Annotated in this window: 53 protein-coding genes, 2 pseudogenes and 1 riboswitch (2 of these 56 cut by a window edge); of the genes and pseudogenes, 21 read left to right on the top strand and 34 right to left on the bottom strand. The window is 71.2% G+C overall.

The genetic code is table 11. From position 1 onward, the window contains the following. Positions 1-47, top strand: partial view of a hypothetical protein gene (locus AB0D12_RS28155; RefSeq protein ID WP_215093417.1) — the 3' portion only. The gene continues 184 nt to the left of window position 1, outside the view; the window shows 47 of its 231 coding nt (coding positions 185-231); its start codon lies beyond the left edge, outside the window; its stop codon occupies positions 45-47. Positions 48-122: 75 nt separating this feature from the next. Here AB0D12_RS28155 and AB0D12_RS28150 read toward each other — a convergent pair whose 3' ends face one another. The 3 genes from AB0D12_RS28150 to AB0D12_RS28140 are packed head-to-tail and all read right to left on the bottom strand — an operon-like array spanning position 123 to position 2,499. After that, positions 123-1,352 carry a TerD family protein gene (locus AB0D12_RS28150; RefSeq protein WP_362688537.1) on the bottom strand — a complete coding sequence of 410 codons (1,230 nt, stop codon included), beginning with the start codon at positions 1,350-1,352 and terminating at the stop codon, positions 123-125. 47 nt (positions 1,353-1,399) lie between these two features. Then, positions 1,400-1,618: a hypothetical protein gene (locus tag AB0D12_RS28145; RefSeq protein WP_362688535.1), complete on the bottom strand. Its 219-nt coding sequence runs from the start codon at positions 1,616-1,618 to the stop codon at positions 1,400-1,402. 56 nt (positions 1,619-1,674) lie between these two features. After that, positions 1,675-2,499 carry an NAD(P)-dependent oxidoreductase gene (locus AB0D12_RS28140; protein ID WP_362688532.1) on the bottom strand — a complete coding sequence of 275 codons (825 nt, stop codon included), beginning with the start codon at positions 2,497-2,499 and terminating at the stop codon, positions 1,675-1,677. A 241-nt stretch (positions 2,500-2,740) separates the two neighbouring features. Here AB0D12_RS28140 and AB0D12_RS28135 point away from each other — a divergent pair, with 241 nt between their 5' ends. Both AB0D12_RS28135 and AB0D12_RS28130 read left to right on the top strand, forming a co-directional pair. Then, entirely contained in the window at positions 2,741-3,685 is a 945-nt protein-coding gene (locus AB0D12_RS28135) for a 5-dehydro-4-deoxyglucarate dehydratase (RefSeq protein ID WP_362688529.1), read from the top strand. Beyond that, the gene (locus tag AB0D12_RS28130; RefSeq protein WP_362688527.1) at positions 3,682-4,845 is read left to right on the top strand and encodes a hypothetical protein; all 1,164 of its coding nucleotides are present in this window, start codon (positions 3,682-3,684) and stop codon (positions 4,843-4,845) included. Before AB0D12_RS28135 ends, AB0D12_RS28130 begins: the two co-directional genes overlap by 4 nt. 136 nt (positions 4,846-4,981) lie before the next feature. Here AB0D12_RS28130 and AB0D12_RS28125 read toward each other — a convergent pair whose 3' ends face one another. Further along, positions 4,982-5,149 carry a hypothetical protein gene (locus AB0D12_RS28125; protein WP_362688524.1) on the bottom strand — a complete coding sequence of 56 codons (168 nt, stop codon included), beginning with the start codon at positions 5,147-5,149 and terminating at the stop codon, positions 4,982-4,984. Between the two features lie 190 nt (positions 5,150-5,339). Between AB0D12_RS28125 and AB0D12_RS28120 the strand changes: the two genes are divergently transcribed. Next, positions 5,340-6,746, top strand: coding sequence for an NCS2 family permease (locus tag AB0D12_RS28120; protein WP_362688521.1), 1,407 nt, complete (start codon positions 5,340-5,342; stop codon positions 6,744-6,746). A 127-nt stretch (positions 6,747-6,873) separates the two neighbouring features. On the opposite strand, the gene AB0D12_RS28115 is transcribed toward AB0D12_RS28120, so the two are convergent. The 6 genes from AB0D12_RS28115 to AB0D12_RS28090 all read right to left on the bottom strand — a co-directional run bounded on the left by AB0D12_RS28115 (position 6,874) and on the right by AB0D12_RS28090 (position 12,689). Continuing rightward, entirely contained in the window at positions 6,874-8,322 is a 1,449-nt protein-coding gene (locus AB0D12_RS28115; protein ID WP_362688518.1) for a penicillin-binding transpeptidase domain-containing protein, read from the bottom strand. A 91-nt stretch (positions 8,323-8,413) separates the two neighbouring features. Beyond that, positions 8,414-9,070 (bottom strand): response regulator transcription factor, encoded by a 657-nt coding sequence (locus tag AB0D12_RS28110; RefSeq protein ID WP_362688515.1) that lies wholly within the window; start codon positions 9,068-9,070, stop codon positions 8,414-8,416. Then, the gene (locus AB0D12_RS28105; protein ID WP_362688512.1) at positions 9,067-10,323 is read right to left on the bottom strand and encodes a histidine kinase; all 1,257 of its coding nucleotides are present in this window, start codon (positions 10,321-10,323) and stop codon (positions 9,067-9,069) included. Before AB0D12_RS28105 ends, AB0D12_RS28110 begins: the two co-directional genes overlap by 4 nt. Beyond that, positions 10,320-11,354 carry a hypothetical protein gene (locus tag AB0D12_RS28100; RefSeq protein WP_362688509.1) on the bottom strand — a complete coding sequence of 345 codons (1,035 nt, stop codon included), beginning with the start codon at positions 11,352-11,354 and terminating at the stop codon, positions 10,320-10,322. The genes AB0D12_RS28105 and AB0D12_RS28100 overlap by 4 nt, the downstream gene beginning before the upstream one ends. A 78-nt stretch (positions 11,355-11,432) precedes the next feature. Beyond that, a complete protein-coding gene (locus AB0D12_RS28095; protein WP_362688506.1) occupies positions 11,433-11,909 on the bottom strand; it encodes a GNAT family N-acetyltransferase in 477 nt (158 codons plus the stop codon). A gap of 9 nt (positions 11,910-11,918) precedes the next feature. Beyond that, positions 11,919-12,689, bottom strand: coding sequence for an IclR family transcriptional regulator (locus AB0D12_RS28090; RefSeq protein ID WP_362688503.1), 771 nt, complete (start codon positions 12,687-12,689; stop codon positions 11,919-11,921). A gap of 129 nt (positions 12,690-12,818) precedes the next feature. Between AB0D12_RS28090 and AB0D12_RS28085 the strand changes: the two genes are divergently transcribed. Both AB0D12_RS28085 and AB0D12_RS28080 read left to right on the top strand, forming a co-directional pair. Continuing rightward, positions 12,819-14,357, top strand: coding sequence for an aldehyde dehydrogenase (NADP(+)) (locus AB0D12_RS28085; RefSeq protein WP_362688500.1), 1,539 nt, complete (start codon positions 12,819-12,821; stop codon positions 14,355-14,357). A gap of 4 nt (positions 14,358-14,361) precedes the next feature. Then, on the top strand, positions 14,362-14,976 hold the full coding sequence (locus AB0D12_RS28080) for a DUF1349 domain-containing protein (RefSeq protein WP_362688497.1): 615 nt from the start codon (positions 14,362-14,364) through the stop codon (positions 14,974-14,976). On the opposite strand, the gene AB0D12_RS28075 is transcribed toward AB0D12_RS28080, so the two are convergent. Continuing rightward, positions 14,977-15,453 carry a zinc-binding dehydrogenase gene (locus AB0D12_RS28075; RefSeq protein WP_362688495.1) on the bottom strand — a complete coding sequence of 159 codons (477 nt, stop codon included), beginning with the start codon at positions 15,451-15,453 and terminating at the stop codon, positions 14,977-14,979. A gap of 44 nt (positions 15,454-15,497) precedes the next feature. On the opposite strand from AB0D12_RS28075, the pseudogene AB0D12_RS28070 reads away from it, so the two are divergent. From AB0D12_RS28070 to AB0D12_RS28050, 5 genes and pseudogenes are all read left to right on the top strand, one after another. Next, positions 15,498-15,710: pseudogene (locus AB0D12_RS28070) on the top strand (helix-turn-helix transcriptional regulator); the annotation flags it as partial. Positions 15,711-15,889: 179 nt separating this feature from the next. Next, positions 15,890-16,360 carry a GNAT family N-acetyltransferase gene (locus AB0D12_RS28065; protein ID WP_362688492.1) on the top strand — a complete coding sequence of 157 codons (471 nt, stop codon included), beginning with the start codon at positions 15,890-15,892 and terminating at the stop codon, positions 16,358-16,360. A 297-nt stretch (positions 16,361-16,657) separates the two neighbouring features. Beyond that, positions 16,658-16,891 carry a hypothetical protein gene (locus AB0D12_RS28060; protein ID WP_362688489.1) on the top strand — a complete coding sequence of 78 codons (234 nt, stop codon included), beginning with the start codon at positions 16,658-16,660 and terminating at the stop codon, positions 16,889-16,891. 188 nt (positions 16,892-17,079) lie between these two features. Beyond that, positions 17,080-17,799 (top strand): DsbA family oxidoreductase, encoded by a 720-nt coding sequence (locus AB0D12_RS28055; protein ID WP_362688685.1) that lies wholly within the window; start codon positions 17,080-17,082, stop codon positions 17,797-17,799. Between the two features lie 69 nt (positions 17,800-17,868). Then, the gene (locus AB0D12_RS28050) at positions 17,869-18,915 is read left to right on the top strand and encodes an aminotransferase class V-fold PLP-dependent enzyme (protein WP_362688486.1); all 1,047 of its coding nucleotides are present in this window, start codon (positions 17,869-17,871) and stop codon (positions 18,913-18,915) included. Here AB0D12_RS28050 and AB0D12_RS28045 read toward each other — a convergent pair. Then, a complete protein-coding gene (locus AB0D12_RS28045) occupies positions 18,864-19,406 on the bottom strand; it encodes a MarR family winged helix-turn-helix transcriptional regulator (protein WP_362688483.1) in 543 nt (180 codons plus the stop codon). The genes AB0D12_RS28050 and AB0D12_RS28045 overlap by 52 nt on opposite strands. Positions 19,407-19,543: 137 nt before the next feature. Between AB0D12_RS28045 and AB0D12_RS28040 the strand changes: the two genes are divergently transcribed. Beyond that, positions 19,544-20,614: an alkene reductase gene (locus AB0D12_RS28040; protein WP_362688480.1), complete on the top strand. Its 1,071-nt coding sequence runs from the start codon at positions 19,544-19,546 to the stop codon at positions 20,612-20,614. Positions 20,615-20,786: 172 nt separating this feature from the next. On the opposite strand, the gene thpD is transcribed toward AB0D12_RS28040, so the two are convergent. From thpD to AB0D12_RS28015, 5 genes are all read right to left on the bottom strand, one after another. After that, positions 20,787-21,683, bottom strand: coding sequence for an ectoine hydroxylase (gene thpD / locus AB0D12_RS28035; RefSeq protein ID WP_362688477.1), 897 nt, complete (start codon positions 21,681-21,683; stop codon positions 20,787-20,789). Between the two features lie 3 nt (positions 21,684-21,686). After that, the gene (locus AB0D12_RS28030) at positions 21,687-22,085 is read right to left on the bottom strand and encodes an ectoine synthase (protein WP_362688474.1); all 399 of its coding nucleotides are present in this window, start codon (positions 22,083-22,085) and stop codon (positions 21,687-21,689) included. 31 nt (positions 22,086-22,116) lie between these two features. Then, positions 22,117-23,385, bottom strand: coding sequence for a diaminobutyrate--2-oxoglutarate transaminase (gene ectB / locus AB0D12_RS28025; protein WP_362688471.1), 1,269 nt, complete (start codon positions 23,383-23,385; stop codon positions 22,117-22,119). A gap of 22 nt (positions 23,386-23,407) precedes the next feature. Next, positions 23,408-23,944, bottom strand: a complete 537-nt coding sequence (ectA, locus tag AB0D12_RS28020) for a diaminobutyrate acetyltransferase (RefSeq protein ID WP_362688468.1) — start codon at positions 23,942-23,944, stop codon at positions 23,408-23,410. 360 nt (positions 23,945-24,304) lie between these two features. Further along, positions 24,305-25,405, bottom strand: a complete 1,101-nt coding sequence (locus AB0D12_RS28015; protein WP_362688465.1) for an aminotransferase class V-fold PLP-dependent enzyme — start codon at positions 25,403-25,405, stop codon at positions 24,305-24,307. 74 nt (positions 25,406-25,479) lie between these two features. On the opposite strand from AB0D12_RS28015, the gene AB0D12_RS28010 reads away from it, so the two are divergent. Next, a complete protein-coding gene (locus AB0D12_RS28010) occupies positions 25,480-26,565 on the top strand; it encodes an amidohydrolase family protein (protein ID WP_362688462.1) in 1,086 nt (361 codons plus the stop codon). Between the two features lie 321 nt (positions 26,566-26,886). Next, entirely contained in the window at positions 26,887-27,810 is a 924-nt protein-coding gene (locus tag AB0D12_RS28005; protein WP_362688459.1) for an SCO1860 family LAETG-anchored protein, read from the top strand. A gap of 66 nt (positions 27,811-27,876) precedes the next feature. On the opposite strand, the gene cobC is transcribed toward AB0D12_RS28005, so the two are convergent. The 6 genes from cobC to cobM all read right to left on the bottom strand — a co-directional run bounded on the left by cobC (position 27,877) and on the right by cobM (position 34,712). Beyond that, positions 27,877-28,932 (bottom strand): Rv2231c family pyridoxal phosphate-dependent protein CobC, encoded by a 1,056-nt coding sequence (cobC, locus tag AB0D12_RS28000; protein ID WP_362688456.1) that lies wholly within the window; start codon positions 28,930-28,932, stop codon positions 27,877-27,879. Continuing rightward, positions 28,916-29,848: a sirohydrochlorin chelatase gene (locus tag AB0D12_RS27995; RefSeq protein ID WP_362688453.1), complete on the bottom strand. Its 933-nt coding sequence runs from the start codon at positions 29,846-29,848 to the stop codon at positions 28,916-28,918. The genes cobC and AB0D12_RS27995 overlap by 17 nt, the downstream gene beginning before the upstream one ends. Further along, positions 29,845-30,429 carry a precorrin-8X methylmutase gene (locus tag AB0D12_RS27990; protein ID WP_327322796.1) on the bottom strand — a complete coding sequence of 195 codons (585 nt, stop codon included), beginning with the start codon at positions 30,427-30,429 and terminating at the stop codon, positions 29,845-29,847. Before AB0D12_RS27990 ends, AB0D12_RS27995 begins: the two co-directional genes overlap by 4 nt. Positions 30,430-30,934: 505 nt before the next feature. Beyond that, a complete protein-coding gene (cobJ, locus tag AB0D12_RS27985) occupies positions 30,935-32,632 on the bottom strand; it encodes a precorrin-3B C(17)-methyltransferase (RefSeq protein WP_362688449.1) in 1,698 nt (565 codons plus the stop codon). Next, on the bottom strand, positions 32,629-33,894 hold the full coding sequence (cbiE, locus tag AB0D12_RS27980; protein WP_362688446.1) for a precorrin-6y C5,15-methyltransferase (decarboxylating) subunit CbiE: 1,266 nt from the start codon (positions 33,892-33,894) through the stop codon (positions 32,629-32,631). Before cbiE ends, cobJ begins: the two co-directional genes overlap by 4 nt. Then, entirely contained in the window at positions 33,891-34,712 is an 822-nt protein-coding gene (gene cobM / locus AB0D12_RS27975; protein WP_362688443.1) for a precorrin-4 C(11)-methyltransferase, read from the bottom strand. The genes cbiE and cobM overlap by 4 nt, the downstream gene beginning before the upstream one ends. Before the next feature lie 91 nt (positions 34,713-34,803). Between cobM and AB0D12_RS27970 the strand changes: the two genes are divergently transcribed. Next, positions 34,804-35,529 carry a ZIP family metal transporter gene (locus tag AB0D12_RS27970; protein ID WP_362688440.1) on the top strand — a complete coding sequence of 242 codons (726 nt, stop codon included), beginning with the start codon at positions 34,804-34,806 and terminating at the stop codon, positions 35,527-35,529. Between the two features lie 86 nt (positions 35,530-35,615). Here AB0D12_RS27970 and cobI read toward each other — a convergent pair whose 3' ends face one another. From cobI to AB0D12_RS27925, 9 genes are all read right to left on the bottom strand, one after another. After that, positions 35,616-36,365, bottom strand: a complete 750-nt coding sequence (cobI, locus tag AB0D12_RS27965) for a precorrin-2 C(20)-methyltransferase (RefSeq protein WP_362688437.1) — start codon at positions 36,363-36,365, stop codon at positions 35,616-35,618. Beyond that, positions 36,362-37,807: a cobyrinate a,c-diamide synthase gene (locus tag AB0D12_RS27960; RefSeq protein ID WP_362688434.1), complete on the bottom strand. Its 1,446-nt coding sequence runs from the start codon at positions 37,805-37,807 to the stop codon at positions 36,362-36,364. The genes cobI and AB0D12_RS27960 overlap by 4 nt, the downstream gene beginning before the upstream one ends. After that, positions 37,801-38,400, bottom strand: coding sequence for a cob(I)yrinic acid a,c-diamide adenosyltransferase (cobO, locus tag AB0D12_RS27955; protein ID WP_362688431.1), 600 nt, complete (start codon positions 38,398-38,400; stop codon positions 37,801-37,803). Before cobO ends, AB0D12_RS27960 begins: the two co-directional genes overlap by 7 nt. Further along, complete coding sequence (locus AB0D12_RS27950; RefSeq protein ID WP_362688428.1) at positions 38,400-40,412, bottom strand: putative cobaltochelatase; 2,013 nt, start codon at positions 40,410-40,412, stop codon at positions 38,400-38,402. The genes cobO and AB0D12_RS27950 overlap by 1 nt, the downstream gene beginning before the upstream one ends. A gap of 181 nt (positions 40,413-40,593) precedes the next feature. After that, positions 40,594-44,313, bottom strand: coding sequence for a cobaltochelatase subunit CobN (gene cobN / locus AB0D12_RS27945; RefSeq protein WP_362688425.1), 3,720 nt, complete (start codon positions 44,311-44,313; stop codon positions 40,594-40,596). Further along, positions 44,310-45,890, bottom strand: a complete 1,581-nt coding sequence (locus AB0D12_RS27940) for a cobyric acid synthase (protein WP_362688422.1) — start codon at positions 45,888-45,890, stop codon at positions 44,310-44,312. Before AB0D12_RS27940 ends, cobN begins: the two co-directional genes overlap by 4 nt. Then, entirely contained in the window at positions 45,887-46,852 is a 966-nt protein-coding gene (locus AB0D12_RS27935) for a cobalamin biosynthesis protein (RefSeq protein WP_362688419.1), read from the bottom strand. Before AB0D12_RS27935 ends, AB0D12_RS27940 begins: the two co-directional genes overlap by 4 nt. 105 nt (positions 46,853-46,957) lie before the next feature. Further along, a riboswitch (cobalamin riboswitch) is annotated at positions 46,958-47,100 on the bottom strand. Between the two features lie 195 nt (positions 47,101-47,295). Next, positions 47,296-47,517 (bottom strand): hypothetical protein, encoded by a 222-nt coding sequence (locus AB0D12_RS27930; RefSeq protein WP_362688416.1) that lies wholly within the window; start codon positions 47,515-47,517, stop codon positions 47,296-47,298. Between the two features lie 12 nt (positions 47,518-47,529). Then, positions 47,530-48,777 (bottom strand): inorganic phosphate transporter, encoded by a 1,248-nt coding sequence (locus tag AB0D12_RS27925; protein ID WP_362688413.1) that lies wholly within the window; start codon positions 48,775-48,777, stop codon positions 47,530-47,532. A gap of 236 nt (positions 48,778-49,013) precedes the next feature. Here AB0D12_RS27925 and AB0D12_RS27920 point away from each other — a divergent pair, with 236 nt between their 5' ends. The 3 genes from AB0D12_RS27920 to AB0D12_RS27910 all read left to right on the top strand — a co-directional run bounded on the left by AB0D12_RS27920 (position 49,014) and on the right by AB0D12_RS27910 (position 52,484). Continuing rightward, positions 49,014-49,676, top strand: a complete 663-nt coding sequence (locus AB0D12_RS27920) for a class II aldolase/adducin family protein (protein WP_362688410.1) — start codon at positions 49,014-49,016, stop codon at positions 49,674-49,676. Between the two features lie 91 nt (positions 49,677-49,767). Further along, a complete protein-coding gene (locus AB0D12_RS27915) occupies positions 49,768-50,895 on the top strand; it encodes an alpha/beta fold hydrolase (RefSeq protein ID WP_362688407.1) in 1,128 nt (375 codons plus the stop codon). Positions 50,896-51,104: 209 nt separating this feature from the next. After that, positions 51,105-52,484: a hypothetical protein gene (locus AB0D12_RS27910; RefSeq protein ID WP_362688682.1), complete on the top strand. Its 1,380-nt coding sequence runs from the start codon at positions 51,105-51,107 to the stop codon at positions 52,482-52,484. A 76-nt stretch (positions 52,485-52,560) separates the two neighbouring features. On the opposite strand, the gene AB0D12_RS27905 is transcribed toward AB0D12_RS27910, so the two are convergent. Both AB0D12_RS27905 and AB0D12_RS27900 read right to left on the bottom strand, forming a co-directional pair. After that, positions 52,561-52,965 (bottom strand): VOC family protein, encoded by a 405-nt coding sequence (locus AB0D12_RS27905; protein ID WP_362688404.1) that lies wholly within the window; start codon positions 52,963-52,965, stop codon positions 52,561-52,563. Between the two features lie 88 nt (positions 52,966-53,053). After that, positions 53,054-53,285: pseudogene (locus tag AB0D12_RS27900) on the bottom strand (neutral zinc metallopeptidase); the annotation flags it as partial. Positions 53,286-53,521: 236 nt separating this feature from the next. Here AB0D12_RS27900 and abc-f point away from each other — a divergent pair. From abc-f to AB0D12_RS27885, 3 genes are all read left to right on the top strand, one after another. Further along, the gene (gene abc-f / locus AB0D12_RS27895) at positions 53,522-55,120 is read left to right on the top strand and encodes a ribosomal protection-like ABC-F family protein (RefSeq protein WP_362688401.1); all 1,599 of its coding nucleotides are present in this window, start codon (positions 53,522-53,524) and stop codon (positions 55,118-55,120) included. Positions 55,121-55,520: 400 nt separating this feature from the next. Next, positions 55,521-55,742, top strand: coding sequence for a helix-turn-helix domain-containing protein (locus AB0D12_RS27890; protein WP_006123601.1), 222 nt, complete (start codon positions 55,521-55,523; stop codon positions 55,740-55,742). A gap of 129 nt (positions 55,743-55,871) precedes the next feature. Next, positions 55,872-56,174: the beginning of an enoyl-CoA hydratase/isomerase family protein gene (locus AB0D12_RS27885; RefSeq protein WP_362688398.1), read on the top strand. Its footprint extends 489 nt past the window's final position; the window shows 303 of its 792 coding nt (coding positions 1-303); it begins with the start codon at positions 55,872-55,874; the stop codon falls past the right edge of the window.

The raw sequence follows: 56,174 nt of genomic DNA, 5'->3' as shown, positions 1-56,174 counted from the left end.
GTCAGGGAAGAATCCTGAGCCCATACTCCAAGCTGGCCAAACTCTGAGGACCTGGCCCCCGGGCCCGCCATCACCTAGCAGCGATGGCGGCCCCGGCGGCGCAGGTAACGGTGCTTGGCGGGTCACAGTGCCTGGGCGGCCGGTTTCACCATGCCGCGCACGGTGCGGGACTTCACGAAATCGCCCATGGCGGTCATGTCCCATTCGCCCGAGAGCTGCTTGATCAGTTTCGCCATCATGACGCCGGTCTGCGGCTCCGCGCCGGTGAGATCGAAGCGGACCAGCTCCTCGCCCGTCGCCGCGTCGATCAGCCGGCAGTAGGCCTTGGCCACCTCGGTGAACTTCTGTCCCGAGAACGAGTTGACGGTGAAGACCAGGCCCGTCGCCTCGGCAGGAAGCCGGCCCAGATCCACGACGATCACCTCGTCGTCGCCCGCGCCCTCACCCGTCAGGTTGTCGCCGGAGTGCTTGACCGCGCCGTTCAGGATCGAGAGCTTGCCGAAGTAGCAGCTGTCCAGGTGGTTGCGGTTGGGGCCGTAGGCGATGACGGAGGCGTCGAGGTCGATGTCCTTGCCGCCGAACGCGGGCTCCCAGCCGAGGCCCATCTTGACCTGCGAGAGCAGCGGTCGGCCGCCCTTGACCAGGGAGACGGTCTGATTCTTCTGGAGGCTGACCCGGCCCTTGTCCAGGTTGATCTTTCCGGCGCCGGCGGCGGGTGCGGCCGGGGGCGTGGAGGGGGCGGGCGGAGCCGCGGCCAGGCGCGGGTCCACCGGCGCCGCCGGTGCGGCCACCGGGGCGGGTGTGGCGGCCGGAGCGGGTGCGGCGGCCGGAGCGGGTGCGGCGGCGGGCTCCTCGTCGACGGAGACGCCGAAGTCGGTGGCGATGCCCGCCAGCCCGTTCGCGTAGCCCTGGCCGACCGCACGGGCCTTCCAGGCGCCGTTACGGAGGTAGATCTCCACGACGACCAGCGCGGTCTCGGCACCGAGCTGCGGCGGTGTGAAGGTGGCGAGCGCGCTGCCGTCGTCGGCGCTGCGGATGGTGGCGGTCGGCTCGATGCCCTGGAAGGTCTGTCCCGCGGCGTCCGGGCTCGCCGTGACGACGATCTTCTCGATACCGGGCGGCACGGCGGCGGTGTCCACCACGATCGCGTCGGGCGCACTGCCGCCACCGGAGCGGTAGCTGACACCGGGGCCCGCCGGCTGGTTGTAGAAGATGAAGTCGTCGTCGGAGCGCACCTTGCCGTCGGCGGTGAGCAGCAGGCCCGATACGTCGAGCCGCACCGGGGCGGCGACGTCCACCACCACGCGGGCGACGGAGAGAGGGATGTTCGAGCCGGGGGTCATAGCTGTCATGCCAGGGATAACGATTGAGGGCGCTTTACCGTTCCCTTACCTTTCGGCTATCTGTTGCGCGGGTGGTTGCGGGCCGTGCGCTCATTGCCGAATTTGTACGCGCCGGTCCAGCGGGCCATGACCAGTTGGGCGTCGCCCGACTCCACTTCGGCCAGGAACTTCTCGGCGCGGGCGCCGCGCAGCGTGCCGGCCGCGCGGGCGCGGTGGGTGATGACGACGCTGCCGTCGCCGTGCTGCGCGTAGCTGAATCCGAAGGGTTTGGCCATGGCCCACATCCTGGCCGGGGCACGGCCCGCTCGGCACGCGAATTTCCTGGGTGCGATCAGTACGGCCACTGGGGCGGGTTGGTGGTGAAGTGGCCGCCCAGGTGTGCGTGGTCCGGGTTGTCCGGGTCGAGTTCACCCTGCTGCGCGACGAGCTTTTCGGCGTACTGCTCCGAGTCGTCCTGCGGTTCGTAGCCGAGAGCGCGCGCCGTCGTGAGGTCCCACCACAGGCGGGTGTTGGCGGAGGAGCCGTAGACGACGGCGTGGCCGACGTTCTCGGCGGTGAGGGCTGCGTGGAAGAGGCGGGCGCCGTCGCCCGGGCTCATCCAGACCGACAGCATCCGTACGGACGTCGGTTCCATGAAGCAGGAGCCGATGCGGACGGAGACGGTCTCGAGGCCGTGCAGATCCCAGTAGAGCTGGGCCAGATCCTCGCCGAAGCACTTGGACAGGCCGTAGAAGGTGTCGGGGCGCCGCGGGGTGTCGATGGGGATCAGCTGGTCCGACGCGAAGGGCGGCTGCCCGTGCGGGCGCGGGGTGAAGCCGACCGCGTGGTTGCTGGAGGCGAAGACGATGCGTTCGATGCCCTCTTCGCGGGCCGCCACGTAGAGGTTGTACGTCCCTTCGATGTTCGCGCGCAGGATCTTGTCGAAGGGGGCTTCCAGCGAGATCCCCGCGAGGTGGATGATCGCGTCGACGCCCCGCACCGCGTCGCGCAGCGCCTCCTTGTCGGCGAGGTCGGCGGTGACCGCATCCGGCACCCCCTCGATGGGAGTGGCGTCGAAGAGGCGGAGCTCGTAGCCGTACGCGGGCAGCAGCCCCCGCATCAGCGTGCCGAGGCCGCCTGCGGCGCCGGTGAGCAGGACGGTGCGGGGAGCGGGCATGGGCGGATCTCCTCGAAAATGCTCAGGTCCGTAGACGGCATTCACATGCATGGACACGCTAGGGAGTGGTCCGGGCACCGTCAAGTGTGGCGCGGAGGGGCCGACTCCGCCTCTGAGTTGCGGTTTTCCGTCTTGACCGGCGCCATCCGGTTGCCCTAGCGTGACGGCGTTCAGGAATGTGGACGTCGATCAGAATTGTGCACGAGCCGGGGAGGCTCCGTGTACGGCCCAGGGAGCGCCCGTGACCTCAGCCCCGCTCGCCGCCCGGCTTACCCGGGCCCAAGGACCGCTGTTCTTCCCCGTCACCGCGTACGGGCCGGACGGCACCCTCGACCTCGATGCCTTCCGCGCCCACGTGAGAACCGGCATCGACGCGGGCGCGGCCGCGGTCTTCGCCTGCTGCGGTACGGGCGAGTTCCACGCCCTGACCCCGGAGGAGTTCCGCGACTGCATCGCCGCGGCCGTCGAGGAGACGGCGGGCGAGGTGCCCGTCGTCGCCGGCACCGGCTACGGCACCGCGCTCGCCGTCCAGTTCGCGAAGCTCGCCGAAGAGGCGGGCGCGGACGGGCTCCTCGCCATGCCGCCGTACCTCGTCGTCGCCGACCAGCGCGGACTGCTGCGCCACTACACCGCGCTCGCCGCCGCCACCTCCCTCGATGTCATCGTCTACCAGCGCGACAACGCCGTCTTCGCTCCCGAGACCGTCGTCGAACTCGCGCAGGTCGACGGCATCATCGGTCTCAAGGACGGCTGCGGCGACCTCGATCTGATGCAGCGCATCGTCAGCGCCGTCCGCCGCGACCTGCCCGACCAGGACTTCCTCTACTTCAACGGGCTGCCCACCGCCGAACTCACCGGTCTCGCCTACCGCGGCATCGGCATCACCCTGTACTCCTCCGCCGTCTTCGCCTTCGCGCCCGACATCGCGCTCGCCTTCCATCGTGCGCTGACCACCGGCGACGACAAGACGGTCGGCAGACTGCTGGACAGCTTCTACGTGCCGCTGGTCGAACTGCGCAATCTCGGGCGCGGCTACGCCGTGTCGCTCGTCAAGGCGGGCGTGCGGCTGGGCGGTCTGGACGTCGGCGAGGTGCGGCCGCCGCTGAGCGAACCCCTCGCCCTCCACATCAAGGCCCTGGCGGCACTGATCGAGCGTGGCCGCGCCCTGCTGGCGGAGCGCGCGTGAAGACCTCCGCCTTCCTCTACCCGTGGGACGTCGTAGGCGACCCGCACGCCGCCTCCCGGATCGCGGACCTCGGCGTCCAGCAGGTCACCCTGGCCGCCGCCTACCACTCCACCCGGGCCCTGACGCCGCGCCACCCCCGGCACCGGATCGTCACCGCGCAGCACGCCGCCGTGCTTTACGAGATGGACGAGGCGCGCTGGGCGGGCCGGGAGCTGCGCCCGTACGCCGCCGGGGCCTGGGCTCCCGGCGACGCCTACGGCGAAGCTGCCGCCGCCCTCACCGAAGCCGGACTCGAGGTGCACACCTGGGTGGTCCTCGCCCACAACTCCCGCCTCGGCGCCGAGCGTCCGGACACCTCCGTGGTCAACGCCTACGGCGATCGCTATCCCTGGGCGCCCTGTATCGCGCAGCCCGCCGTCCGCGCCCTGGTGGTGGAGCTGGCGGCGGAGGCGGCGACACGGCCCGGTGCGCTCGGCACCGAGCTGGAGTCCTGCGGCTGGTACGGCCTCGCGCATCTGCACGCCCACGACAAGATCGCGGGCGTGGGCCTCGGCGACGCGGCGCAGTATCTGATGTCGCTCTGCTTCTGTACCGCCTGCCGCGACGGCTACGTACAACAGGGCCTGGAGCCGAACCTGCTGGCTGCCGCCGTACGGCACGGCCTGGAGCCGGTCTGGCAGGGCGCGGCGCCGGCCGACGCCGGGATCGAGAAGCTGCTCGGCGCCGAACTCGGCGCGGTCACCCTGGAGTTCCGGGCACGAACTGCCCGTGCGCTCCAGGAGGACACGGTCGCCGCGGTACGGGCCGCCGCCCCGGACGGCTTCCAGGTACTGCTGCACGCCGACCCCGTCGCGTACCACTGCGGTGCGAACGCCGGCGTCGATCCGGCGCACATCCTGTCCGTCGCCGACGGCGTGGTCGTGCCCTGCACCGGCGGGCCTCGGCTGCTCACACCCTTCGCGGACCAGCGCTCCGAAGACTCCGTGCTGGCCGCCAACTTCACGGTCGTCGGCAGCATGGGCGGCAGTCCCGGCACGCTCGCGGACGACGCCGCCCGCGCCGCCGGGCTGGGCGCGAACCAACTGCGGCTCTACCACGCCGGACTGGCCTCCGACGCGGACCTGACGCTGGTGTCGGACGCGCTGTCCCGGCCGGCCTGAAGGCCTGGCTTGTTCCCCGCCCCGCCCCTTCCCGCTGTGTCGATATGCGGCTCCGCCGCGTGGGGGCAAGCCCCCCCAGATCCCCTTACGCCCTTCGGGCGTTGTCCTCAATCGCCGGACGGGCTTGAATGAAGGATCAAGCCTCGCCGGCGATGGAGGCGTGGGGTCTGGGGCGGCGGAGCCCCGGCAGCGTCAGCGCAACCGCCGGCGCCACCCCCGCCGCGCCGGTTACCGGCAGCAGCACCCGCACGTCGACAACCGCGACCAGCCCCGCGCCCACCGCCATCGCCGCCGCGTTCGGCACGAAGATCTTGTACGGCCGACGTGCCGGCTAAGGACGCCTTACCGGATCGGGCAGTTGACCTACGCGGGGCGCCGCGTCGCGTCGATCAAGCGCTGGGCGGATATGACGTAACACGCGCATAACCTGAAACGCTCCTCCCGTGGGCACAATCCAGCTACCCGCAGGCCGGATTGATACCCCGAGGAGAGCCATGTCCGCACAGGTCGACCGCTACTTCCAGATCAGCGCACGAGGTTCGACCTTCGGGCGAGAGATACGCGGCGGCTTCGCCACGTTCTTCACGATGGCCTACATTCTCGTCCTCAACCCGATCATCCTGGGCAGTGCCGAGGACAAGTTCGGCGCCCATCTCTCCGGTCCCCAACTGGTCACCGTCACTGCCCTGGTGGCCGCCGTGATGACCGCGATCATGGGCCTCGGCGGCAATCTGCCCCTCGCCATCGCCGCCGGACTCGGGCTCAACGCGGTCGTCGCCTTCCAGATCGCGCCCCTGATGAGCTGGCCCGACGCGATGGGCCTGGTATTCCTCGAAGGCATCCTCATCTGCGTCCTGGTCGTCACCGGGCTGCGCGAAGCCGTCATGCACGCCATCCCGCCGTCGCTCAAGCAGGCCATCAGCGTCGGAATCGGCCTCTTCATCGCCTTCATCGGCTTCATCGACGCGGGCTTCGCCACCCGCATCCCCGGCGACACCGGATCCGTACCCGTCCAGCTCGGCGCGAGCGGTCACCTCTCCGGCTGGCCCGTCCTGGTCTTCTGTCTCGGCGTGCTGCTCACCGTCGCGCTGATGGCCCGCAAGGTGAAGGGCGCCATCCTCATCTCCATCGTCGCGACGACGGTCCTCGCGATCGTCATCAACGAGATCGCCGACATCGAGCCGCTCGCCTGGGGCCTGACCGTGCCGGCCGTGCCCGACGACATCGTTTCCGCCCCCGACTTCGGGCTCGTCGGCGACTTCAGCCCGTTCGGCGCCTTCGAGCAGATCGGCGTCGTCACCCTTGTCCTACTGGTCTTCACACTGATCCTGAGCGACTTCTTCGACACCATGGGTACCGTCGTCGGTGTCTCCAACGAGGCGGGTCTCGTCGACGAGAACGGCAAGGTCCCGAACCTCGGCCGGGTACTGCTGATCGACGGCGTGGCGGCTGTCGCGGGCGGCGCGGCCTCCGCCTCCTCCAACACCTCGTACATCGAATCCGCGGCCGGTGTCGGCGAGGGCGCCCGCACCGGCCTCGCCTCCGTGGTCACCGGCGCGCTGTTCGGCCTCGCGCTCTTCCTCACCCCGCTCGCCACCGTCGTCCCGGCGCAGGCCGCGGCGCCCGCGCTCGTCGCTGTCGGCTTCCTGCTGATGGCACAGGTGCGGCACATCGACTGGGAGCGGTACGACATCGCCATCCCGGCCTTCCTGACGATCGCGGTCATGCCGTTCACGTACTCCATCACCAACGGCATCGGCGCCGGTTTCCTCGCCTACGTCGTCATCAAGGCGGTGCTGGGCAGGGCGCGCGAGGTGCACTGGCTGCTGTGGGGCACGGCGGCGCTGTTCGCCGTCTACTTCGCGATCGACCCGGTCGAGCAGCTGCTCGGCGCCAAGTAGCCTCGCCCCGACGGCAAGCAGCCTCCGCCCTGGAGTGACGGCTGCCCCACCCCGGAGTGAGGGCCCACCCCGGAGTGAGGGCCCGCCCCGGAGTGAGGGCCCGCCCTGAAGTGAGGGTCCCCGACCCTCACTTCAGGGCCGCCGCCATCATCTTCTGCGCGATCGGCGCGGCCAGACCGTTGCCGCTGACCTCCGAGCGGGCCGCGCCCGAATCCTCGACCATCACGGCGACCGCGACCTCCTTGCCGGTGGACGAGTCCTTGGCGTACGAGGTGAACCAGGCGTACGGCGTCTTGCTGTTGTTCTCGCCGTGCTGCGCGGTGCCCGTCTTGCCGCCCACCTCGGCCCCGTCGACCTTGGCGTTGGTCCCGGTGCCGTCGTTCACGACCGTCACCATCGCGCTGCGCAGCTGTTCGGCGGTCGAGGAGGAGACGATCCGCTGCGACTTCTCGTCCTCGAAGGACTGCAGCGTGTTGCTGTCCGCGTCGACGACCTTCGAGACCATGTGCGGCGACTCCAGCACACCGTCGTTGGAGATCGCCGCGGAGACCATGGCCATCTGCAGCGGCGTCGCGGTCACATCGAACTGGCCGATGCCCGACAGCGCCGTCTGCGCCTTGTCCATGCCCGTCGGATACAGACTCGCCGAGGCCCGCACCGGCACGTCCTGCGTCGTGTCGTTGAAGCCGAACTTCTGCGCCATCGACCTGACCTTGTCCTGCCCCAGATCGGCGGCCATCTTCCCGAAGACGTTGTTGCAGGAGTACTGCAGTGCCGTGCGGATGGAAGCGTTCTCGCAGGGCGCGGCGGTGTTCTCGTTCTCCAGGAGCGTGCGCGTGCCGGGCAGTGTGTAGGGATTCGGGCTCTTGGTCCTCTCGTCGGCCGAGCCGTAGAGACCGTCTTCCAGCGCCGCCGCCGCGACAACCAGTTTGAACGTCGAGCCGGGCGGCAGCGGCTGCCGCAGTGCCCGGTTGACCAGCGGCTTGTCCTGGTCCGCGAGCAGCTTCTGCCAGACGTCGCCGTCCGTCGTCCCGCTGATCTTCGACGGGTCGTACGAGGGTGTGCTGACCATTCCCAGGATCTTCCCGGTCTTCGGGTCGATGGCGACAGCTGCGCCCTTTGTGTCGCCGAGCGCCCGGTAGCCGGCCTTCTGCACCGCCGGGTCGATGGTCGTCACCACATCGCCGGGCTTCTGCTGTTTCCCGGTGAGCGCGTCGACCGGGTTCTTCAGCCGGCTGTCGGTCCCGTCGAGGACCTCGCTGTAGATGCCTTCGAGCTGCGTGGCTCCGTACGCCTGCGAGCTGTAGCCCGTGACGGCCGAGTAGAGCGAGCCGTCGGTGTAGGTGCGCTTGTACGCGAGATCACTGCTCGCCGTCCTCTTCGAGCCGGTGACCGGTGATCCGGCCACGATGATGTCGCCGAGCGGCTGCGCGTACTGCGCGATGATCTTCCGTCGGTTGTGGTCGTCGTCCGCCAGCGCTCTGTCTTCGTACGCCTGGACCCAGGTCGCCCGCAGCAGTAGGGCGAGCACCAGCAGCAGGCTGAAGACCGCAGCATTCCTGATCGTCTTGTTCATCCCGTAGAAGGGACGAACGGGGCGGAGGATGACGTTCCTTCCTGCCCGGTTTCTCAGGAATTCTTCATCCGGAGCGGCCGGCGGACGGGCCTCAGCGCGGCGAGATGAAGCCCGACTCGTACGCCGCGATCACCGCCTGCGTACGGTCCCGGGTGCCCGTCTTCGCCAGGACCGACGCCACATGGGTCTTCGCCGTCGCACGTCCTACGCCCATCCGCCCGGCGATCTCCGCGTTGGTCAGGCCCGTCGCCATCAGCCGCAGCACTTCGGCCTCGCGCTCGGTCAGCCGCGCCGCCCACGGCGGGGGAGCCGCGGGCCGGCTGCGGCCGTACTCGGCGGCCAGTGAACGCACAGCGGCCGGGAAGAGCAGCGAGTCGCTGCGGGCGACCAGCCGGACCGCCTGGACGAGCTCCTCCGCCGCGGCGCGCTTGAGCAGGAAGCCCGCGGCTCCGGCGCGAAGTGCCTCATACACATACGAGTCGTTCTCGAAGGTCGTCACGACCACGATCCGCGGCGGCCCGTCGAGCGTGGCCAGGATCTGCTCGGTGGCCCGGATGCCGTCGATCTCCGGCATTCGCACATCCATCAGGACCACATCGGGGCGCAGCTCACGCACCACCGACACCGCCTCCGCGCCGGTCGACGCCTCGCCGATCACCTCAAGATCGGGTTCGGCGTCGAGGATGACGCGCAGTGCCGTACGGACCATCCGCTCGTCGTCGGCGAGGACCACCCGGATCGCGCTCATCGGCGGCCCGCCAGCGGGAGGCGGGCCGAGAGCCGCCACACCGCGTCCTGCGGGCCCGCCTGCGCGTGTCCGCCGAGCAGCGCGGCCCGCTCGGCGATACCGCGCACACCACGGCCGCCTCCCGGGCGGATGACCGGGACGCTGTCGGGCAGCGGATTCTCCATCGTGATCTCCAACTCCTCGCCACGCAGGGCGATCCACAGGGACACCGGGGACGCCCCGGCGTGGCGCAGGGCGTTGCTCAGCCCCTCCTGGACGATGCGGTACGCCTCGCGCGAGACGGGCGCGGGGACAGCGGCCAGGTCGCCGTCGGCCGTGAGCGACACCGGGACGCCACTGCGGGCGATCAGACCGTCCAGGGTGTCCAGGGTCGGCCCGTTGAGCCGGGCGGTGTTTGCAGCTTCATCGTCTCGGCGCAACAGGCCCAGTACGGAGTCCAGTTCGCCCACCGTGCGCCGCGTGGTCTCCTCGATCGCGGCCAGTGCTTCCCGTACGAACTCCGGATCGCTGTCCAGGACCTTGCGGGCCGCGCCCGCCTGCAGGGTGACGGCGCTGAGGGCGTGGCCCACCGAGTCGTGCAGCTCGCGGGCCAGGCGGTTGCGCTCGGCGAGTTCGGTGGCCCGGCGTTCGGCGGCCTCCAGCCGGTCCGCGGGCGTGGGGCCGAGCAGCACCGGCGCCTGGCGGGCCAGCAGCGCCCCGGCCGCCGCCGCGCAGGCGGCGAGCGCGGTCAGCATGGCGATCCCGGCGAACGGGCACAGGGCCAGTGCCCAGGCGTGGTCGAGGTAGTCGGGGGCCATAACCCAGTGCCTGAGCCCTGCGGAGAGCGGCAGCAGGATCAACGTCACGGCGAACGGCGGCAGCGCGAGCGTGGCACCGCTGATCAGCGCACCGATCCCCACATGCAGCGTGAACCAGCCCGAGGTCCGCAGCCGCGCGGCACGCGAGCGCGCCGGCCCCTCCGCGAACCGCTCGGCGGGCACCCCGCACAGCGCCTTCGCAGCGGCCACCGAGAGCGGTCTCGCCAGCGGGAAGAGCGCAGTCGCCGTGGCTATCGGCAGGGCGATTCCGTATGCAGCGAACTGCAGGGCAACGGAGTTGAATATGCTCTCGGCGCCGACGAGCGGGCCGACGATCACCGTGCCCACCAGCCAGTACGGCATCAACAGGGCGCCGCCGAGGATCAGATGGAGCCAGCGCAGCCTGGCCCGCGTCCCGAACAGAGCCCGGCCGAACTCCCCCAGCACTCTCTTCACGCCCCGCGCCGCCGCAGGAACGAGGCGGTCCCGGTGACGACGAGCAGACCGACGATCATGCCCACAGCGTAGGTCAGAGCCATCAACCCCGATGCCTGCTCGCCTTCTTCGCCTCCCGGCAGCACTGCGGCGATCAGCAGCCAGATGCCCCAGCAGCCCACCGCGCCCGAGCCCAGCCAGGCCATGGCCAGCGGAACTTTCAGCGGCAGTGCGGGGCCCCGGCGGAAGGCGAGCAGCAGCGCTCCGGCCACGGCGACGGCCACGAACAGGGCGCTGATCCCTTCGAGCACGTAGAAGTCGGCCGTACGCTGCTCGATCCGCGTCGCGGAGAGACCGGTCGTCGCGCCGCAGGCCCACAGCAGGCGCATCGTGGCGGGGAAGAGAGCGAGCACGGTGGCGGCCACGGCGGTCACCTTCAGCGTCCGCCCGGTGGCTGCCCTGGGCAGGTCCCAGACCCGGCCCCGCCACACATGGCTCCAGCGCTCCCGCGCGTACAGCACGAAGAGCGTTCCAAGGGCCAGGCCCTGGACAATGAAGCCCGTGTAGACGACTCCGAAGACCCACTCGTCGAGGAAGGGTCGGTCCCCGGCCCCCTGGGACCCGTCTCCGGTGGCGGCGCGGGTCAGCAGCTGGACCGGGAAGCCGACCATGATCGGGGCGAGCAGACCGCCCGCGATCCAGATGGGCGTGGCGAGGAGCCAGGCGGGGAGGCGGCGGCCCCATGCCCGGGTGAGCAGCAGCGCCAGGACGATGACGGCGCCGTCCATCAGGACGGTGACGCTGTTGGCCGCGGCCATCAGACCGCGGTGCTCAAGCAGCCCACTGCCGTCGGGGATGCCGATCCTGCTGCCCGCGATCCAGGCGATCTTGAGCGAGAGATACGGGACGCAGGAGGCGATGGTCAGCGCCCGCAGCAGTCGGCGTGCGGGGCTGTGCCGCTCGGGTGCGCCGCGAAGCCGGCGCTCGGGGGTGCGGGGGCCTTCCCCCGCCTTCGGGAAGGGGCGGGACCGGGGAACACTGTGCGGGCTCATGCCGCTTACGCTCCCGGCTCCGGGAGCCCCGCACCTCCTGCGCTGCGACGATCCCTCTCCGCCGTGCGGCGGAGAGGGTCAGCCCGCCAGGGTGAGAAGCACCTCGTCGGTCTCGGCGCCGCGGGCATGCGCGTAACCCCGGTCCTCGCCGGTCACGGTGAATCCGCACTTCTGAAGGACCCGGATCGAGCCGGCGTTGTCGGCGGCGGCGCGGGCGTGCAGCGGACGCTGCGGTACGAGTTCGATCAGCGCGCGCAGTGCGGCGGTGGCCACGCCGCGGCCCCAGTACGCGCGGTCGATGAAGTACGTGACCTCCCGCTCCTCGGGCGGTCCGTACACCGCGGTGTGGCCGACGACCACATCGTCGGTGAGGACGGTCCGTATGACGGCGTCGGAGACGAGGATCCGCGCCCAGTGGGCGTCGAAAGCGGCCCGGTCGGTGGGGTCCTTGCTGGTGAAGGCGGCCATCAGGTTCGACTCGGGGTCGCTCATGTGCCGGAAGAAGACCGGCAGATCGCTGTCGGTCACCTTGCGCAGGGTGACGCGCGGGGACATCACGGACATTCAGAGCCGCCGGGTCGCCAGCGTCAGCCGGTCGCGCGCGTCGAAGAGCGCGTCCTTGATCATCTGCTCATGCGCGGGGGTCAGCCGGGCCACCGGCACCGAGCAGCTGATGGCGTCCCGCGCCGGGGTGCGGTACGGGATGGCGATGCCGAAGCAGCGCAGTCCGAGGGTGTTCTCCTCGCGATCCACGGCGTAGCCCTGCTCGCGGACGAGGTGCAGCTCCTCGATGAGCTTCTCCCGGTCGGTGATGGTGTGCTCGGTCAGCGGCGCCAGGGTCTCCGGCAGCATCTTGCGCACCTGCTCGTCGCTGTGGGTGGCGAGCAGCGCCTTTCCCAGCGAGGTGGAGTGCGCGGGCAGCCGGCGGCCGACGCGGGTGAAGGGGCGCAGATAGTGCTGCGACTGGCGGGTGGCGAGATAGACGACGTTGGTGCCGTCGAGCCGGGCGAGGTGGATGGTCTCGGTGGTGTCGTCCGAGAGCCGGTCCAGGGTGGGGCGGGCGGCCGCGACCACCTCGTCGCCGTCGATGTAGGAGGTGCCCACCAGCAGGGCGCGTACGCCGATGCCGTACCGCGTGCCCGTCGCGTCCGTCTCCACCCAGCCGAGCTCGACCAGGGTGCGCAGCAGCATGTAGAGGCTGGACTTGGGGTAGCCGACGGCCTCCTGGACCGCGGCGAGGGAGTGCATGCCGGGGCGCCCGGCGAAGTACTCGAGCAATTCCACCGTCCGCACCGCGGACTTGACCTGTGCTCCGCCGGAATCCGCAGTTGACATTGCTCTTCGCCCCTTCTTGACCGCGCAGAACGCCCGGAAATAGAGTCCCCATATATTCACCATCGGGAACACTGTTCAGAATACCGAACAAATCCTGAGGGATGGCAGAAGACCGGGAAGGAAGCCGCGGTGGCAGCAGCACCAGTCTGGAGTGTCGACCCCCGAACCGGGAAGCCGCGTGAGCAGGTTGCGGTCGAGTCAACCACTGAGGAGATCGACCGCGCGGTCCGCGCCGCACACGCCGCCCGCCCCGCACTCGCCGACCGGAGTGTACGCGCGCGGCTGCTGCGCACCGCCGCCGACCTGCTCGACGAGGCCGGTGAACATGTCATCGAGGCCGCCGACGCGGAGACCGCGCTCGGCCCCACCCGCCTGACCGGTGAACTCGCGCGCACCACCGCTCAGTTGCGGGCCTTCGCCGCGGTTGTCGACGAGGGCGCCTTCCTCGACATCCACATCGACCACGCGGACGGCAGCCGTACGCCGCCATGGCCCGATCTGCGCCGCTTCAAGATCCCGCTGGGCGTCGTCGCCGTCTACGCCGCCAGCAACTTCCCGCTCGCCTTCTCCGTACCCGGCGGAGACACCGCGAGCGCGCTCGCGGCCGGCTGCCCGGTCGTCGTCAAGGCCCACCCCGACCACCCCGGCACCTCCGAACTGTGCGCCTCCGTACTGCGCAGGGCCGCCCACCAGGTCGGCCTGCCCGAAGACGTCGTGATCCTCGTCCACGGCTTCGAGGCGGGCGTCGAGCTGGTCAGGCACCCGCTGGTCGCGGGCGCCGGCTTCACCGGGTCCGTACGCGGCGGGCGCGCGCTCTTCGACGCCGCGGCCGCCAGGCCCACCCCCATCCCCTTCCACGGCGAGCTCGGCTCCCTCAACCCCGTTGTGATCACCGAGGCGGCCGCCGGAGAGCGGGCCGAGCAGCTCGGCGCCGGGCTCGCGGGCTCGATGACGCTGGGCGGGGGCCAGTTCTGCACCAAGCCCGGCTTTGTGCTCGCTCCCGCCGGCGACGCGGGCGACCGGCTGCTCAAGTCGCTGACGGCGACGGTCAGCGAGACCGAGCCCGGCGTGATGCTCGACCACCGGATGCGTGGCGCCTTCGTCGCGGGCGTGCGCGAACGGGCCGAACTCCCGGACGTGGAGGCCCCGATCACGCCCGGCGCGGGCGGTGATCACACCGTGAGCGCCGGCTTCCTCTCCGTACCGGCCCGGCTGCTGGCCGCCGAAGGGCCGCACGACCTGCTGCTCGAGGAGTGCTTCGGCCCGGTCACGGTCGTCGCGCGGTACGAGTCCGAGGCCGAGATCACCGAGGTCCTCGGCAGACTGCCCGGCAACCTCACCGCCACCCTGCACCTCTCCGAGGGAGAGGCCGCGGGCGAGGGCCGGGGCATGGAGCTGCTCGCCGAACTCACCCCGCTTGCGGGCCGCGTTCTGGTCGACGGCTGGCCGACCGGTGTCGCCGTCGCCCCCGCCCAGCACCACGGCGGCCCCTATCCGGCCTCCACCTCCGGCTCCACCTCGGTCGGGGCCACGGCGATCGAGCGCTGGCTGCGCCCGGTCACGTACCAGACGACGCCCGAGGCGCTGCTCCCGCCCGAGCTGCGTGACGAAAACCCGCTGGGGCTGTCGCGTCGGGTGGACGGCCGCCTCGAAACTCCGCAAAGCTGAGCCCGTGGACGAGCCGATCGACCTGCCCGAGCTCCCCTTCCCGCTGCGCTCCTACGGCCCCGACGCCAACTGGTCGTACGAGAAAGGGGTGCTGACCGGCTGGGCGGGAGCCAGGCAGGACCGCTTCGTACCGCCCGCGGGCGAGGCACTGGAGCCCGTCTCCGACGCGCCCCGCCTGCTCGGTGCACCGGAGGGCGACTTCCAGCTCATCGCACGGGTCACCGTCGGCTTCGCCGCGGCCTTCGACGCCGGCGTGCTCTATCTGCACGTCGGCGAGCGGGAGTGGGCCAAGCTCTGCCTGGAACTCTCCCCGGACAAGCCCACCATCTGCACGGTCGTCACCCGCGGCCACTCCGACGACGCCAACTCCTTCGAGGTGGCGGGCGACAGCGCATGGCTGCGGATCAGCCGCACCGGCAAGGCCTTCGCCTTCCACGCCTCGACGGACGGCGAGCACTGGACCTTCGTGCGGATCTTCGCCCTCGGGACGGAGGAGCAGGCCGGGGCCGCGCTCGTCGGCTTCCTGGCGCAGTCCCCGGTGGGCGAGGGCTGTGTGGTGACCTTCGACCGGATCGAGTTCCGCGAGGGCTGGCCCGAGGGGCTGCGTGACGGATCGTGATCAGACCCGCACCACGATCTTGCCGGTGTGGGCGTTCGACTCCATCAGCCGGTGGGCGTCCACGATCTGCCCGAGACCGTCGAAGGTCTCTGCGATGGCCGGAGCGAACGACCCGTCGCGCAGACCGGACCCGATGAAGGCCGCCGCCCGGCGTCGGCCTGCTTCGGTCCTGGCGGGCACGCCGTTGGCATACGTGTGCACCGTGAGCGGCCAGTTCATCGACAGCTCGATGGGACGCGGATCCAGCCAGCCGTAGAGCACCGCCGTACCGCCGGGCATGACCGCGTCGCCCAGCGTCCGGAAGCCCGGTCCGCCGATCGCGTCGAAGGCCAGCTCGGCCCCGCGCCCACCGGTGATCCCCTTGACCTCCTTCACCAGGTCCTCGTCGTCCGTGGTGATCACATGGGCCGCTCCGAGGTCGAGCAGTTGCTGCTTCTTGGCAGCGGTACGGGTGGTGGCGATCGGGACGGCGCCCATCCGGGCCGCGGTCTGGATCGCGGCCGTACCGACTCCGCTGGACGGCCCGCCGGTTCACCGCGCTCGTCGGCCAGCCGCCGCTTGCGTATCTGACGTGGTGGCGGATGACCACCGCGGGCCGGCTGCTGCGCAAGGACGACGCACCGCTGCGTACGGTGGCCCAGCATGCGGGCTACACCTCGGAGTTCGCCTTCGCCAAGGCCTTCAAGCGGGAGTACGGGATGGCGCCGGGCCAGTACCGCCGGGGCACGGGGTGAGTACCGTCGGCCCTCCGAAAGCCCTCTGAAGGGACCAGGTCGCCCGCGCCGGCGGGCTCGGCACGGCGGACTCGCTGCGCCAGCACATCCAGCGCCGCGGCGGCCTCACACCGAGCGCCTACCGGGCCGCCCACAGCCGGATCGCAACCGCCGGCTGATCTCCCGGCGTCCCCACCATCATGATCAGAACAGCCGTCCCGGCCGACCTGGACGCCATCGCCGCCCTCCACGCCGAAGCCCGCGCGAGCTACTACCGCGGCCACATCCCGGACGACGCCTTCGACGGCCCCGCCGAGCGCGCCCGCACCCGCGCGGGCTGGGCCGCAGCCATCGAGCGCGGCGCGGTGCTCTGCGCCGAGAAGGACGGGACCGTCGCCGGAGTCGCCGCTTTCCGCGAGGTCGATACGGTCATGACACTCACCCAGCTCCATGTGGACCCGAAACGGTGGCGCGGCGGCATAGGCACCGCCCTGCACACGGCCTGCGTCGAGTCCTGGCAGCGCGTCGGAGTCCGCACCGCCCGCCTCGAGGTCTTCGAGCAGAACAGGCGCGCCCAGTCCTTCTACGCGCACCACGGCTGGTTCCCCGACCCGGACGAGCCGCGCGCCGACACTCACCTGGTGCTTCGCCTCACAGTGCCGCGCGCCTAGCGGCACTCTCGGCATGCCGATCCGGTACAGAACCGTCAACACGACGACCGCCACCACCGGACCGGCCCGATGGAGCGCTTCCCGGCCCCATTCGGCGTGGCGCGGGGCTTCCGAGCCTCAAGCCCCAACAGTCGTCCCCCGACGAGGACTCGGGGCGCGGGCTGCTACTGGTCGAAGCGTCGGCGGACGGTGAGGTGCGACGCCGGGACCCGTCCCCCGCAAGACGGTGTGGGCCGAGCCGGACCTCGTACCGAAGGCCTGGGCAGACTCCCAGCCGCACAACACTGGAGGAACCTGGTGGCCGTGGACCTCTCCTTCTACACCTCACCCCTCTCGGAAGAGATCCGAGACGAAGGCCGCGCCCAGGGCATCGCGCAGAGCATCCTGCTCCTGCTCGAGCAGCGCGACATCGCCGTTCCCGCCGACGCCCGCGAACGCATCACCAGCTGCGGTGATCCCGAGATCCTGCGGCACTGGCTCGCCCGGACCATCACCGCATCCTGCGCAGAGGAGATCTTCGCAGAGGAATAGTCCCGCCCCGGCGAGACGCAAATTGGCCAGGTCGACCGCTCATGCGAACGGCCTGGGGATTCGGTCCCGGCAATCGATCGTGCTGCACCTCACACAGGCGGCCCCCGCGGAATGAGGCAGTCCCGGTGCGCGTTCACCCCTTGGCGGAGGTGGCCTCCGCACCGTACGACCCTGGAGTGATGAAGAAAATGCGCGTCGAGATCTGGAGCGATATCGCCTGCCCCTGGTGCTACATCGGCAAGGCGCGCTTCGAGCAGGGACTCGCGGTCTTCGCCCACCGCGACCAGGTCGAGGTGGTGCACCGCTCCTTCGAGCTCGACCCCAACCGCGCCAAGGGCGAGACCGGCCCGGTGATCCCCATGCTGGCGAAGAAGTACGGGCGCACCATCGAGGAAGCGCAGTCGATGGAGGAGCACGTTGCCTCCAACGCGCGCTCCGAGGGGCTCGAGTACCGGACCGAGGGCCGTGATCACGGCAACACCTTCGACATCCACCGGCTGCTGCACCTGGCCAAGGCCCGCGGCCGCCAGGACGAGCTGCTGAACCTCGCCTACCGGGCGAACTTCGCAGAGGAGCGGTCGGTCTTCGACGCCGAGATCCTCCTCGAGCTCGCCGTGGAGGCCGGTCTGGACGCGGACGAGGCCCGGGCGGTCCTCGCCGACGAGGACGCGTACGCCGACGACGTACGGGCGGATGAGCGCGAGGCCGCCGAGCTGGGCGCGACCGGTGTGCCGTTCTTCGTCCTCGACCGCCGCTACGGCGTCTCCGGCGGCCAGCCGGCCGAGGTCTTCACTCAGGCGCTGGAGCAGGCGTGGCAGGGCCGGGCGATCACCCCGATCGGCGCGGACGCCGCCGCCTGTGACACCGACGGCTCGTGCGAGGTTCCGCAGTCCGGAGCCCATGCTTGAGCGCTGCTGAATGGTTCCCCTCAACGATTCGCGGTTGACCAGGCGTTGAGGGCACCGCAGGGTGATCTCATGGAGACCCTGGGCGGCGCCGAGTTCGCGCCGGACACGACGTATCTGAACACCTCCACCTGCGGGCTGCTGCCCCGCAGGACCGTCGCGGCGGTGACCGCGCTGGCCGAGGAGCTCGCGGCAGGGCGGCCGGGCGGCGCCGGTGACTTCTCCGAGGTGACCGCCGCCCGGCAGTCCTTCGCACGCCTCACCGGTGTGGACGAGTCGCGGGTCGCCGTCGGTGGTTCGGTCTCGGTGCATGTCGGACTGATCGCGAGCTCGCTGCCGACCGGCGCGGAAGTCCTCTTCCCCGAGGGGGAGTACGCCTCGGTCATCACGCCGTTCCTGGTACGCGGGGATCTCAAGCTGCGGTACGCACCGCTGGGCGAGCTGGCCGCTGCGGTGCGTCCGGGCACCGCGCTGGTGGCCTTCTCCTCGGTGCAGTCCGCCGACGGCCGGATCGCCGATCTGCCCGCGGTCCGGGCCGCCGCGGCCGCACACGGCGCCCGTACGCTCGTCGACGCCAGCCAGTCGGCGGGCTGGCTGCCGCTGGACGCGGGCGCGTGGGACTTCACCGTCACCGGCGGCTTCAAGTTCCTGCTCTGCCCCCGCGGCGCCTCCTTCCTCACCGTGACCGAGGATGCGCAGCAGACCCTGGTGCCGATCCATGCGGGGACCTTCGCCGCCGAGGTTCTCTGGGGGACCACATACGGACCCATCGAGGAGCTGGCGCACTCGGCCCGCCGGTTCGACGAACCCACCGCCTTCCTCTCGTACCACGGAGCGAGGCAGTCACTGGCGCTGCTGGAGGAGACCGGAATCGACGCCGTACACGCCCACAACACCAGGCTCGCCCGGCGGTTCCGGGCGGGGCTTGCGGAGCTGGGCCATGAACCGGTGCCCGGCGAGTCCGGCATTGTCGCCGTCCCGGGGCTCGGCCACCGCGTCCCGGAACTGGCCCGCGCGGGGATCACCCTCGCGGAGCGGGCGGGCAATCTGCGCGCCGCCTTCCACCTCTACAACTCAGCCGCCGAGGTGGACCGGGTGCTCGACGTCCTGTCCGGCTGACCGGGGCAGTCCGCGGTCTGGACGCAGAGGTTCTGCTCGACCTTCCCGAGCAGCCGGGTCAGCTCCCGGCGCTCGTCCGGGTCGAGCCCGGCGAGCGTGTGCTCCTCCAGATTCGCCCAGGCCGCCTGCACCGCGGAGTGCAGGGCGCAGCTCTCCTCCGTGGCCTCGACGAGCACCGCGCGCCGGTCGCCCGGGTCGGGGCAGCGGCGGACGTGTCCGGCCTGCTCCAGGCGCTGGAGCATCTTGGTCACGGTGGAGGGGTCGAGCTCGACGGCCTTGATCAGCTCGGACTGGCGCACCGGGCCCGCGTCCCACAGATGCATCATCACGAACTCCTGCCCCGGGTAGAGGCCGGCTCCCCTGAGCAGCTTGCCCGCCGCCATACGGTGCAGCCGGGCGACCCGGGAGACGGCATGGCTGACGGGGCCGCCGAGCGCGGAGCTCGGCAGTGCCTCGGTACAGACGGGGTCGGCCGCGGTCTCGGGCTTCATCGGGGCCTCCTCAGGAGGGGTGGCGACTGTCTGGTGGACAGTGTCCCCAGAAACTTTACCTTGGTCGGCCAATTAATGGTCTACAGTGACTCTCGGCGCGCTTACTTGGCCGACCACATAAATTCTGGGGAGCTTTCATGACCACCGCATTCGACCCGATCGATCTGTCCGGCACACAGCTCGGCAACCGGATCGCCATGGCGCCGATGACCCGCAGCCGGGCGTTCGGTGAAGGGCTCACCGTCACCGACTCCACTGTCGAGTACTACGGCCAGCGCGCATCGGCCGGCCTGATCATCACCGAGGGCATCCAGCCCTCGGTCCTCGGCCAGGGCTACCCGAACACTCCGGGCCTGCACAGCGACGAGCAGATCGTCGCCTGGCGCAAGGTCACCGACGCCGTGCACGCCAAGGGCGGGAAGATCTTCGCCCAGATCATGCACGCCGGACGCATCGGCCACCCGGTGCTCTGGCCGGACCAGGAGCTGGTGAGCGTGGCTCCGTCCGCCGTCGCCGCCGCCGGGCAGCTCTACACGCAGGAGGGCCCCAAGGACTTCATCGCCCCGCGCGAGCTGTCCGCCGCCGAAATCCCGGCCGTCATCGGCGAGTTCGTCGACGCGTCCCGCAACGCCATAGAGGCAGGCTTCGACGGCGTCGAACTGCACGGCGCCAACGGCTACCTCATCCACCAGTTCCTCGCCGACAACACCAACCTGCGCACCGACGAGTGGGGCGGCTCCGTCCAGAACCGCATCCGCTTCGCCGTCGAGGTGACGAAGGCGGTGGCCGAGGCGATCGGCGCGGAGCGGACCGGACTGCGGGTCTCTCCCGGCAACTTGTACAACGACATCGCCGAGACCGACCCGGAGGCGACCTACCCCGCGCTGGTCAAGGAGCTGGAGCCGCTCGGCCTCGGCTATCTGCATGTCGTCGAGATGGTCCCGGGATTCAGGGAGGTGACGCTCGCGCTGCGCAAGCAGTTCAGCGGCACCTTCATCCTCAACCCGGCGACCGAGGGCCCGACCGACCACGGGGCGCTGGGGCTGATCGAGGACGGCATCGCGGACATCCTCGCCTTCGGCGCGCTGTTCCTGGCCAACCCGGACCTGCCGGCCAGGCTCAAGGCCGAAGGCCCGTACAACACCCCGGACACGGCCTCGTTCTTCGGCGGTGACGACAAGGGCTACATCGACTACCCGGCGCTGTAGGGCAGTTGGCACGGGAAAGGCCCGGCCCCCTCCGAGCGAGGGGCGTCGGGCCTTCCCGTACGGGAGGGCTGTCGCGGGCTGTCCCAGGGCTGTCGCACCGGAGTGAAGTCCCGCGCCCCGATGCTGTGTCCCATGGCGGCTCGCCGCGGGCCGGCCGCCGGCCAGAAGTGGCTTACCGCACCGGAGCGAAGTCCCGCGCCCCGATGTACTCCGGCCTGGGCACCGGCGCCGCGAACGGCTTCACCGCAGCGTTCTCCACGCTGTTGAAGACGATGAAGACATTGCTGCGCGGGTACGGGGTGATGTTGTCTCCGGAGCCGTGCATGCAGTTGCAGTCGAACCAGGTCGCCGACCCGGCCCGGCCGGTGAAGAGCCGGATGCCGTGCCGGTCGGCGTACCGGGTCAGCGCTTCGTCCGACGGAGTACCCGCGTCCTGCATCTGCAGCGACTTCTTGTAGTTGTCCTTCGGCGTCTCGCCCGCACAGCCGAGGAACGTCTTGTGCGATCCGGGCATGATCATCAGGCCGCCGTTGGTGTCCCGGTTCTCGGTCAGTGCGATCGAGACGGAGACGGTGCGCATGTTCGGCAGGCCGTCCTCCGCGTGCCAGGTCTCGAAGTCCGAGTGCCAGTAGAAGCCCGAGGCGCCGAAGCCCGGCTTCACATTGATACGGGACTGGTGGACGTAGACGTCCGAGCCGAGGATCTGCCGGGCTCTGCCCACCACCCGCTCGTCGCGCACCAGACCGGCGAAGATCTCGCTGAGCCTGTGCACCTCGAAGACCGAGCGCACGTCCTGGGACTTCGGCTCGATGATCGAGCGATCGTCGGCACGTACCGCGGGGTCGGCGACCAGCCGGTCCAACTCGGCGCGGTAGAGCGCGACCTCGTCCGGCGTGATCAGCTCGTCGACGGTCAGGAAGCCGTCCCGCTCGAAGCCAATCAGCGCGGACGGGACGATCGGTCCCGGCGCTCCGGGCGCGGACCAGACGACCGGGTCCCGGCGCGGGGTTGTCACCTCAGCTGCGCCGCGGGTCGGGTACAGGTCGGTGCGTACAGGGGCGGTGGTCATCATTCAGCCCTCCTCGGTGAGCAGCGGGTAGACGCCGTTCTCGTCGTGGTCCTCCCGTCCGGTGACCGGCGGGTTGAAGACGCAGACACAGCGGAAATCGGTCTTGGGGCGCATGGTGTGGCGCTCATGGCCGTCCAGCAGGTACATCGTGCCGGGCTCGATCCAGTGGGTCTCGCCGGACTCGTCGTTGGTGAGCTCGGCCTCGCCCTCCACGCAGAGCACGGCCTCGATGTGGTTCGCGTACCACATCGACGTCTCCGTACCCGCGTACAGCACGGTCTCATGGAGCGAGAAGCCGACCTTCTCCTTGGCGAGCACGATGCGCTTGCTCTCCCAGGTGCCGGAAGAGGCCTTCACATGGCGCTCGGTGTTCTCGATGTCCTTGAACGATCGGACGATCACGGTGAGTTGCTGCCTTTCTCGTACGGGGGTGTCAGGCCGTCTCGCGGACGGAACGGGCCAGAATGCGCAGGCCCTCGTCCAGCTCTTCGGGGGAGATGGTGAGCGCGGGCAGGAGCTTCACCACTTCGCTCTCCGGGCCCGAGGTCTCCAGCAGCATCCCCAGCTCGAAGGCGCGGGCGCAGACCGCCGAAGCACGTGCCTTGTCCTCGAACTCCAGGCCCCACACCAGGCCGCGGCCGCGGAAGCTCAGTCCGGTCCCCCCGCTCTCCTCGACGATGGCCAGCAGCGCACGCTCGACCTGCTCGCCGCGCGCCAGGGTCTGCTTCTCCATCTGGCCGTCGGCCCAGTAGGTGTTGAGCGCGGCGGCGGCGGTGACGAACGCCGGGTTGTTGCCGCGGAAGGTGCCGTTGTGCTCGCCCGGCTCCCAGATGTCCAGCTCCGGCTTGAACAGGCAGAGCGACATGGGCAGTCCGTAGCCGCTGATGGACTTCGACAGGGTGACGATGTCCGGCGTGATGCCGGCCTCCTCGAAGGAGAAGAAGCCGCCGGTACGGCCGCAGCCCATCTGGATGTCGTCGACGATCAGCAGCATGTCCTGGCGGTGGCACAGGTCCTGCAGGGCGCGCAGCCACTCGGCGCGGGCGACATTGATGCCGCCCTCGCCCTGCACCGTCTCGACGATGACGGCAGCCGGCTTGTTGAGTCCTGAGCCCTGGTCCTCGAGCAGTCGCTCGAACCAGAGGAAGTCCGGGACCGTGCCCTCGAAGTAGTTGTCGAAGGGCATCGGCGTGCCGTGCACCAGCGGTATACCGGCGCCGGCGCGCTTGAAGGCGTTGCCGGTGACGGCGAGCGAGCCCAGCGACATGCCGTGGAAGGCGTTGGTGAACGAGACGACGGACTCGCGCCCCTTCACCTTGCGGGCCAGCTTGAGCGCCGACTCGACCGCGTTGGTGCCGGTCGGGCCGGGGAACATGACCTTGTACTGCAGGTCGCGCGGCCGCAGGATCACATTCTCGAACGACTCCAGGAACGCGCGTTTGGCCGCGGTGGCCATGTCCAGGCCGTGCGTGATGCCGTCGCGCTCGATGTAGTCGATCAGCGCGCGTTTCAGCACCGGGTTGTTGTGCCCGTAGTTGAGCGATCCGGCGCCGGCGAAGAAGTCGAGGTAGGTGTGGCCGTCCTCGTCGTGGAGGTAGCTGCCCTGCGCGCGGTCGAACACTGCGGGCCAACCGCGGCAGTAGCTGCGCACCTCCGACTCCAGGGTCTCGAAGACACTCAGGGCGGGCGGGGTGATGGTCACAGCAGTCTCCAGATGTGGGGGGTCAGGCGGAGAGGGGGCCGATGCGGTAGAGCACTTCCGGCTGGTGCGTTCCTTCGGGGAACAGCTCGCCGTCGAAGAGGACTTCGCGCTCCAGCCGCGCCCCGTGGCGCTGGGCGTAGGAGGTGAAAAGGCGGTCGGAGGCGGTGTTGTCCGGGGTGATGGTCGTCTCGATCTCACGGATCCCGGGGCCGTCGGTGACCCTGGCGGTCAGCGCGTCCAGCAGTACGCCGGCGAGTCCCCGGCCGCGGTGCGCATGGTCGACGGCTACCTGCCAGACGACAAGTGCCTCGGGGCGGTCGGGACGTACGTAGCCGGTGACGAAGGCGATGGGCTCGCCGTCGGAGCCGCGCGCCACCGCGGAGGTGGCGGCGAAGTCGCGACACCACAGCAGGTAGCTGTACGAGGAGTTGAGGTCCAGGACCTCGGAGTCGCGGGCGATGCGCCAGATCGCGGCTCCGTCCTCCACTCGGGGGGTGGCGATCTCCAGGAATTCGCTAGGGGTCTTGGCTCGTACAAGGTTTTCTTGTGCGGCGGTCATGCAGAGGAAATTTACCGAGCAAATTCAGAAAATGCATCGAGGGAAGGGGTTGGGTGCTGTGCCTCTTTGTGTTATCGCGCGGGCGTGAGCGTCGGCATGACGATGGGGTGCTTTCGGGGCTTTTGCGCCGGAATTAGCGGGGTGAATCGGACGCGTTGTGGAGTCGGTCACACGTCGGTAACTCTCTCGAGATCCGCCCGAATTACGTCATTCGATCCTGTCGAAACCTTGGTGTTTAGGATCGCGGAACGGGGGCAGAAGAATACGGGAAGCTGCTCGTAATAAAGCAGCTTCCCGTCTATTTCAATTAACGCCGACTTTAGTTCCCGGAGAAATGCTGTTCGCCGAGAAGAGTACGGGTCAGCGCCAGGCCTCGGTGACCGCGCGCCGGGCCGCCTCCAGGTCCACCGTCACACCCGACTCGCCGAGCGCCGCGCCCAGTGCCGCCAGCGAGGACTGCACCGTGCCCCGGGTGGCGTCCACGCCGTAGTGATTGACCCGGAGCATCTCCTTGGCCAGCGACCCGCCACCCGCGATCAGCGGCAGCGACGGGTCGGCCGCGAGTGCCTTCGCGACCAGCTCGGAGGCGTCGACTCCGGCCGGGGAACGCAGCGTTGTGGCCACCGGCGCCGCCTCCCGCGCCTCGTGGACGTACGGCTCGAGACCGCCGCCGAGCGCCAGTGCGCCCGCGCGCGTGGCCGCAGCGGCCGAGGCATGACGCGCCATCAGCGCATCGAGGCCCTCCGCCTCGATCCGCTCCACACAGGCCTCCAGTGCCAGCATCTCCAGCTGGGCGGGAGCGTGCAGCAGCGCCTTGCGGCCGCCGTCGATCCAGCGCTCCTTCCAGTCGAGGAGAGAGAGGTACGAGTGCCGGGGCGCGGCCGGGTTGGCGGCGAACCGCTCCCAGGCGCGCTCGCTCACCGACACCATGGACACCCCGGCCGGGCCGCCCATCGCCTTCTGTGCGCCGATCACACACAGGTCCACGCCCCAGACGTCCGGCAGCAGCGGCTCGGCGGCCACCGAGGCCACCGCGTCCAGCATGAACAGCGCCCCGTGCCGGCGTACCACCTCGCCGATCTCGGCCACCGGGTTGGTGTTTCCGGTCGCCGCCTCGGCGTGCACCAGAGAGACGAAGTCGATCTCCGGGTGCGCGGCCAGCGCCTGCTCCACCTGTGCCGCGGTCACCGCGGCATGGAAGGGCACCTCGAGGTCGACGACGCTCGCCCCGCAGTCGCGCAGCCAGTTCCCGAAGGTCTGCCCGTACGGTCCCGTGACCACGTTCAGCGCGGTCGATCCCGGCCGCGCACCGCCGCGGATGCAGCCCTCCAGCGGGAGCAGCGCCTCGCCCTGCATGATCACCACGTCCTGCTCGGTGTCGAGCAGTGCGGCGACCCGCCCCTCGATGGCCGCGAAGTGCGCGGCGGTCATCGGGGCCGGATCGAGGAGGGGGTGCGTCACGGCGGTGCTCTCCTCGCGAAGGTGTGTTCGGCCTACTGCGCCGAGGGTACTCAGCGCCTCGTACAGTGCTGGACATGAGCGATCACGTGGTGCTGCATGTGAAGGGGCGGGTGCTCGTCGGTCCCGACGACGTCAGGGACGAGCTGTGGGCGGTGGACGGCCGGATCACGTACGACCGGCCGCGCGCCGAGGCACTGACCCTCGAGGGCTGGGCGCTGCCCGGTCTGGTCGACGCGCACTGCCATGTCGGTCTTGACCATCACGGCGCGGTCGACGAGACGACCAGCGAGAAGCAGGCGCTCACCGACCGGGACGCGGGCACGCTGCTCATCCGCGACGCCGGATCGCCGTCCGACACCCGCTGGATCGACGACCGCGAGGACTTGCCGAAGATCATCAGAGCGGGCCGGCACATCGCGCGCACCCGCCGCTACATCCGTAACTACGCCCATGAGATCGAGCCGGGCGACCTCGTCGCGTATGTCGCGCAGGAGGCGCGGCGCGGCGACGGCTGGGTCAAGCTCGTCGGCGACTGGATCGACCGGGACGCGGGCGATCTGACCGCCTGCTGGCCCCGCGGCGAGGTCGCCGCGGCGATCGCCGAGGCGCACCGGCTGGGCGCGCGGGTGACCGCGCACTGCTTCGCCGAGGTCGCGCTCCGGGACCTGGTCGAGGCGGGCATCGACTGCATCGAGCACGCCACGGGGCTCACCGAGGACACCATCCCGCTGTTCGCGGAGCGGGGCGTCGCGATCGTTCCGACGCTGGTCAACATCGCGACGTTCCCGGACCTCGCGGCGGGCGCCGAAGCGAAGTTCCCCGACTGGTCCGCCCATATGCGCAGGTTGTACGAGCGCCGCTACGACACGGTGCGCGCGGCGTACGACGCGGGCATCCCGGTCTTCGTCGGTACGGACGCGGGCGGCTCGCTGGCCCACGGTCTGGTCGCCGCGGAGGTGGCGGAACTGGTGAAGGCGGGCATCCCGCCGCTCCAGGCGCTGTCGGCGACGGCCTGGGGAGCACGTCAGTGGCTGGGCCGCCCGGTGCTGGAGGAGGGCGCGCCGGCGGACCTGGTGGTCTACGACACGGATCCGCGGGCTGACGTCAGGGCTCTGGCGGCGCCGCGGCGGGTGATCCTCAACGGCCGTGTGGTCGGCTGAGGGGCGCCGCTCCCTGTAGCGCGCCGCCGCGGTGACCCAGCGTGACCGAGGCTGCACCGCTCGTCGAAGCACTTCACGTGCGGGGCGGTGCGGTTGACCGGCGTACTGCTCCGTTCGCGGTGACAGGGGTGGCCCCGCGGGAACACTCGTACCTCAACAATCGAATACGGGCACGGAAACCCCACTTTGGGGTGAACTCACGTCAGGTGTCTGTCAGTTCACTCTCAGTGCGCAAGGATTCCGGTGTCTCAAGTCGCCACCGTCCATGCGTCCCCGCGGGGGCGGCCGCGGCGCCAAGTCTCCTGTAGGGGTTCCACCACCTTGAACAGCCACACCTTCCGCATGCCCGCACGCCGCTGGGCCGCCGCGACGGCCGCCGCCGCGCTGGTCGCAGGCCCCCTGGCCATCGCCGTCCTCGCCGCCCCGGCGCATGCCACCGGGGGCGGCGGCGGGGGACGGGCAAGTGCGGCCGTGCTCCGCACCGGGCTCGATGTGTCCCTGCTCAACAAGACCGTCAACGTCCCGCTCAAGGCCACGCTCAACGAGGTGCAGGCCCCTGCCAGTGCCGAGAAGACCGCGCTGACCGTGCAGTTGGACGGGGTCGACCAGGGCAGGCCCTTCCAGGTGCTCCGTGCGGACGTCGCCACTGCGAAGGCCACCGCCGACCGGCACCGGGCCGAGGGTTACACCAACCTCGCCCACGTCAGGCTGCATGTGCCGGGACTGCCGCTGCTCGCGCTCGTCGAGGTCGAGGAGGTCACGTCGCAGGCCGTCTGCGAGGCGGGCAAGCAGCCGGTGGCCGAGTCGAATCTGCTCGGCCGGGTGACCGTGCTCGGCAAGAAGGTCACGCTCTCCACCGGCGGCACCACCCGGATCGCGGTGCCGGGGGTCGGCGAGGTGACGCTCGATCTGTCGAAGCGGCACACCACGTCCCGTACGGCCGCCGCCACCGCGCTCGAGCTGAAGGTGTCGGTCAACCCGCTCAAGCTGAACGTCGCCGAGGTCAACGGCACGGTCACGCTCGCCGAGGCGACCTGCGAGTCGCCCGCGACGTCCGCCGCGCGGGAACCGTCCCCCGGGCCGAGCCACGGCGTGCGGGCGCAGTCCGGCGAGGACCCCGCCAAGGAGGACCTCGCCGAGACCGGCGGCAACACCACAACCCGGTACCTCGCGGGCGGCGCGGTCCTGCTGCTGGCGGCCGGTGGCGCCGCGATGGTGCTGGCCCGCGCACGGTCCAGGAGCTGACACCCGGCCTACGGCGCCCCGCACGCAAGGCTGTGCGGGGCGTCAGCCGCCGACTCAGCCGCCGACTCAGCCGCCGACCATGGTGAGCGCCTGGTCCAGCGCCTGCAGAAAGCGGTTGGTGGTCGCCCGGTCGCGTACCGCCAGCCGCAGCCAGTCCGGCCCGAGCCCCGGGAACGTATCACCGCGCCGGGCCGCGAAGCCCAGACCGCGCAGCCGCTCCCGCACCTCGGCGCCACTCCGCACATGGACGAGGACGAACGAAGCCTCCGCCGCCCCCACCACCCGAACCTCCTCGAACTCCGCAAGCCCCGCCAGCAGATGCGCCCGATCCGTCGCGATCCCGTGCGCCGCCTGCGCGGCCTCCTTGAGCGCGGCCGGCTCCATGCACGCCTCGGCCGCGGCCAGCGCGGGCGTGGCGACCGGCCACAGCGGCTGGGTTCGCTCCAACGCCTCGATCGTCTCCGGCCCGGCGAGCACATAGCCGATCCGCAGACCGGCGAGACCCCAGGTCTTGGTGAGGCTGCGCAGCACCACCAGACCCGGGACGTCGGTCCGGCCCGCGAGCGACTCGGACTCGCCGGGCACCCCGTCCATGAAGGCCTCGTCGACCACCAGCACCCGTCCGGGGCGGGCCAGTCCGGCGATGTCCGCGGCCGGATGCAGTACGGACGTGGGGTTCGTCGGATTGCCGATCACCACCAGGTCCGCCGAGTCGGGAACGGCCGCCGGATCGAGCCGGAAGCCGTCCGCCTCGCGCAGCAGCATCCGCGCCACCTCGTGGCCCGCGTCCCGCAGCGCGGCCTCCGGCTCCGTGAACTGCGGGTGCACGACCAATGGATGACGTACCGTCAGGGCGCGGGCCAGCAGCACGAATGCCTCCGCGGCCCCCGCCGTCAGCAGCACCCGCTCCACCGGCACACCGTGCCGCTGCGCGACCGCCGCGCGCGCCGCCCGCCCGTCCGGATACGCCGCCAGGGCCGTCAGCGAGCAGGCGATGCGCTCGCGCAGCCAGTCCGGGGGAGTGCCGGCCCGGACATTGACCGCGAGGTCCGTGAGGTGGGCGTCCCGCACCTCCGCGTCACCGTGGTGGCGCAGATCGTATGCGTCAGTGTGAGTGCGCATGGCTGCCGTGTGGGTGATGCCCGTGGCCTTGGCCGTGGTGGTGACCGTCGTCGTCCGGGTGGAAGTGCGGCTGCTGCGGGATGCCCACCTTGTCCTCGAAACTCGGCAGCGCGATCCGGTACACACAGGAGTCGCAGTTCATCCGGATGTCGCCGGCGACGGCCTCCCGGTAGCGCTCCATGACCAGGTCCAGCAACTCCTCGGTGGGGCCGATCACATCGGCCGACACCACCTCCACCTCGGGATGCGCCGCCGCCCAGCCCTGCGTCTGCTGACGCACCCGGTCCGGCAGGATGCCGGTGAACAGGAAGTACGGGAGTACGACGATCCGGCGCGCCCCCAGCTTCACGCACCGGTCGAGACCGCTGGGCACATCGGGGGCGGCGAGGGAGACGAACGCCGTCTCCACACCCGCGTACCCCCGCCCCTCCCACAGCAGCCGGGCAGCCTTGAGTACTTCGGCGTTGGCGTCCGGGTCGGTGGAACCGCGGCCCACCAGCAGCACGGTCACATCGGCGCGGTCGGAGGGCGTACGGACCGTGGAGCCCAGCGCCTCGTCGAGCCGCCGCTCCAGGACGGTCAGCAGCGACGGGTGCGGGCCGAGCGGGCGGCCGTAGGTGTACGAGATCCCGGGATGCCGCTCCCGCTCGCGGGCCAGCGCCGCCGGGATGTCGCCCTTGGCGTGCCCGGCCGACACCAGCATCAGCGGCACCGCGGCGAAGCGGTTCACGCCCTGCTCCACCAGCTCGGTGACGGCGTCGCCGAGCGGCGGCGGGGACAGCTCGATGAAGCCGCCGGCGACGGGGAGTTCGGGATGGCGCCGCCCCAGCTCCCGTACGAAGTCCCGGAAGGCCTCGGCCCCGGCTTCGTCGCGGGTGCCGTGGCCGGCGATCAGCAGTGCGGGCGGCGTGGTCACGCGTTCTCCTTGATGTGGGGGTGGTACAGCAGAGCATTGAGCGCGGCCGCGGCGACCGCGCTGCCGCCCTTTTCGGACACGTTGCTGACGGCCGGCAGCCCGCTCTCGCGCAGCGCGGCCTTGGACTCGGCCGCGCCGACGAAACCGACGGGCAGCCCGATGACGAGCGCGGGAGCGGCGTCGAGGACGAGGAGCTCCTCGAGAGCGGTCGGCGCACAGCCGATCACCCAGATCGCGCCGGGCCCGACCTGCTCGTACGCGAGACGGATCGCGTGTGCGGAACGGGTGAGCCCCGGGCCGGACTCGGCGTCCTTGAGCCGGCAGACGGTCTCGCGCCGGGTGATCCCGGCGGCGACCATCTCGACATCGGCGACGACCGGCGCACCGGTGTGCAGCGCGTCGTGCGCGGCGACGAGGGAGGCCTCGTCGCAGACGAGATCGGTGGCGTACTCGAGATCGGCCGCGGAGTGAATGACTCGCTCCACGACGGCCCGCGTCAGTGGCTGGAATCCGCTGGTATCGAGCCGGGACCGGAGCCGCCGGAACGACTCCTGCTCGATGGGGTGGACAACGCGGGTCACGAGGCGACTCCGGAGTGGCGGCGGTGGGTGAAGGGTGCGGTGCCGGCTGTCAGCGGGCGTGAAGGGGTGAGCGGTCCGCGCCATGTGGATGCGGTGCCGGCTGTCGCCGGCGATGGGGGACAGGCCTGGGCGCTGCCGGCGTGCGACATGGGTCGGCCGGTGTGGTCCGTGCCTGCGCGCGTGCCCTGGGCTGCGCCCGCCCTTGCGTCGGCGCGCGTGCCTGCGCCGGTGCCTGCGCGCGTGCCCGTGCCTGCGCCGGTGCCTGCGCGCGTGCCCGGGGCTGCGCGCGTGCCCGGGGCTGCGCGCGTGCCCGGGGCTGCGCCCGTGCCCGGGGCTGCGCCCGCCCTTGCGTCAGCGCCCGTGCCCGGGGCTGCGCCCGTACCCGTGCCCGGGGCTGCGCCCGCGCCCGCGTGGTGGGGTGCCCCGTCCACGGCCGCCTCGCTGCCGGGGCACACCACACGCGCCCCGCACGCCTCCGCAACCGCGAGCGCGTCGCCGCGGGCCCTCACGACTGCCACCGGTAGCCGCGCGGCGTCACCATGCGGCCCGCGATCTCGCGCGTGGCCGTGTTGCCGACCGTCACGACCGTCATCATGTCCACCGTCGCCGGATCCAGTCCGGCGAGAGTCGTCACGCGGCTGGATTCGTCCACGCGCGACGCGTTGCGCACGACACCCACCGGCGTCACCGGCTCCCGGTGCTCGGCGAGGATCGTCAGCGCCTTCGGGAGCTGCCAGTCGCGGCCGCGGCTGCGCGGGTTGTAGAAGGTGACGATGATGTCCGCCTCCGCGGCGGCCCGCACCCGGCGCTCGATGATCTCCCACGGCGTGTGCAGATCGGACAGGCTGATCGAGACATGGTCGTGCCCGAGCGGCGCACCCAGGATCGCGGCTGCCGCGAGCGCCGCGGTCACGCCCGGTACGCCGACCACGTCGATGTCGTCGGACGCCTCGGCGAGCGCGGGCGAGGCCATCGCGTACACACCCGCGTCGCCGCTCCCGATCAGCGCGACCGCATGCCCGGCGCGGGCCTCGGCGACAGCCGTACGGGCCCGTTCCTCCTCCGCCCCGAGGCCGGACTCGATCACGCGCGTGCCGGGCCTGAGCAGGTCGCGGATCTGGTCTACGTACTGATCGAGCCCAACCAGTACGGAGGCCCGCCGCAGCTCCTCGGTGGCGCGCGGGGTGACCAGATCGCGGGCCCCGGGCCCGAGCCCGACCACGGCCAGCCGGCCGCGCGGCGGCCTGCGCACGATCGCGCAGGTCGCCATCGCCGCACGCCCCTCGGGGCTCGACTTCCGCTTCGGCACCAGGAGTTCGCCGCCGCCCACGAGCGCGGCGGCCTCCGCGACCGACGGCGTCCCCACGGCGGCGAGCGGCGCGTCGGACGGGTTCGGCACGGTGACCGAGGAGAGCTCCTCCGCCGCGTACGTGACGACCGGCACTCCGAGCCGCTCCGCGGCCCCGACGATCCCGGGCTCCTCCGCCTTCGCGTCGACCGTCGCCAGCTCCACGACGCTCAGTACGGAGAGCCCGGCGTCACGCAGCGACTCCTCGACGAGCCCGAGCACCTCCTCGACGGGAGCCCCCTTGGACGCTCCGACCCCGACGACGAGCGACGCGGGCCGCAACACGACTTCCTGTGCGCCCGGTTCGACGAGCCGGTCGGTCACCCGGAGGACGGCGGCACCGTCAGCAGTCACGTCAGCACCCACATTCGGCGGCAGCGGCGGCAACGGCCACACCGCGTCCGCCCGCAGCGCCACCGGCTCGTCGTCCAGCACCGCCCGCGTCACCGCCGCGACCGCGCCCTCCACCGGCAGGCCCAGCGTGTCCAGACCAGGGATGTCCGTCGCGTCCGTCGCCGTCGTCACCACCGGGGTGCAGCCCAGGACGTCCGCGACCTCCGCCGCCAGCTCGTTCGCGCCGCCGCCGTGGCCGCCCAGCAGCGACACCGCGTACCGCTGCCCCTCGTCCACGCACACCACGCCCGGGTCCGCCGACTTGTCCGCGAGCAGCGGGGCGATCAGCCGTACCACCGCGCCCGTCGCCAGGAAGCACACCAGCTGCTCGCACTCCGCGAACGCGCGCTCCACCGACTCGCGCACCGGGCCCTCGTACACCCGGGTGCGGCCGGGCCAGGCCGCGGCCAGCCGGTCGCGGGCGGCGGCGCCCGCCGCCGTGGCGGAGATCAGGCCGATCACTGAATTGCTCCTTCGTTCACCGAATCCGCGGGGCGGTCGCCCCACAGCAGGAAGACGGGGTTGACGGACGCCAGCCGTGTCACATCTCCGGGCAGCGGGGCCAGCCGTGACGAGTGCAGCAGCACGCCGTCGGACACGAACCCGGCGGCGGCCAGCGCGCCCCGTACCGCAGCCACCCGGTCCAGCGCGGCCAGCGCGACGACCACCGTGCGCCGGGCCCGCCGCGCGCACGCGGTGACGATCGCGGGCAGCTCCGCGCCGCCGCCGCCGATGAACACCGCGTCCGGGTCCCCCAGATGGGACAGCACCGTGGGCGCCGCGCCGTGCACGGCCCGTACGTCCACACCGTGCGCGGCCGCGTTCGCGCGGATCCGCTCCACGCCGTCGGGGGTCTTCTCCACGGCCACCACGGCCGCGCCGAACCGCGCGCACTCCACCGCCACCGAACCGGACCCCGCGCCGATGTCCCACACGAGGTCGCCCGTACGCGGCCCGAGGCGCGCCAGCGCCAGCGCCCGTACCTCGAACTTGGTAATCATCGAGTCGCGGTGCTCGAACTCTCCCTCGGACAGCGCCCACCGGTCCGGACCGATGGGCACCGAGACCGTCCGCTGCACCGGCGACAGCGCCCGCCGCTCGTCCACGCAGAGCACCACGCTCACCGCGTCCCACTCACGCGCCGCCGCCTCCGCGGGCGACATCCGCTCGATCCGCTCGTGCTCCGGGTCGCCGAGCGCCGTCGCCACCACCAGCGTCCGCTCCGCGGCCCGGTACGCCAGCTCGGCGCCCAGCTCGGCGGGCCCCGAGCCGGGACCGGTCAGCACAGCCGTCTTGGGATGCGCACGGCATACATTGACCGCGGTCCGCAGATCACGGCCGTGCGCACTGACGACGACCGCGTCGTCCCATGGCAGCCCGATCCGCGCGAAGGCGACCGCCACTGACGGCGCCCCCGGCCGCACGTCCAGCGCGTCCGCGCCGAAACGCTCGGCCAACGCCCGTACGATCCCGAAGAATCCGGGGTCGCCCGAGGCCAGCACCACCACGCCGGCCCCGCCGCCGGCCAGCTTCTTCTCGATCACGTCGAGCGCGGGCGCGAGCGGTCCCAGCACCAGCTGTTCCGCGTCGGCGGGCACATCGGCCGCACGGCACGCCGCCGTCAGATGCCGCCGGGCACCCACCACCAGCGTGGCCGCGGTGAGCGCCTCGGCGTCGCGTACGGAGAGCGGCGCGCCCGTCCCCGTACCGATGACCGTGATCACGGCGTCGCGCCCTGCGCGCGCAGCGCCTTGCGGGCGGCCGGGTCGGCCTTCCGGAAGCCGTGGAAGTGCCCCGGGTGGTACAGATGCGAGCGCGTCCCGGAAGCCGCCAGCGCCGGACCGACCAGGAACAGCGTGTGCTTCCAGAGCTTGTGCTCCTTGACCGTCTCCTCCAGCGTGCCGATCGTGCAGCGCAGGATCAGCTCCTCAGGCCAGGTCGCCTGGTACGCGATGACCACCGGCGTACTCGTCGGATAGCCGCCCTCCAGCAGCTCCTGCGTCAACTGGCCCGAGCGCGCCGCCGACAGGAAGAGCGCCATCGTCGTGCCGTGCCGCGCGAACTCCCGTACCTCCTCGCCCGGCGGCATCGGTGTCTTGCCGCCGCCGAGCCGGGTCAGGATCACGGACTGCGCGACCTCCGGGATCGTCAGCTCGCGCTGAGCGATCGCGGCGACCGCCGAGAACGACGAGACGCCCGGCACGATCTCGACCTCCAGGCCGAGATCCACACACCGGTCGAGCTGCTCCTGGGTGCCGCCCCACAGGGCGGGGTCGCCGGAGTGGATCCTGGCGACGCGCAGGCCCTCGTCGAGCGCCCGCTCGTACACGGAGACGACGTCCTCCAGTGACATGGCTGCCGAGTCGAGGATCTCGGCGCCGTCGCGGGCGTGGTCAAGGACGTCGGCCTGCACCAGGCTCGCCGCCCAGATGACGATGTCGGCGTCGGCGATGGCACGCGCGGCGCGGAACGTCAGCAGATCGGCGGCGCCAGGGCCGGCGCCGACAAAGGTCACCTTGCCGTGGGTGGCGGCATCGGCCATGAGCGGGGGTCCTCTCGGGTCATTCGGGTGATTCGGGCGGATCTCGATCGGAAGGGTGCGAAGAGACGGGTCAATCCGCTAGCAAGGGCGTATGGCGGTGTTCGTCGCGCTCGGCGCGTTCCTGATGACGCTGTTCGGCGGCTGGACGGCGCAACGCGTCACCGACCGCCGCCACCTTGTACTGGGTCTGGCCGGCGGGCTGATGCTCGGCGTGGTCGGCCTGGACCTGCTGCCGGAGGCACTGGAGGCGGCCGGCAACAAGGTGTTCGGGGTGCCGCAGGGGCTGCTGCTCTTCGTCGGCGGCTTCCTGGCGGCGCACCTGGTGGAACGGCTGCTGGCCGTCCGTCAGGCGGCGCACGGCGCGGACGAGGACGAGAGGGTGCCCCAGGTGGGGCTGACGGCGGCCGCGGCGATGGTCGGCCACAGTCTGATGGACGGAGTCGCCATCGGCGCTGCGTTCCAGGTGGGTGGCGGTATGGGCGCGGCCGTGGCGCTCGCCGTCATCGCCCACGACTTCGCGGACGGCTTCAACACGTACACGATCACCAGCCTGTACGGGAACACGCGCAGAAAGGCGATCGCGATGCTCTTCGCGGACGCACTCGCTCCGATCGTCGGCGCGGCGTCCACCCTGCTGTTCACGCTTCCGGCCGAACTTCTCGGCAGCTATCTCGGCTTCTTCAGCGGCGCCCTGCTCTATCTCGCCGCGGCCGAGATCCTCCCCGAGGCACACCACACCCACCCCGCCCGCTCCACCCTGCTGTGCACGGCGGGAGGCGTGGGCTTCATCTGGTTGCTGGTCGGCCTCGCCGAGTGACTTGCCGATCGACCCGCCGATCGACCCGCCGATCGGCCCGCTGAGCGGCCCGCTGAGGGGCCCGCCGAGCGAGGAGAGTGGTGAACTCACAGCTTGCCTCCGCGGCCACCGTCGCGCGGCGCCGGCGCGATCAGCGTCGAGAGGTACGGCAGCGCTCCCTCGGCAAGCTCCGCGGCCGGCCGGATCGACTCCTCGGGCAGCCCGAGCGCCGACCCCCACACCGCGCCCTCGGTACGTCCCGTCTCGCGCAGCGCGGTGGCCACCTCCGCAGCGAGCCGCCCGAACTTGTACGCGACGACCGTGCCGGGGCCCTCCAGGGCGTCCTTGAGCGCTGCGGCCCCAGCGGTCACCGGCACCAGGGTCAGCGGCTCGGTGCCCTCGGTGAGGACGGCGCCGCTGCGGGCCGCCAGATCCTGCATGGCGGTGATGCCGGGCACGGTCTCCACGGCAGTACCCGGGACCAGTTCGGTGATGGTCTGCGCGAGATAGGTGAACGTCGAGTACACATTGGGATCGCCGATCGTCGCGAAGGCGACGGAACCGTGCGCGCGCAGCAGCTCGGCGACACGCTTGCCCGCGGCGTCCCAGGCGGCCTCGCGACGGCCACGGTCGGTGCGCTCGTTGAGCGCGAAGACGACGCGCACGACCTTCTCCGCGCCCACGTAGTGCAGGACGGTCGCTTCGGCGCGTCCGGGGTCACCCCCATCTGTTCCGTCGGATCCGGCCATCACAGGTACGACGACGGCATCGGCCTCGCGAAGCACGCGTACGCCCTTCACGGTCACCAACTCCGGGTCGCCGGGCCCGACTCCGACCCCGATCAGCCTGCTGCTCATGCCTCGCACCTTTCAATGAATCTGCGTGCCATGCCGGGCGTGGCCGCCCAGTGCGTATGCAGATAGCTCGCGTGCACGCCCTGTTGTACGAATCCCTCCACGCGCCGCTCGGGCCGGTGCATCCCCCACGCGGGGCCGGGCCCTGCGGCCGGCTCGATGACCGTGCGGTGGAACTCGTGCCCATGCAGCCGTGTCCCGGCCGCCGCGAGGACGCTGTCGCTCACCGCGACGGCCTCCCGGTAGCCGAGTGTGAGCCGCTCCGACATCCGCGCCTCGGCGTCCAGGACACCGCACATCGGCATTCCGTCCAGGGCGCGTGCGAGATACAGCAACCCGGCGCACTCGGCGGCGACCGGCGCGCCGGAGTGTGCCAGCTCGGCGACGGCCTTGCGCAGAGCGTCGTTGGCGGACAGCTCGGGCGCGTACACCTCGGGAAACCCGCCACCTATGACGAGCCCCCGTGTCCCGTCGGGCAGTTGCTCGTCCCGGAGCGGGTCGAACGTGACGACCTCCGCGCCGGCGGAGGCGAGCAGCTCGGTGTGCTCGGCGTAGGAGAACGTGAACGCGGGCCCGCCGGCGACGGCCACGAGGAATGGCCTGCGGCGGGCTTGATTGTGCGGCCCGGCCGACATGTTCAGCCTCGCCGGCGTTCGAGGCGCGGGGTCCGGGGCGGAGCCCTGGTTACGGGAAGGGGCGGGTAGGGGAACAGCGCCGCAGGCCACCCCCGGGTCCCACGGCGCGTCCGGCAACGCAGGCGCGCTGCGGGCCAACCCCAGCAGCGCCTCCAGGTCACACCCCTCCCGCACCTGCTCGGCCATCGCCGCCACCGCGGCCACCGCGTCCGCCCGCCGCTCGGCGACCGGCACAAGACCCAGGTGCCGGCTCGGCGTCCCCACGAAGTCGGACCGCCGCAACACCCCCAGCACCGGCACCCCCGACTCGTCCAGCGCCTCCCGCAGCAGCTTCTCGTGCCGCTCCGACCCCACCTTGTTCAGAATCACGCCCCCGATCCGCACCTGTGGATCCCAGGACGCGAAACCGTGCACCAGCGCCGCCACCGACCGCGACTGCGAGGACGCGTCCACCACCAGCACCACCGGCGCCCGCAGCAGCTTCGCGACCTGAGCGGTGGACGCCAGCTCACCGGCTCCCGCCGCCCCGTCGTAAAGCCCCATCACGCCCTCGACCACGGCCAGATCGCAGCCCGCCGCGCCGTGCGCGAACAGCGGCGCGATCAGCTCCGTACCGCACAGATACGCGTCCAGATTCCGCCCCGGGCGTCCCGTGGCGAGCGAGTGATAGCCCGGGTCGATGTAGTCGGGGCCGACCTTGTGCGGGGACACGGAGAGGCCCGCCGCGACGAAGGCCGCCATCAGGCCCGTCGCGACGGTGGTCTTGCCGCTGCCGGACGACGGCGCGGCGATGACGAGACGTGCTACCACTCGATGCCCCGCTGCCCCTTCTGACCGGTGTCCATCGGGTGCTTGACCTTGGACATGTCGGTCACCAGATCGGCGAACCCGACGAGCTCCGCCGGAGCGTTGCGGCCGGTGATCACCACATGCTGCGTCCCCGGCCGGTCCCGGAGCACCGAGATCACCTCGTCCGTGTCCACCCACCCCCAGTGCATCGGGTACGCGAACTCATCCAGCACATACAGCTGATACGTCTCGGCCGCCAGATCACGCTTGACCTGCTCCCAGCCCTCGCGCGCCGCCTCCTCGTTGTTCAGCTGCCTGTCGCGCTGCACCCACGACCAGCCCTCGCCCATCTTGTGCCAGTCGACAGGACCGCCCTCGCCGGAGGCACCGAGGACCTTCAGCGCGTTCTCCTCGCCGACCTTCCACTTCGCGGATTTGACGAACTGGAACACCCCGATCGGCCACCCCTGGTTCCAGGCGCGCAGCGCGAGCCCGAACGCGGCCGTCGACTTGCCCTTGCCGATGCCCGTGTGGACGACGACGAGCGGGCGGTTGCGGCGCTGGCGGGTGGTGAGTCCGTCGTCCGGTACGACGGACGGCTGTCCTTGCGGCATTACGCGGCCCTCCTTGCAGTCTGAACGTCCTTGACAAGCCCGGTGATGGAGTCGGCGCGCAGCTCGTCGAGGGTGACGGCGGTGCCGCCGAGATCGACGGCCAGTGTGCTCGAGAGGCCGAGCCGTACGGGCCCGGACTCGCAGTCCACGACGATCGCGGCCGTCCCTTCGGCGGAGTGCAGCCGCGCCGCACGCGACGCCAGCGCCACCGGATCGACCCCGCCCGTCGCCCGGCCGTCGGTCACCACCACCAGCAGCGGCCGGCGCGAAGGATCGCGCATACGCTCCACCCGCAGCACGTCGTGCGCCTTGAGCAGGCCGGCCGCCAGCGGCGTACGACCACCCGTCGGCAGCGTCTCCAGACGAGCGGCGGCCGTGTCCACCGACGAGGTCGGCGGCAGCGCCACCTCGGCGTCCTTCCCGCGGAAGGTGATCAGCCCGACCTTGTCGCGCCGCTGGTAGGCGTCGAGCAGCAGCGAAAGCACCGCACCCTTCACCGCGCTCATCCGCTGCCGGGCCGCCATCGAACCCGACGCGTCCACCACGAAGAGCACCAGGTTCCCCTCGCGTCCCTCGCGGTTCGCCTGTCGCAGATCGTCCCGGCGGACCACCAGACCCCGGCCGCTGCGCCCGCGCGCCCGCTGGTGCGGGGCCGCGGCCTGCACGGTCGCCGCCAAGTGCAGCTTGGTGAGCGCCCCTTGGGGCCGCCGCGCACCCGTCGTCCGGCCGTGCTCGGTCCGCGCACGGGACCTGCGCCCCGCCGCGCCCTCCCCGAGACCCGGCACGCTCAGCATCTTCGTACGGAACGGCTCGGCGGCCCGTACGGGCTGCTGCTCACCGCCGCCGGCCTGCGGAGTACCACTCTCGGCCGGCTCCGCCTGAGCGGGCGTGTCGCCCTGTCCGCCATCGCCCTGCGGCGGCACCTCGGGCCCGCCCTGCGGCGGCTGCCCGCCCCCGCCCGGCCCGTCCGGATCGGGGTCCGGATCGAGGTCCGGATTGTCGTCGCCGAATTCCTCCAAGGTCTCGTCGAGCTTGTTCTCGTCGAGGCCGGGGGCGTCGAAGGGATTGCGCCGGCGCCGGTGGGGGAGCGCCAGCAGAGCGGCCTGCCGCACATCCTCGGCGAGCACCTCCGTGCGTCCCGCCCACGCGGCGAGCGCGGTTGCGGTACGGGCCATCACGATGTCGGCGCGCATACCGTCCACCTCGAAGGCCGCACAGGTCGCGGCGATCTGCCGCAATGCGCCGTCCCCCAGCCGGACGTCGGGCAGCAGCGCCCGCGCGGCCACGATCCGGGCCCGCAGGGCCGACTCCTCGTCCGCCCAGCGAGCGGCGAATCCGGCCGGATCGTCGTCGTACGCGAGCCGACGGCGCACGACCTCCACCCGCTGATCGGGCTCCCGCGAGGCCGCGACCTCGACGGTGAGTCCGAAGCGGTCCAGCAACTGAGGCCGCAACTCGCCCTCTTCGGGGTTCATGGTCCCCACGAGCAGGAAACGGGCGGCGTGCCGCACCGAGACGCCTTCACGCTCGACGTACGAAGCGCCCATGGCGGCCGCGTCAAGCAGCAGGTCGACGAGGTGGTCGTGGAGGAGGTTGACCTCATCCACGTAGAGAATCCCGCGGTGCGCGTCCGCGAGCAGCCCCGGTTCGAAGGCCTTCACGCCCTCGGCCAGCGCTCGCTCGATGTCGAGGGCACCGACGAGCCGGTCCTCGGACGCGCCGACGGGCAGCTCGACCATCCGCGCCGGGCGCGCCACACCGCCGCCGAGCTCGTGCGGACCGTCGGGGCACGCCGGGTCCGGCGACGCGGGGTCGCACGAGAACCGGCACCCGGAGACCACCGGAACCTCCGGGATCAACGCGGAAAGCGCACGTACGGCGGTCGACTTGGCGGTCCCCTTCTCACCGCGCACGAGCACACCGCCCACGGCGGGGGAGACGGCATTCAGCAGCAGCCCGAGCCGCAGGTCGTCCATGCCGACGATCGCGGTGAAGGGGTATGGGGTGCTCATGCGGACTCCTCGATCGTGTTGAGGCGGGGAGATTCCCCCACCCCGCCCCTTCCCGTAACCAGGGGGCTTCGCCCCCTGGACCCCCGGTCCTCAATCGCCGGACGGGCTGAAAAATCAGCCGTTCGAGGCGCGGGGTCCGGGGCGGAGCCCCGGTTCTTGCAGCCCGCTGCAGGCGCAACCCTCACGCGTCCCCCTCCAAATCACCCTCGAGCTCCAGATACGTCGCCCGCAGCCGCTCCAGCGTCTCCGCGTCCGGCTCCGCCCACAGCCCACGGTCCGCCGCCTCCAGCAGCCGCTCCGTGATGCCCCGCAGCGCCCATGGGTTCGACTTCTCCATGAACGCGCGGTTCTCGGGGTCGAAGACGTACTCCGCGGAGAGCTTCTCGTACATCCAGTCATCCACGACACCCGCCGTGGCGTCATACCCGAACAGGTAGTCCACCGTCGCGGCCATCTCGAACGCGCCCTTGTAGCCGTGCCGCCGCATCGCCGCCATCCAGCGCGGATTGACCACCCGCGCCCGGAACACCCGGTGCGTCTCCTCGCCCAGCGTGCGCGTCTTCACCTGGTCCGGTGTGGCGCTGTCACCCACATACGCCTCGGGCGACTCACCGGTCAGATGCCGCACCATGGCGACCATCCCGCCGTGGTACTGGAAGTAGTCGTCGGCGTCGACGAGGTCGTGCTCCCTGGTGTCGACGTTCTTCGCCGCGACCGCGATCCGTCGGAACGCCGTCTCCATGTCCCCGCGCGCCGCCCGCCCTTCGAGCCCGCGCCCGTACGCAAAACCGCCCCACACCGCGTACACCTCGGCCAGGTCGGCGTCGCTGCGCCAGTTCCGCGCATCGATCAGCGGCAGCAGCCCCGCACCATAGGCACCCGGCTTCGAGCCGAAGATCCGGGCCGTGGCGCGCCGCCGGTCGCCGTGCTCGGCCGTGTCCTCGTCGGCATGCGCCCGTACGTAGTTGGACTCGGCCGGCTCGTCCAGCTCCGCCACCGCCCGTACCGCGTCGTCGATCAGCCCCACCACATGCGGGAAGGCGTCCCGGAAGAAGCCGGAGATGCGCACCGTCACATCGATGCGCGGACGGCCCAGCTCCGCGACCGGCACGACCTCGAAGCCGGTGACCCGCCTCGACGCGTCGTCCCAGACCGGCCGGCAGCCCAGCAGCGCCAGGATCTCGGCGATGTCGTCGCCCTGGGTGCGCATCGCGGATGTGCCCCACACCGTCAGACCCACCGACTTGGGGTACGCACCCGTGTCCGTGAGATACCGGGCCACGAGCGAGTCGGCCAGCGCCTGGCCGACCTCCCACGACAGCCGGGACGGAATCGCCTTGGGGTCGACGGAGTAGAAGTTGCGGCCGGTCGGCAGCACATTCACCAGGCCGCGCGTCGGCGACCCGGAAGGACCGGCCGGTACGTATCCGCCGTCCAGCGCCAGCAGAATATGGTCGATCTCGTCCGTCGTACGGGCCAGTCGCGGCACGACCTCCGCGCAGGCGAAGCCCAGCACGGCCACGGCGTCCGGGCAGATGGGTCCAGGGGGTGTCACCCCGGAAGGCACAGCGGTGCCCAGCACCTCAGCCACGAGACCGGCCGCGGCGGACACCTCCCAGCCGCGCTCCTCCATGCCCTCCGCGAGCCGCCGGCACAGCTGCTCCAGCAGATCGATCGCGTCGGCGCCGGTCCGTGCGGGGCCCTCGACCAGCTCCGTGAGCTCCACCGGCACCTTCACCGGCGCACCCGGCTCGCCGAGCAGCTCCTTCTCCACCAGACCGAAGTGCTCGGCGAGACAAGCCCGAAGCCCCGGCAGCGCGTTCGCCGTGCCGCCCCACACCTGAGAGGCGCGCAGCACGGCCAGTACGAGATTGACCCGGGCCTCGGCCTCCGGGCCGCCGCCCAGGATGTGCAGACCGTCCCTGATCTGGACGTCCTTGATCTCGCAGAGATAGCCGTCGATGTGCATGACGAACGAGTCGAACTCGCCGTCGTCCGGCTGCTCGTCGACATGCAGATCGTGGTGCAGCTCCGCGGCCTTCACCAGCGTCCAGATCTGCGCCCGTACGGCCGGGGCCTTCGTCGGGTCGAGATCGCTGACGAGCGCGTACTCGTCGAGCAGCTGCTCCAGCTTGGCCAGGTCGCCGTAGGTGTCGGCACGCGCCATCGGCGGCACCAGATGGTCCACAACGGTGGCGTGACCGCGGCGCTTGGCCTGGGTGCCCTCGCCCGGGTCGTTGACGATGAACGGGTACACCAGCGGCAGTTCGCCGAGCACCGCGTCAGGGCCGCAGCCCGCCGACAGCCCGAGCCCCTTGCCCGGCAGCCACTCCATGGTGCCGTGCTTGCCCATGTGCACGATCGCGTCCGCGCCGAAACTGTTGTCCAGCCAGCGGTACGCCGCCATGTAGTGGTGCGAGGGCGGCATATCGGGGTCGTGGTAGATCGCGATCGGGTTCTCGCCGAAGCCGCGCGGCGGCTGGATCATCACGACGACGTTTCCGAACTGCAGGGATGCCAGCACGATCTCGTCGCCGTCGACGTACAGGCTGCCCGGCGGCTCGCCCCAGTGCTCCAGCATTCCGTCGCGCAGGTCCGGCTCCAGCTTGTCGAACCAGGCGCGGTAGTCGGCGAGCGGCACGCGCGCGGGGGCGGTGGCCAGCTGCTCCTCGGTCAGCCACTCCACATCGTGACCACCGGCGTTGATCAACCGGTGGATCAGCTCGTCGCCGTTGTCGGGGTAGCCCTCCACGGCGTAACCGGCGTCGCGCAGCGCGTCCAGCACCCGCACGGCGGACGCCGGGGTGTCGAGACCGACGGCGTTGCCGACCCGTGAATGCTTGGTCGGGTAGGCGGTGAAGACGAGCGCGAGCTTCTTCTCGGCGTTCGGCTTGTGCTTCAACCGGGCGTGGCGTACGGCGATTCCGGCGACGCGTCCGGCGCGCTCCGGGTCGGCGACATACACCGGCACGTCGTCGGGGCCCTGCTCCTTGAAGGAGAACGGGACCGTGATGATCCGCCCGTCGAACTCGGGGATCGCCACCTGCATCGCAGCGTCCATGGGGGACAGGGCCGCGTCCGACGCCTCCCAGGTGGCCTTCGACGAGGTCAGGCACAGTCCCTGCAGCACCGGCACATTGAGCTCGGCGAGCGCGCCGATGTCCCAGGCCTCGTCGTCCCCGCCGGCACTGGCGTCACTCGCCCGCGTGCCGCCCGCGGCCAGCACCGTGGCGACCAGCGCATCGGTCCTGGCGAGCAGCTCGTACAGCTCGGCGTCGGCGCCGCGCAGCGAACCGCAGTACACGGGAAGGGCGTTGGACCCACGGGCCTCGATCGCGTCGCACAGCGTGTCGACGAATCCGGTGTTGCCGGAGAGCTGGTGCGCGCGGTAGAAGAGCACGCCGACGCTCGGCCGCCCCTCCACATACGCACGCGTGCCGTGCACGCCCCACTCCGGCATTTTCTGCGGCTCGGCACTGTGCCTGTCCTGCGCGTCTGCGGCACGACCGTGACCGGCCAGCAGTACGTCCTCCGTCAGGAACCGGGACAGCTCGACGAGGTTCCCGGGGCCGCCCTCGACGAGATACTGCAGGGCCTCCGCGACAGCACCCGCGTGCACGGACGACTCGGCCATCAACTCCGCGTCGGGCACCGCCTCGCCGCCCAGCAGCACGGTCGGAATCCCGGACGCCTTGAGGGCCGCGAGCCCGTCCGCCCAGGCCCGCTTCCCGCCGAGCAGCCGTACGACCGCGACGGACGCGCCCGCGATGAGCGCGGGCAGCTCCTCCGCCACATCGATACGGGTCGGATTGCCGATGCGGTAGGGCGCGCCGGAGGCCCGGGCCGCCAGCAGATCCGTATCGGCGGTGGACAGCAACAGCACGGTGCTCTCGGTGCTCATGGCGCTCCAGGTGCGATGAAGGGAAGTCCTGAGGGTGCGCCCGACTCGATGAGCCGCAGCAGCGCATCCGTATCCGCGTGTTCTTCGATGAGGTCGCCGAGGCGGTCCAGCTGCTCTTCGCGCAGCGCGCCGAAGCTGGTGTCGGGCGCGGGCACGAACCGCCGGCCCGCGGCCTCGGCGACGTCGCGCAGGAACGCCCGGCGGAAGCCGTCGCTCTCCAGCGATCCGTGCCAGTGCGTACCCCAGACGGCACCGACCCGGCAGCCGTCCAGGCTGTGTCCGTCGCCATCGGAGATGAACGTGTCGCCGCCGAGTACTTCGGCGACGCCGTGGTGGATCTCGTAGCCCTCCAGGCGTTCACCCAGGGCCTCGCCGACCGGCCGGGCGAGGGTCTTCTCGCGCGCGAACCGCACCCGCACGGGCAGCAGTCCAAGCCCCTGGACACGGCCCGCCCGCGACTCGACCTCGTCCTCGATGTGCTCGCCGAGGAGCTGGAAACCGCCGCAGACACCGAGCACGGGCCGCCCCTCGGCAGCCCGGCGCGCCAGCGCGTCGGCCAGCCCGCGCTCCTTGAGCCACTCCAGGGCCTTGACCGTGCCCCGGGTTCCCGGCACGACCACCAGGTCGGCGTCGACAAGTTCCTCGGCCCGGTCCACGAACCGCACGACGACACCCGGCTCGGCGGCCAGCGCGTCCACGTCCGTGAAGTTGGACATCAGGGGCACGGCACAGACCGCGACCCGCAGTACGTCCTCGCCCACGGGCGGCGCGACCACCGACTCCCGTACCGCGCCCCGCAGCGAGACCCGCAGCCCGTCCTCCTCGTCGATGCCGAGCCCGTGGGTGTACGGCAGAATCCCGTACGTGTGCCGCCCGGTCAGCCCGCGCAGCATCTCGATACCGGGCTCCAGCAGTGACACATCGCCGCGGAACTTGTTGACGATGTATCCGGCGACCAGCGCCTGATCCTCGGCGCTGAGCAGCGCGGTGGTCCCGAAGAACGAGGCGAAGACCCCACCGCGGTCGATGTCTCCGACCACCAGCACCGGTAGCTGTGCCGCTCGCGCGATGCCCATGTTCACGATGTCCGTACGCCGCAGATTGATCTCGGCCGGACTGCCCGCCCCCTCGCAGATCACGGCTTCATACGTGCCCCGCAGCTCCTCCAGGCACTCCACGACGGTCCCGAGCAGCGCCTCCTGCCGCCCACCGTGCAGCGTTTTCCCGGGGGACGCCCCCTCAGCGCCCCCGAAGAACCCGCGGGCGCTCAGTTCGCCCACCGGTTTGCCCATCAGGACCACCTGGCTCGACCGGTCGCTGCCCGGCTTGAGCAGCACGGGATTCATCAGCGCGCTCGGCTCCACGCGCGCGGCCTGAGCCTGCATGGCCTGCGCCCGGCCGATCTCCGCGCCCTCGCGCGTCACGAACGAATTGAGGGACATGTTCTGCCCCTTGAAGGGCGCGACCTTCACTCCCCGCCGCACGAGCCATCGGCAGATCCCGGCCGTGACGACGCTCTTGCCCGCGTCGGACGTGGTCCCCGCCACCAGCAGCCCGCCGCCTCTGCGCCTGCTCATCCCCGCCCCTTTCCCGCGCGCCGCGCGCGCAGTGCGTGACCTGCCAGGCGGCCCGCCGCGCAGGTCGCCAGTGTCAGCCAGCCGACGCGCCGTGAGAGCCGTACGGCGCGTCCGATGTCGCCGAACTCCACCGGGCGCCCGGTGCCGTTGAGTACGGGACGGTGCTCCACCCGGCCGCCGTACGAGAGGGTCCCGCCCAGCCGTACGCCGAGCGCCCCCGCGAACGCAGCCTCCACCGGGCCCGCGTTCGGGCTCGGGTGCTTCTTCGCATCGGCCCTCCAGGCCCGTACGGCTCCGCGGGCATCCCCGCCCGCGAGTACCGCGAGTCCCGCGGTGAGCCGGGCCCCCGGCCATCCGGCCACATCGTCGAGCCGCGCCGAGGCCCAGCCGAACCTCCGGTATTTGGGCGACTTGTGCCCGACCATCGCGTCCAGCGTGTTGACGGCACGGAACCCCACCAGACCCGGCACGCCCGCGAGTGCGCCCCAGACCAGCGCGCCCACCACGGCGTCGGAGGTGTTCTCGGCGACGGACTCGACGACGGCGCGTGCGATCTGCTGCTCGTCCAGCGCCTGCGGATCGCGCCCGCACAGATGCGGCAGGCGCTCCCGCGCCACGTCCACGTCACCGGCGGCGAGCGCGCCGCCGATGGCCCGCGCCTCGCGGCCCAGCGTCGTACCTCCGACGACGGCCCAGGTGGCTGCGGCGATCAGTGCGACGGATGCGCGGCCGCGGCCCCGTACACCGCGTGCGACAACCGCGGCGGCACCCGCGGCGCCTCCGGCGCACACGGCGGTGTGCAGTGCGCCCCAGCCACGGTGGTCACGCCACAGGACATGCTCGACAGCGCCCGCGGCCCGCCCGAACGCGGCGACCGGATGCCCGCGGCGGGGATCGCCGAGCAGCAGGTCGCCGGCCAGGCCGGCGGTGGCGCCGTACACGAATTCACGGTCGGCACGCATGGGTTCAGGCCGACGCTTCGCCTCGAACGACTCTCGTACTCACAGCAGGAACTGAACCGCAGCCGGGCATGGCGATATGTCCTCACTCAGGGTGTCCGCGCCCTGGTTCGACGTGACCGGCGGTGAGAGTTCCTGGCTTCCGGGGACTGCTCCCCGGTGACAGTGGCGGGACCGCGCCGGATTTGCACCGGCTTCCTCTTCTGCCGCCGTAGATTGGCTTCGGCAGTCCACCACGCTGCGAGAACGACCGTCAACTTGCCTTTGACCTGCGATGCAGGAGTGTGTTGGGGCACACATGCGGGGCGGATTTCCGCCAGGTGTCGAAAACAGGCCGTACCGCCACGTCGCCCGCAATGCAAGAGCCGGGCCGGGTCACCCGAAGGGGTGCCCGGCCCGGCCTGTGAAGCGGTTGATGAAGCTCGGGGAGCTGGTGAACCGTGCCGTCAGATGACGATCAGATAGATCCCGTACGCCACGGCCGCCGCGCAGAGCGCGAAGCAGGCGTACGCGCCGGTGCGTGCCAGGGCCGCGGAACCGCCCTGTGCGGCCGCCGACTCCTGCTTGGTCAGGCCGACGATGCCCAGGGTGAACAGACCCACCAGGGCGACGGTGGCGACGAGGCTCACGCCGAAGACGGAGCCGAGAGCTGCCCAGTCGATGTTCATGCTGATCTGTCCTTACACCGTGGCCGGCTGCGTCGGCTCGGAGTCGGTGGGGGCCGGAGCCGGGATGGTGGTCTTGAAGTCCTGCGCGGGCGTGCCGGCCGGCGGCGGGGTGACGGCCGCGATGGCAGTGGTCACGACACCCGCGGGCTCGGCGTCGGCGTCCACCGCGTTGACGTTGGTGTGGTCGACCACCTGGCGGCGGGAGATGAACCAGATCGCGGCGCAGGCGCCGATCAGGAAGGCCGCGACGACCGCGACACCCCAGTCGCCCTGCCTGGACACGAACTCCGAGCCCGCGGCGACCAGACCCGCGGCCGGAAGGGTCAGACCCCAGGCGACGAACATCCGGGTGGCGGTGGACCAGCGGACCACGCCGCCCTTGCGGCCGAGGCCCGCGCCCATCACGGCGCCGGAGCAGGAGTGCGTGGTCGACAGCGAGAAGCCGAGGTTGGAGGAGGCGAGAATGACGCTGGCCGCGCTGGTCTGGGCGGCGAAGCCCTGCTGCGGCTGGAGGTCGGTGAGGCCCGTGCCCAGGGTGCGGATGATCCGCCAGCCGCCGAGGTAGGTGCCCATCGCGATCGCGAGACCGGCGGAGAGGATGACCCACATCGGGGGGTTGGAGCCGGGGGAGACGACACCGCCGGCGACGAGCGCCAGCGTGATGACGCCCATGGTCTTCTGGGCGTCATTGGTGCCGTGGGCCAGGGAGACCAGGCCCGCCGAGGCGATCTGGCCGGCGCGGTAGCCCTTTGCGGTGGCCTTCTTGTCGGCGTTCTTGCCGATCTTGTACGTCAGCCGGGCGGCGAGGAACGCCGCGAGGCCGGCGACCAGCGGGGCCGCGATCGCGGGGATCAGCACCTTGGTGACGACCGTGCCGCCATTGACGCCGCTGACGCCGACCGAGGCGATGGTGGCGCCGATCAGACCGCCCATGAGGGCGTGCGAGGAACTGGACGGCAGGCCGATCAGCCAGGTCATCAGGTTCCAGAGGATGGCGCCGACGAGCGCAGCGAAGATGACTTCGGGTGTGATGCCTGACTCGGTGATGATGCCGCTGGAGATCGTCTTGGCGACCTCCACCGACAGGAACGCGCCGACGAGGTTGAGCGCGGCGGCCATGGCCACCGCCGTCTTGGGCTTCAGAGCGCCGGTCGAGATGGTCGTCGCCATCGCGTTGGCGGTGTCGTGGAAACCGTTCGTGAAATCGAACACGAGAGCTGTCGCGATCACAATCGCGAGCAGCAAGGTGATGTGTTCCATTTACCCAGGCAATCGTTTGACGTCAGTGGCTCGGCGAACGTAGTTAATCTGGGTGAACGGAAGATGAACTGGGACGGGCTTTGCGGTGTCCGCAAGTGAGGATCCGTCACTCCGCTCGCCGATCACCGCGGCGATGGTGGGGGTGGCGGCACGGAAGGCGCCTTTTCTCACGTTTTGGGTGATCTCCGCCACCGTGACCTCTGTGGCCTCCCGGCCCCGCCTGACAGGATCGCCGCATGACCGATCAGGTGCGGCAGGACGCGATCGAGCGGGCGTGGGAAGACCTCGTGGCCACGGCCCGCAGAACAGCGGCGGAAGGCTTGGTGGTAGGCACCTCGGGCAATGTCTCGGTACGGGTCGGCGGACTCGTCCTGGTCACCCCGAGCGGAGTGCCCTACGACCGGCTCACTCCCGAGGACGCCGTCGCCGTAGATCTCGACGGGAACCAGGTCCTCGGCGATCTCGCCCCCACCAGCGAGCTGCCGCTGCACCTCGAGGTCTACCGGAACACCGGTGCCGTCGCCGTCGTGCACACCCACGCCGTGCACGCCACCGCCGTCTCCACCCTCGTCCCCGAGCTGCCGCTCATCCACTACATGGCGGCCGCCCTCGGCGGCCCCGTGCGCGTCGCCGCGTACGCCCTGTACGGAACGGAGGAGCTGGCCGAGAACATGCTGCGCGCCCTGCGGGACCGCACCGGCTGCCTCCTCCAGAACCACGGCACGGTCACCTACGGCGACTCCCTCGACCAGGCCTACGACCGCACCGCCCAGCTGGAGTGGATGTGCCGCCTCTGGCTGACCGCCGCGGCGCTGCCCGGCTACTCGCCCACCCTGCTCTCCCGGTCCCAGCTGCACGAGGTGGCGGACAAGCTTCAGAGTTACGGCCGGCACCGCTGACGTGCCGACCGCCTCGGCGCCGGAGGCATCCGCAGACACCGGCGGCCCCCGCCCGCTGGCCGCACGGCGCGGGGGTGCCGACACTGGAACGGTGCGCCCGGCAACAGCGACGGCGGTAGCCGTCACCACTCTGATCGGTGTCGGCGCGGCCGCGATAGCGGCCGGCCGCTACGCAAGCGATCTCGCGCTCAAGGCGCCGCCCGGCCGGCCCCTGCCCGGTGACCCCCGGCTCACCGTGCACGCCACGGCCCCGGGCCGGCTGACGCTGACCCGCAGCCTCGCCTCGCTGCGCCCCGGTACGTACGGAATCGAGGGCCCGGACGTCCACGCGGTCGTCGGCCCCGTCCTCGACGATGTCCCGCACGCCGCCGACACCGTCGTACGCCGACTGGAACGCGTCACCCACGGCAGCCTGGAACCGGGCACCCGGGTGCGGCTCACCCCGCAGGTGCACAGCGGCGACCCGGGCAGCGCGCTCGGCCTCAAGTACAGCGATATCGACATCCCCGGCGAACTGGGCGCGCTGCCCGCCTGGTTCGTGCCCGGCGCCCGCGACACCTGGGTGATCACTGTGCACGGCCTGGGCGCCACCCGGGAACACCCCATGAACATCATGAAGTTTCTGCACGCCCACCGGTTCCCGGTGCTCGACCTCGGCTACCGCGGAGATCTCGGCGCCCCCAGATCCCCGGACGGCCTCGGTCACCTCGGCGACTCCGAGTGGCGCGACCTGGACGCCGCCATCCGCTACGCCGTGCGCTACGGCGCCCAGCGCGTCGTCCTCCACGGCTGGTCCACCGGCGCCTCGATGGCCCTGCACGCCACGGCCAACTCCGCGCTGCGCGACCGGATCAACGGACTCGTACTGGACTCACCGGTCCTCGACTGGGAAGCCACGCTGCGCAATCTGGCCGCCGCCCGGGGCACCCCGGGGCCGCTGCTGACGCTCGCCGTCAGGGCTGCGCAGGGCAGAACGGGGCTGCACGGCGACCGGCTGCTCGAGGCCGCGGACCCGGACACGATGCGCGTACCGACGCTGATCTACCACGGACCGGACGACACCCTCGCGCCGTGGTATCCGTCCCGCGAACTCGCCGCCCGCCGCCCCCAGCTGATCAGCCTGCAGACCGTCCAGCACGCCCCGCACGCCGCGATGTGGAACGCCGACCCGGCACGCTACGAAGAAGCCCTCCGCCGTTTCCTCACCCCCCTGATGTAGTTCCTGCCCGATGTAGTTCCTGGACAGCCGACGGGGTAATGCCTGGCAGGACGGCCGCTCAGTCCGGCCGACCAGGTTCCGTTTGGGCTTTCGGGCCGTCAGCGGGAAGACTGCTCCCCGTGACGTCCCGAAAGCCTGATGAGCAATTGGCGCGCAACTCCAGACTCCGTCTTGTCCGCCCGCGATCGCTGGCCGCCGCACGGCGGGCCGTGACGACCCGGCGCACCCGGCCTGTCCCGCGGCCTCCCGAGGGCACGCCGGCCCCCGCCGAGCTCGCCCGCCAGGCACGGGCGGTCCTCGCCGACGCCGTACGGATCGCCCGCTGGGCCGCCGTCGAGCGGGACCCCAGCACCGCCCCGCTCGCCGACCGCGCCCAGGATCGGGCCGCGGCCGCCCTGGAGTTGACCCCGCGCCAGGTACGCGCGGGCTGGGACCGCGCCCGCCTCGCCGGCCTGGTCGAGCTGCACGGCGACACCGCACGCCCCGGCTGGCGGCTGCGCGCCTGGGACCGTGACGACATGGCCGTACTGCGCGGCTGGGTCGCCCTCTTCGACGCCTGGTCGCTGGTCCATCCCGCGCCCGACGATGTCGCCCCCAGCGCGGTCGCCGAGGTCGTCGAGGCCGTCCCTCAGGTGCTCTCCCTCCTCCAGCTGTCGGCCGGCCCCGTGCTCGTACCGGTCCTGCTCGACCTCCTGCAGCAGCGCGTCGTGGAACTGCGCGAGGAGCGCTGCGAGGTCGCCCACGGTCCTCAGTCCGAACCACGGGCCGTCGGCGCCGACTCCGAGGCCAAGACCGCGCTCGAGACCGCGCTCGAGACCGAGCTCGAGTCCGGGCCCGGGTCCGACCCCGAGTCCCGGCCGGACGTTCCTGTCTCCCTTCTTCTCGACTGGGCTCTGGAGGGCCTTTCCGCCGTCGGCGCCCTGACCCTGGACCAGGGACGGTCCGCCACGCTCACCCCGCTCGGCAACTGGGCGGTCTGGGTCAAACTCGAGCAGATCTGCGTGGCCGCACAGAGCCCCGCCGGCAATATCGAGCAGCCCGCCGAAGACATGCTGCGCGGCTGCGCCCGCCTCACCCCCGGCCCGGCCCGCGCCGAGTACCGCGCCTGGCTCGCAGCCCGCACCGTCTCCAGCGCGGTCGCCGAGCTCCTCGGCGTCGCCCGTGGCGAGGACGCCCTGCTGCGCGGACTCGCCTTCGAGGCCCTGCGCGTTGTCGGCGCCCCCGCCGAGGCAGACGTCCGCGCGGCCGCCGACGAGCCCTCGCTGCGCCCCTACGTCCTGCTCTGGCTCGCCGAGTACGAGGGAGCGGACCCCGAGGACGCCGCCGAGGTCCTCACCCGTGAGGAAGCGACCTGGCTCTGGGTGGACACCGCGGCGGCTGTCGCCGACCACGGCGAGCCCCAGCTGCTGCTGCGCCATCTCGACTCCGCGGTGCAGGGCACGGTCCCGGCGCTGCTCGACGAGGTCCGGGCCGGCGGCCACCCCCGTACCGTCCAGGTCCTGGTCGCGCTGGCTGCCGCGCACCCGGACCCGGCCCTGGCCAAGGCCGTGCGCCGGGCGGCGTTCCAGGTGCACACCGGAGGCGTCTAGGGCACGCCGTGAGGGCCCGAACGCGGCGGAAGCCGACGAGTGGCGGCGAATGTCGGCGCGTACACACCGGGGGAGGCTAGGACTCCTCCGCCCCCGGTGTGTACGTGCCGAAGCTCCACACATTGCCCTCGATATCGCGCGCCATGTAGTCACGCGCGCCGTAGTCCTGGTCGGTCGGCGGCATCACGATGTCCGCGCCATGCTCCACCGCATGGCTGTGATGTGCGTCGACATCGTCGACATGGACGAACACACCCGTCGGCCCGCCGCCCTCCATCAGCTGGTCGAACTCGCTGCCGGTGCCCTTGCTCCCCAGCATCACCATGCCGTTGCCGAAGGTCAGCTCGGCGTGCAGCACCGCGCCTGCCTCGTCCTCGTACACCGCGTGCTCGGTGAAGCCGAAGGCCTCGGTGAGCTGCTTGATCGCGGCCTTCGCGTCCGTGTACACCAGCGTCGGACAGATGCTCGGTGACTGCGACATCTCGATCACTCCTTCATGCTCGACGGTAGGGGTGTGATCTGTGTCTCAGTCTTGCACCGGCCACTGACAACGCCCGGCAGTCGGGCGCTCAGGCGAAGGTGTTGCACCGGGCCATGTCGCCCGTGCGGAAGCCGTTGTAGAACCACTGCCGGCGCTGCGCCGCCGAGCCGTGCGTCCAGGTCTCCGGAGTGACCCCGGCCCTGGAACTTCTCCTGGATCCGGTCGTCGCCGACCGCCGCCGCGTCCAGACCGTCCTGGATGTCCGCCGCCGTCAGCGAGGTCAGCAGCGGCCGGCCGGTGGCCTCGTCGGGCGTGGTCGTATCGGTCAGGCCGGTGCCTCTCGCCCCTTTTTTCGTACGACTCCGGGGGCCCGCTGACTCCGGGGCCGGCTCGCCTGCACCGCGCCGTCCCCGCCTTCGGCGGCCGCCTCGTAGGCGTAAAGCACTTGCACAGCCCCGCTAGAATGGTTCGTATGGCAATTCTCCTTGCGCATTAGACGGCGTCGAAGCTCCCACGTCCGTCCCTTCCGCCGTCCATACCGCCCTGGAGTCTTTCCGTGATCACCGCTTCCGGTATCGAGCTGCGCGCCGGCGCACGCGTCCTCATCGAGTCCGCTTCCTTCCGTATCGCCAAAGGCGACCGCATCGGCCTGGTAGGCCGCAACGGAGCGGGCAAGACCACGCTCACCAAGTGCCTCGCGGGTGAGGGCATCCCCGCCGCCGGCGCCATCGCCCGCTCCGGCGAGGTCGGCTACCTCCCGCAGGACCCGCGTACCGGCGACCTCGACACCCTCGCCCGCGACCGCATCCTCTCCGCCCGGGAGCTCGACTCCGTACTGAAGAAGATGCGTGAGAACGAGGAGCGGATGGCGAACGGCAAGGGCGCCACCCGCGAGAAGGCGATGAAGAAGTACGAGCGCCTGGAGACGGAGTTCCTGACCAAGGGCGGTTACGCGGCCGAGGCCGAGGCCGCCACCATCGCCGCCGCGCTCGGACTGCCCGACCGGGTGCTCGGCCAGCCGCTGCATACGCTCTCCGGCGGTCAGCGCCGCCGCGTCGAGCTCGCGCGCATCCTCTTCTCGGACGCCGACACCCTGCTCCTCGACGAGCCCACCAACCACCTCGACGCCGACTCGGTCGTCTGGCTCCGTGAGTACCTGAAGTCCTACCGCGGCGGCTTCATCGTGATCTCCCACGATGTCGACCTCGTCGAGACGGTCGTCAACAAGGTCTTCTACCTGGACGCCAACCGCTCGCAGATCGATGTCTACAACATGGGCTGGAAGCTCTACCAGCAGCAGCGCGAGGCCGACGAGAAGCGCCGCAAGCGTGAGCGCCAGAACGCCGAGAAGAAGGCCGCGGCCCTCAACTCCCAGGCCGACAAGATGCGCGCCAAGGCCACCAAGACCGTCGCCGCGCAGAACATGGCCAAGCGCGCCGAGCGGCTGCTGTCCGGTCTGGAAGCGGTACGTGTCTCCGACAAGGTCGCCAAGCTGCGCTTCCCCGATCCCGCACCCTGCGGCAAGACCCCGCTGACCGCGGAGAGCCTGTCCAAGTCGTACGGCTCACTCGAGATTTTTACCGATGTGGACCTCGCCATCGACAAGGGCTCGCGCGTCGTCATCCTCGGCCTCAACGGCGCGGGCAAGACGACACTGCTGCGGCTGCTCGCGGGCGTGGAGCGGCCGGACACCGGAGAGGTCACCCCGGGGCACGGTCTCAAGCTCGGCTACTACGCACAGGAGCACGAGACGCTCGACCCGGACCGCACGGTCCTGGAGAACATGCGCTCCTCCGCGCCCGACCTCGACCTTGTCGCGGTGCGCAAGACGCTCGGTTCCTTCCTCTTCTCCGGTGACGACGTCGACAAGCCGGCCGGGGTGCTTTCCGGCGGTGAGAAGACCCGTCTCGCGCTGGCCACTCTGGTCGTCTCGTCCGCGAACGTCCTGCTTCTCGACGAGCCCACGAACAACCTCGACCCGGCCAGCCGCGAGGAGATCCTCGGCGCGCTGCGCACCTACAAGGGCGCCGTCATCCTCGTCACGCACGACGAGGGCGCGGTCGAGGCGCTGGAGCCGGAGCGGATCATCCTGCTGCCGGACGGGGTCGAGGATCTGTGGGGCGCGGACTACGCGGACCTGGTGGCGCTCGCCTGATCCCGGCCCGGCCCGGCACAGCCCAGCCCGGCCCCGTCCCGTCCCGTCCGGACTGCTCTGCCGCTGATCCGCCGCTGATCCACTCCGTATGGATCATTCGGCTTACGGGTGATCCATCATCTGTGTGAGAACGTCTCGTACCACGGTGTGGCGCCGAGCGGATTCCTTCCGTCCGGGCCTCTGGTCCTGCCTGTGCCCCCTGCGCTGCGCTGACCTGGCACTTCTGCCGGGAACCCGTTCGGACGTGCGAACGCGGACCTGCGGAATCAGAGATTCCGGTAGTGATGTCCGCTCGGCGCACGGCAAAGCTTGTCGCACGGACCTTGCCGAATGGGTGGCCAGGAAGCTCTCTAGGGGTGATCATGAGAGTCCAGAGCGCACTTCCCATGAGGAGGCACGGGTGGCCGAGACTCTGAAGAAGGGCAGCCGGGTTACCGGCGCCGCGCGTGACAAGCTCGCGGCAGACCTGAAGAAGAAGTACGACTCCGGTGCGAGCATCCGGGCGTTGGCCGAAGAGACAGGCCGCTCCTATGGATTCGTCCACCGGATGCTCAGCGAGTCCGGAGTCACGCTGCGGGGACGCGGCGGAGCGACGCGAGGCAAGAAGGCCGCCTCGGCCTGACGACCGAGGCTTCTTTCGGCCCACCGGTTTCTACGGTGGCCACCCGGTCGGTCGCAGGGTCGACCGGGTGGTTACTGTGCAGTCACTTATCTTCGTTTGCAGTGACTGTTCCCGAACCGGAGGCACCCCATGGCTTCGCTCGACTCTGTGCTCGACAAGGACGGCGTACGGCTCACCGTCGAGGACGCGGTTGCCACGGTAACCCTGACCAACCCGGACAAGCGCAACGCCCAATCTCCCGCTCTGTGGCGGGCGTTGGCGCAAGCGGGACGGTCACTGCCGGGCAATGTGCGGGTCGTGGTGCTGCGCGGCGAAGGCAAGTCCTTCTCCGCCGGTCTCGACCGGCAGGCGTTCACGCCTGAGGGCTTCGACGGCGAGCCGTCCTTCCTCGACCTCGCACGGGGCTCCGACGAGGAGCTCGACGCGGTCATC

This window comes from Streptomyces sp. NPDC048479 (assembly GCF_040651435.1).
In the GTDB taxonomy this organism is placed as follows: Bacteria; Actinomycetota; Actinomycetes; order Streptomycetales; family Streptomycetaceae; genus Streptomyces.
This window is presented reverse-complemented; position numbering and strand designations above follow the sequence as displayed.

What these genes read in the sequence shown, in the direction of transcription:
- AB0D12_RS27930 (WP_362688416.1), bottom strand. Translation starts at nt 47,517, where the DNA reads ATGAACATCGACTGGGCAGCTCTCGGCTCCGTCTTCGGCGTGAGCCTC.
- AB0D12_RS27950 (WP_362688428.1), bottom strand. Translation starts at nt 40,412, where the DNA reads ATGAGCACCCCATACCCCTTCACCGCGATCGTCGGCATGGACGACCTG.
- AB0D12_RS28065 (WP_362688492.1), top strand. Translation starts at nt 15,890, where the DNA reads ATGATCAGAACAGCCGTCCCGGCCGACCTGGACGCCATCGCCGCCCTC.
- AB0D12_RS28050 (WP_362688486.1), top strand. Translation starts at nt 17,869, where the DNA reads ATGGAGACCCTGGGCGGCGCCGAGTTCGCGCCGGACACGACGTATCTG.
- AB0D12_RS27970 (WP_362688440.1), top strand. Translation starts at nt 34,804, where the DNA reads ATGGCGGTGTTCGTCGCGCTCGGCGCGTTCCTGATGACGCTGTTCGGC.
- AB0D12_RS28145 (WP_362688535.1), bottom strand. Translation starts at nt 1,618, where the DNA reads ATGGCCAAACCCTTCGGATTCAGCTACGCGCAGCACGGCGACGGCAGC.
- AB0D12_RS28095 (WP_362688506.1), bottom strand. Translation starts at nt 11,909, where the DNA reads ATGTCCCCGCGCGTCACCCTGCGCAAGGTGACCGACAGCGATCTGCCG.
- cobC (WP_362688456.1), bottom strand. Translation starts at nt 28,932, where the DNA reads ATGCGCACTCACACTGACGCATACGATCTGCGCCACCACGGTGACGCG.
- AB0D12_RS28120 (WP_362688521.1), top strand. Translation starts at nt 5,340, where the DNA reads ATGTCCGCACAGGTCGACCGCTACTTCCAGATCAGCGCACGAGGTTCG.
- AB0D12_RS28100 (WP_362688509.1), bottom strand. Translation starts at nt 11,354, where the DNA reads ATGAGCCCGCACAGTGTTCCCCGGTCCCGCCCCTTCCCGAAGGCGGGG.
- AB0D12_RS28110 (WP_362688515.1), bottom strand. Translation starts at nt 9,070, where the DNA reads ATGAGCGCGATCCGGGTGGTCCTCGCCGACGACGAGCGGATGGTCCGT.
- AB0D12_RS27920 (WP_362688410.1), top strand. Translation starts at nt 49,014, where the DNA reads ATGACCGATCAGGTGCGGCAGGACGCGATCGAGCGGGCGTGGGAAGAC.
- AB0D12_RS28140 (WP_362688532.1), bottom strand. Translation starts at nt 2,499, where the DNA reads ATGCCCGCTCCCCGCACCGTCCTGCTCACCGGCGCCGCAGGCGGCCTC.
- AB0D12_RS28115 (WP_362688518.1), bottom strand. Translation starts at nt 8,322, where the DNA reads ATGAACAAGACGATCAGGAATGCTGCGGTCTTCAGCCTGCTGCTGGTG.
- ectA (WP_362688468.1), bottom strand. Translation starts at nt 23,944, where the DNA reads ATGACCGCCGCACAAGAAAACCTTGTACGAGCCAAGACCCCTAGCGAA.
- AB0D12_RS27925 (WP_362688413.1), bottom strand. Translation starts at nt 48,777, where the DNA reads ATGGAACACATCACCTTGCTGCTCGCGATTGTGATCGCGACAGCTCTC.
- AB0D12_RS28055 (WP_362688685.1), top strand. Translation starts at nt 17,080, where the DNA reads ATGCGCGTCGAGATCTGGAGCGATATCGCCTGCCCCTGGTGCTACATC.
- AB0D12_RS28045 (WP_362688483.1), bottom strand. Translation starts at nt 19,406, where the DNA reads ATGAAGCCCGAGACCGCGGCCGACCCCGTCTGTACCGAGGCACTGCCG.
- cobM (WP_362688443.1), bottom strand. Translation starts at nt 34,712, where the DNA reads ATGGCCGATGCCGCCACCCACGGCAAGGTGACCTTTGTCGGCGCCGGC.
- cobI (WP_362688437.1), bottom strand. Translation starts at nt 36,365, where the DNA reads ATGAGCAGCAGGCTGATCGGGGTCGGAGTCGGGCCCGGCGACCCGGAG.
- cobO (WP_362688431.1), bottom strand. Translation starts at nt 38,400, where the DNA reads ATGCCGCAAGGACAGCCGTCCGTCGTACCGGACGACGGACTCACCACC.
- AB0D12_RS28150 (WP_362688537.1), bottom strand. Translation starts at nt 1,352, where the DNA reads ATGACAGCTATGACCCCCGGCTCGAACATCCCTCTCTCCGTCGCCCGC.
- cobN (WP_362688425.1), bottom strand. Translation starts at nt 44,313, where the DNA reads ATGAGCACCGAGAGCACCGTGCTGTTGCTGTCCACCGCCGATACGGAT.
- AB0D12_RS27905 (WP_362688404.1), bottom strand. Translation starts at nt 52,965, where the DNA reads ATGTCGCAGTCACCGAGCATCTGTCCGACGCTGGTGTACACGGACGCG.
- AB0D12_RS27940 (WP_362688422.1), bottom strand. Translation starts at nt 45,890, where the DNA reads ATGAGCAGGCGCAGAGGCGGCGGGCTGCTGGTGGCGGGGACCACGTCC.
- AB0D12_RS28040 (WP_362688480.1), top strand. Translation starts at nt 19,544, where the DNA reads ATGACCACCGCATTCGACCCGATCGATCTGTCCGGCACACAGCTCGGC.
- AB0D12_RS27935 (WP_362688419.1), bottom strand. Translation starts at nt 46,852, where the DNA reads ATGCGTGCCGACCGTGAATTCGTGTACGGCGCCACCGCCGGCCTGGCC.
- AB0D12_RS28010 (WP_362688462.1), top strand. Translation starts at nt 25,480, where the DNA reads ATGAGCGATCACGTGGTGCTGCATGTGAAGGGGCGGGTGCTCGTCGGT.
- thpD (WP_362688477.1), bottom strand. Translation starts at nt 21,683, where the DNA reads ATGACCACCGCCCCTGTACGCACCGACCTGTACCCGACCCGCGGCGCA.
- AB0D12_RS28075 (WP_362688495.1), bottom strand. Translation starts at nt 15,453, where the DNA reads ATGGGCGCCGTCCCGATCGCCACCACCCGTACCGCTGCCAAGAAGCAG.
- AB0D12_RS28090 (WP_362688503.1), bottom strand. Translation starts at nt 12,689, where the DNA reads ATGTCAACTGCGGATTCCGGCGGAGCACAGGTCAAGTCCGCGGTGCGG.